This is a genomic window from Kitasatospora sp. NPDC023118, from assembly GCF_055560875.1.
The window spans coordinates 226,742-283,371 of the sequence record NZ_JBVHHW010000007.1 but is presented as its reverse complement, the minus strand read 5'-3'; the positions used below and the strand labels follow the sequence as shown (position 1 = coordinate 283,371).

At 72.1% G+C, this 56,630-nt stretch carries 47 protein-coding genes and 1 pseudogene (1 of these 48 cut by a window edge); 28 read left to right on the top strand and 20 right to left on the bottom strand.

Annotation, left to right across the window (positions count from 1 at the left end):
* Positions 1-99: 99 nt before the first annotated feature.
* Complete coding sequence (locus ACZ3UD_RS12080; protein WP_465585460.1) at positions 100-759, bottom strand: transglycosylase family protein; 660 nt, start codon at positions 757-759, stop codon at positions 100-102.
* Between the two features lie 311 nt (positions 760-1,070).
* Between ACZ3UD_RS12080 and ACZ3UD_RS12075 the strand changes: the two are divergent.
* Positions 1,071-1,244 (top strand): annotated as a pseudogene (locus ACZ3UD_RS12075) (5'-methylthioadenosine phosphorylase); the annotation flags it as partial.
* A gap of 91 nt (positions 1,245-1,335) precedes the next feature.
* A complete protein-coding gene (locus tag ACZ3UD_RS12070; RefSeq protein WP_465585458.1) occupies positions 1,336-2,739 on the top strand; it encodes an MBL fold metallo-hydrolase in 1,404 nt (467 codons plus the stop codon).
* A gap of 286 nt (positions 2,740-3,025) precedes the next feature.
* On the opposite strand, the gene ACZ3UD_RS12065 is transcribed toward ACZ3UD_RS12070, so the two are convergent.
* Both ACZ3UD_RS12065 and ACZ3UD_RS12060 read right to left on the bottom strand, forming a co-directional pair.
* A complete protein-coding gene (locus tag ACZ3UD_RS12065) occupies positions 3,026-3,607 on the bottom strand; it encodes a hypothetical protein (RefSeq protein WP_465585457.1) in 582 nt (193 codons plus the stop codon).
* Positions 3,585-4,682 (bottom strand): hypothetical protein, encoded by a 1,098-nt coding sequence (locus ACZ3UD_RS12060; RefSeq protein WP_465585456.1) that lies wholly within the window; start codon positions 4,680-4,682, stop codon positions 3,585-3,587. Before ACZ3UD_RS12060 ends, ACZ3UD_RS12065 begins: the two co-directional genes overlap by 23 nt.
* A gap of 450 nt (positions 4,683-5,132) precedes the next feature.
* On the opposite strand from ACZ3UD_RS12060, the gene ACZ3UD_RS12055 reads away from it, so the two are divergent.
* The gene (locus tag ACZ3UD_RS12055; protein ID WP_465585455.1) at positions 5,133-7,211 is read left to right on the top strand and encodes a phosphocholine-specific phospholipase C; all 2,079 of its coding nucleotides are present in this window, start codon (positions 5,133-5,135) and stop codon (positions 7,209-7,211) included.
* A 49-nt stretch (positions 7,212-7,260) separates the two neighbouring features.
* On the opposite strand, the gene ACZ3UD_RS12050 is transcribed toward ACZ3UD_RS12055, so the two are convergent.
* Complete coding sequence (locus ACZ3UD_RS12050; protein WP_465585454.1) at positions 7,261-7,710, bottom strand: SLATT domain-containing protein; 450 nt, start codon at positions 7,708-7,710, stop codon at positions 7,261-7,263.
* 170 nt (positions 7,711-7,880) lie between these two features.
* Here ACZ3UD_RS12050 and ACZ3UD_RS12045 point away from each other — a divergent pair, with 170 nt between their 5' ends.
* The 5 genes from ACZ3UD_RS12045 (at position 7,881) to ACZ3UD_RS12025 (ending at position 15,678) form a co-directional block, all read left to right on the top strand.
* Positions 7,881-8,330: a hypothetical protein gene (locus ACZ3UD_RS12045; protein WP_465585452.1), complete on the top strand. Its 450-nt coding sequence runs from the start codon at positions 7,881-7,883 to the stop codon at positions 8,328-8,330.
* Entirely contained in the window at positions 8,330-8,728 is a 399-nt protein-coding gene (locus ACZ3UD_RS12040) for a cupredoxin domain-containing protein (RefSeq protein ID WP_465585451.1), read from the top strand. The genes ACZ3UD_RS12045 and ACZ3UD_RS12040 overlap by 1 nt, the downstream gene beginning before the upstream one ends.
* A 51-nt stretch (positions 8,729-8,779) precedes the next feature.
* Positions 8,780-12,577 (top strand): HD domain-containing protein, encoded by a 3,798-nt coding sequence (locus ACZ3UD_RS12035; RefSeq protein ID WP_465585449.1) that lies wholly within the window; start codon positions 8,780-8,782, stop codon positions 12,575-12,577.
* A 231-nt stretch (positions 12,578-12,808) separates the two neighbouring features.
* Positions 12,809-13,297 (top strand): hypothetical protein, encoded by a 489-nt coding sequence (locus tag ACZ3UD_RS12030; protein ID WP_465585448.1) that lies wholly within the window; start codon positions 12,809-12,811, stop codon positions 13,295-13,297.
* 389 nt (positions 13,298-13,686) lie between these two features.
* On the top strand, positions 13,687-15,678 hold the full coding sequence (locus ACZ3UD_RS12025) for an Ig domain-containing protein (RefSeq protein WP_465585447.1): 1,992 nt from the start codon (positions 13,687-13,689) through the stop codon (positions 15,676-15,678).
* A 77-nt stretch (positions 15,679-15,755) separates the two neighbouring features.
* Here ACZ3UD_RS12025 and ACZ3UD_RS12020 read toward each other — a convergent pair whose 3' ends face one another.
* Positions 15,756-16,229, bottom strand: coding sequence for a hypothetical protein (locus ACZ3UD_RS12020; RefSeq protein ID WP_465585445.1), 474 nt, complete (start codon positions 16,227-16,229; stop codon positions 15,756-15,758).
* Between the two features lie 520 nt (positions 16,230-16,749).
* Between ACZ3UD_RS12020 and ACZ3UD_RS12015 the strand changes: the two genes are divergently transcribed.
* The 3 genes from ACZ3UD_RS12015 (at position 16,750) to ACZ3UD_RS12005 (ending at position 21,606) form a co-directional block, all read left to right on the top strand.
* A complete protein-coding gene (locus tag ACZ3UD_RS12015; protein ID WP_465585444.1) occupies positions 16,750-17,574 on the top strand; it encodes an FAD binding domain-containing protein in 825 nt (274 codons plus the stop codon).
* Complete coding sequence (locus tag ACZ3UD_RS12010; protein ID WP_465585442.1) at positions 17,571-20,309, top strand: molybdopterin-dependent oxidoreductase; 2,739 nt, start codon at positions 17,571-17,573, stop codon at positions 20,307-20,309. Before ACZ3UD_RS12015 ends, ACZ3UD_RS12010 begins: the two co-directional genes overlap by 4 nt.
* Positions 20,310-20,382: 73 nt before the next feature.
* On the top strand, positions 20,383-21,606 hold the full coding sequence (locus ACZ3UD_RS12005; protein ID WP_465585440.1) for an alpha/beta hydrolase: 1,224 nt from the start codon (positions 20,383-20,385) through the stop codon (positions 21,604-21,606).
* Between the two features lie 24 nt (positions 21,607-21,630).
* Here the strand turns inward: ACZ3UD_RS12005 and ACZ3UD_RS12000 are convergent, their stop codons facing one another.
* Both ACZ3UD_RS12000 and kdpB read right to left on the bottom strand, forming a co-directional pair.
* On the bottom strand, positions 21,631-22,116 hold the full coding sequence (locus ACZ3UD_RS12000) for a universal stress protein (RefSeq protein ID WP_465585438.1): 486 nt from the start codon (positions 22,114-22,116) through the stop codon (positions 21,631-21,633).
* A 182-nt stretch (positions 22,117-22,298) separates the two neighbouring features.
* Positions 22,299-24,494: a potassium-transporting ATPase subunit KdpB gene (gene kdpB / locus ACZ3UD_RS11995; protein ID WP_465585436.1), complete on the bottom strand. Its 2,196-nt coding sequence runs from the start codon at positions 24,492-24,494 to the stop codon at positions 22,299-22,301.
* Positions 24,495-24,818: 324 nt separating this feature from the next.
* On the opposite strand from kdpB, the gene ACZ3UD_RS11990 reads away from it, so the two are divergent.
* Positions 24,819-24,983, top strand: coding sequence for a hypothetical protein (locus ACZ3UD_RS11990; RefSeq protein WP_465585434.1), 165 nt, complete (start codon positions 24,819-24,821; stop codon positions 24,981-24,983).
* Positions 24,984-24,999: 16 nt separating this feature from the next.
* Positions 25,000-26,349, top strand: coding sequence for a diaminopimelate decarboxylase (gene lysA, locus ACZ3UD_RS11985; protein WP_465585432.1), 1,350 nt, complete (start codon positions 25,000-25,002; stop codon positions 26,347-26,349).
* 59 nt (positions 26,350-26,408) lie between these two features.
* Here lysA and ACZ3UD_RS11980 read toward each other — a convergent pair whose 3' ends face one another.
* The 4 genes from ACZ3UD_RS11980 to ACZ3UD_RS11965 are packed head-to-tail and all read right to left on the bottom strand — an operon-like array spanning position 26,409 to position 28,522.
* Complete coding sequence (locus ACZ3UD_RS11980; protein ID WP_465585431.1) at positions 26,409-26,762, bottom strand: VOC family protein; 354 nt, start codon at positions 26,760-26,762, stop codon at positions 26,409-26,411.
* Positions 26,763-26,786: 24 nt separating this feature from the next.
* A complete protein-coding gene (locus ACZ3UD_RS11975; RefSeq protein ID WP_465585430.1) occupies positions 26,787-27,365 on the bottom strand; it encodes a P-loop nucleotide/nucleoside kinase family protein in 579 nt (192 codons plus the stop codon).
* 57 nt (positions 27,366-27,422) lie between these two features.
* Positions 27,423-27,632, bottom strand: coding sequence for a DUF397 domain-containing protein (locus ACZ3UD_RS11970; RefSeq protein ID WP_465585428.1), 210 nt, complete (start codon positions 27,630-27,632; stop codon positions 27,423-27,425).
* A 32-nt stretch (positions 27,633-27,664) separates the two neighbouring features.
* Positions 27,665-28,522, bottom strand: coding sequence for a helix-turn-helix domain-containing protein (locus tag ACZ3UD_RS11965; protein ID WP_465585427.1), 858 nt, complete (start codon positions 28,520-28,522; stop codon positions 27,665-27,667).
* Between the two features lie 237 nt (positions 28,523-28,759).
* Between ACZ3UD_RS11965 and ACZ3UD_RS11960 the strand changes: the two genes are divergently transcribed.
* Genes ACZ3UD_RS11960 through ACZ3UD_RS11950 form a run of 3 tightly spaced genes read left to right on the top strand, consistent with a single transcriptional unit; the run spans position 28,760 to position 29,639 of the window.
* A complete protein-coding gene (locus ACZ3UD_RS11960) occupies positions 28,760-29,167 on the top strand; it encodes an ATP-binding protein (RefSeq protein ID WP_465585426.1) in 408 nt (135 codons plus the stop codon).
* Positions 29,164-29,445: a hypothetical protein gene (locus tag ACZ3UD_RS11955; RefSeq protein ID WP_465585424.1), complete on the top strand. Its 282-nt coding sequence runs from the start codon at positions 29,164-29,166 to the stop codon at positions 29,443-29,445. The genes ACZ3UD_RS11960 and ACZ3UD_RS11955 overlap by 4 nt, the downstream gene beginning before the upstream one ends.
* A complete protein-coding gene (locus tag ACZ3UD_RS11950) occupies positions 29,442-29,639 on the top strand; it encodes a hypothetical protein (RefSeq protein WP_465585422.1) in 198 nt (65 codons plus the stop codon). The genes ACZ3UD_RS11955 and ACZ3UD_RS11950 overlap by 4 nt, the downstream gene beginning before the upstream one ends.
* 131 nt (positions 29,640-29,770) lie before the next feature.
* Here the strand turns inward: ACZ3UD_RS11950 and ACZ3UD_RS11945 are convergent, their stop codons facing one another.
* Positions 29,771-30,124, bottom strand: a complete 354-nt coding sequence (locus ACZ3UD_RS11945; RefSeq protein ID WP_465585421.1) for a VOC family protein — start codon at positions 30,122-30,124, stop codon at positions 29,771-29,773.
* A gap of 294 nt (positions 30,125-30,418) precedes the next feature.
* Here ACZ3UD_RS11945 and ACZ3UD_RS11940 point away from each other — a divergent pair, with 294 nt between their 5' ends.
* The 5 genes from ACZ3UD_RS11940 to ACZ3UD_RS11920 are packed head-to-tail and all read left to right on the top strand — an operon-like array spanning position 30,419 to position 36,384.
* A complete protein-coding gene (locus tag ACZ3UD_RS11940; protein WP_465585419.1) occupies positions 30,419-31,762 on the top strand; it encodes an extracellular solute-binding protein in 1,344 nt (447 codons plus the stop codon).
* Positions 31,759-32,682, top strand: a complete 924-nt coding sequence (locus ACZ3UD_RS11935) for a carbohydrate ABC transporter permease (RefSeq protein ID WP_465585417.1) — start codon at positions 31,759-31,761, stop codon at positions 32,680-32,682. The genes ACZ3UD_RS11940 and ACZ3UD_RS11935 overlap by 4 nt, the downstream gene beginning before the upstream one ends.
* Complete coding sequence (locus ACZ3UD_RS11930) at positions 32,679-33,506, top strand: carbohydrate ABC transporter permease (protein WP_465585415.1); 828 nt, start codon at positions 32,679-32,681, stop codon at positions 33,504-33,506. The genes ACZ3UD_RS11935 and ACZ3UD_RS11930 overlap by 4 nt, the downstream gene beginning before the upstream one ends.
* Positions 33,507-33,508: 2 nt before the next feature.
* Complete coding sequence (locus ACZ3UD_RS11925; protein ID WP_465585413.1) at positions 33,509-35,233, top strand: glycoside hydrolase family 36 protein; 1,725 nt, start codon at positions 33,509-33,511, stop codon at positions 35,231-35,233.
* Positions 35,234-35,262: 29 nt separating this feature from the next.
* Complete coding sequence (locus ACZ3UD_RS11920) at positions 35,263-36,384, top strand: LacI family DNA-binding transcriptional regulator (protein ID WP_465585412.1); 1,122 nt, start codon at positions 35,263-35,265, stop codon at positions 36,382-36,384.
* A 130-nt stretch (positions 36,385-36,514) separates the two neighbouring features.
* Here ACZ3UD_RS11920 and ACZ3UD_RS11915 read toward each other — a convergent pair whose 3' ends face one another.
* Positions 36,515-38,026 carry a S53 family peptidase gene (locus tag ACZ3UD_RS11915; RefSeq protein ID WP_465585410.1) on the bottom strand — a complete coding sequence of 504 codons (1,512 nt, stop codon included), beginning with the start codon at positions 38,024-38,026 and terminating at the stop codon, positions 36,515-36,517.
* 307 nt (positions 38,027-38,333) lie between these two features.
* On the opposite strand from ACZ3UD_RS11915, the gene ACZ3UD_RS11910 reads away from it, so the two are divergent.
* Positions 38,334-38,600, top strand: a complete 267-nt coding sequence (locus ACZ3UD_RS11910; protein ID WP_465585409.1) for a hypothetical protein — start codon at positions 38,334-38,336, stop codon at positions 38,598-38,600.
* A 127-nt stretch (positions 38,601-38,727) separates the two neighbouring features.
* On the opposite strand, the gene qhpG is transcribed toward ACZ3UD_RS11910, so the two are convergent.
* The 5 genes from qhpG to ACZ3UD_RS11885 all read right to left on the bottom strand — a co-directional run bounded on the left by qhpG (position 38,728) and on the right by ACZ3UD_RS11885 (position 45,469).
* Positions 38,728-40,173 carry a flavin-dependent monooxygenase QhpG gene (gene qhpG / locus ACZ3UD_RS11905; protein ID WP_465585408.1) on the bottom strand — a complete coding sequence of 482 codons (1,446 nt, stop codon included), beginning with the start codon at positions 40,171-40,173 and terminating at the stop codon, positions 38,728-38,730.
* Between the two features lie 100 nt (positions 40,174-40,273).
* Positions 40,274-41,662 (bottom strand): radical SAM protein, encoded by a 1,389-nt coding sequence (locus ACZ3UD_RS11900; RefSeq protein ID WP_465585406.1) that lies wholly within the window; start codon positions 41,660-41,662, stop codon positions 40,274-40,276.
* A gap of 32 nt (positions 41,663-41,694) precedes the next feature.
* Positions 41,695-42,546, bottom strand: coding sequence for a LodA/GoxA family CTQ-dependent oxidase (locus ACZ3UD_RS11895; protein ID WP_465585405.1), 852 nt, complete (start codon positions 42,544-42,546; stop codon positions 41,695-41,697).
* Positions 42,543-43,952, bottom strand: a complete 1,410-nt coding sequence (locus tag ACZ3UD_RS11890) for a hypothetical protein (RefSeq protein WP_465585404.1) — start codon at positions 43,950-43,952, stop codon at positions 42,543-42,545. The genes ACZ3UD_RS11895 and ACZ3UD_RS11890 overlap by 4 nt, the downstream gene beginning before the upstream one ends.
* 41 nt (positions 43,953-43,993) lie before the next feature.
* On the bottom strand, positions 43,994-45,469 hold the full coding sequence (locus tag ACZ3UD_RS11885) for a ferritin-like domain-containing protein (RefSeq protein WP_465585402.1): 1,476 nt from the start codon (positions 45,467-45,469) through the stop codon (positions 43,994-43,996).
* Between the two features lie 318 nt (positions 45,470-45,787).
* On the opposite strand from ACZ3UD_RS11885, the gene ACZ3UD_RS11880 reads away from it, so the two are divergent.
* The gene (locus ACZ3UD_RS11880; protein WP_465585401.1) at positions 45,788-46,819 is read left to right on the top strand and encodes an alcohol dehydrogenase; all 1,032 of its coding nucleotides are present in this window, start codon (positions 45,788-45,790) and stop codon (positions 46,817-46,819) included.
* 106 nt (positions 46,820-46,925) lie between these two features.
* Here ACZ3UD_RS11880 and ACZ3UD_RS11875 read toward each other — a convergent pair whose 3' ends face one another.
* The gene (locus tag ACZ3UD_RS11875; RefSeq protein ID WP_465585400.1) at positions 46,926-48,086 is read right to left on the bottom strand and encodes a PP2C family protein-serine/threonine phosphatase; all 1,161 of its coding nucleotides are present in this window, start codon (positions 48,084-48,086) and stop codon (positions 46,926-46,928) included.
* A 298-nt stretch (positions 48,087-48,384) separates the two neighbouring features.
* Between ACZ3UD_RS11875 and ACZ3UD_RS11870 the strand changes: the two genes are divergently transcribed.
* Positions 48,385-48,975 carry a hypothetical protein gene (locus ACZ3UD_RS11870; protein ID WP_465585398.1) on the top strand — a complete coding sequence of 197 codons (591 nt, stop codon included), beginning with the start codon at positions 48,385-48,387 and terminating at the stop codon, positions 48,973-48,975.
* A 55-nt stretch (positions 48,976-49,030) separates the two neighbouring features.
* Here the strand turns inward: ACZ3UD_RS11870 and ACZ3UD_RS11865 are convergent, their stop codons facing one another.
* On the bottom strand, positions 49,031-49,939 hold the full coding sequence (locus ACZ3UD_RS11865; protein ID WP_465585396.1) for a cyclase family protein: 909 nt from the start codon (positions 49,937-49,939) through the stop codon (positions 49,031-49,033).
* A gap of 170 nt (positions 49,940-50,109) precedes the next feature.
* On the opposite strand from ACZ3UD_RS11865, the gene ACZ3UD_RS11860 reads away from it, so the two are divergent.
* From ACZ3UD_RS11860 to ACZ3UD_RS11845, 4 genes are all read left to right on the top strand, one after another.
* The gene (locus ACZ3UD_RS11860; protein ID WP_465585395.1) at positions 50,110-52,965 is read left to right on the top strand and encodes a SpoIIE family protein phosphatase; all 2,856 of its coding nucleotides are present in this window, start codon (positions 50,110-50,112) and stop codon (positions 52,963-52,965) included.
* 97 nt (positions 52,966-53,062) lie between these two features.
* Positions 53,063-54,625 carry a sugar ABC transporter ATP-binding protein gene (locus ACZ3UD_RS11855; protein ID WP_465585394.1) on the top strand — a complete coding sequence of 521 codons (1,563 nt, stop codon included), beginning with the start codon at positions 53,063-53,065 and terminating at the stop codon, positions 54,623-54,625.
* Positions 54,622-55,686 carry an ABC transporter permease gene (locus ACZ3UD_RS11850; protein WP_465585392.1) on the top strand — a complete coding sequence of 355 codons (1,065 nt, stop codon included), beginning with the start codon at positions 54,622-54,624 and terminating at the stop codon, positions 55,684-55,686. The genes ACZ3UD_RS11855 and ACZ3UD_RS11850 overlap by 4 nt, the downstream gene beginning before the upstream one ends.
* A gap of 32 nt (positions 55,687-55,718) precedes the next feature.
* Positions 55,719-56,630 carry the 5' portion of a substrate-binding domain-containing protein gene (locus ACZ3UD_RS11845; protein WP_465585390.1) on the top strand. The gene runs 204 nt beyond the window's last position, so only the first 912 of its 1,116 coding nucleotides appear in the window; the start codon lies at positions 55,719-55,721; its stop codon lies off the right edge, out of view.

Sequence of the window (56,630 nt, the reverse complement as noted above, 5' to 3'; positions counted from 1 at the left end):
GTAGCGCCGGGGCGCCTCGCGGAGAACCCGTCGGGGGGCGACCGCAGGGCGCCGCCCACGCCGGAAGGGCGGCGTGGGCGGCGGGTCGGTGGGGCGCGGTCAGGACGGCAGGCGTAGCACCAGGCCGGGCTGGATGAGGTCCGGGTCCTCGCCCACGACGGAGCGGTTCAGCGCGTAGAGGGCGGGCCAGCCGCCGGGGACGCGCAGCGCGGTGGCGAGCTGGTCCAGGGTGTCGCCCTCGCGGACGGTCCACTGGCCGTCGTCGGCGGAGGCGGACGTGGACGCGGGGGCCGGCGTCGAGGCCGGCGGCGGCAGCACGGGGACGCGCCCGTGGTCGCGGGTGGCCCCGTGGCCGTGGCCGTGGCCGTGGCCACGGCCGCTGGCGGCGCGGGCGCCGCAGACCGGCCACGGGGAGAGGCCGCGACGGTCGGCGAGGTGCTGGGCGACCGCCATCTGTTCCTCGCGGCTGGCGAGGTCGGGGCGCGGGGCGTAGGCGAGGCCGCCGTTCGCCCGCCAGGTGGACTGGTCGAACTGGAGGCCGCCGAAGTAGCCGTTGCCGCTGTTGGCGTGCCAGTTGCCGCTGCTCTCGCAGGCCGCCACGCGCCCCCAGTCGTACCTCCCGCCGTCCGGCCTCCCACCGGGGTCGGTGCCGGTCTCCCCGCCTGGGGGTGCGGCGTGGGCCGCGGAGGCGGCGAGGGCCATGGCGAGGGCGCAGAGCGCGGTGGGGACGAGCTGGCGGAGACGGGCGGTGGGAGGCATGGGCGACTCTCAGGTCCGGGGACAGGGCGTGCACCGCCCGGAGGCGGCGCGTTCCAACCGACGCATGCCGAGTGGGGCGTGCGGTCGGCGACACGTCCGACAGGTCACCCGCTCGGCCCCCCGGGACCACCCCGGCGGCCCTCGGACATCCGGCCGTACCCCTGCCGACGGTCCGACTCCTGAAGTGGCCGGGACGCCTCTCGACGAAGGGTGGGGAGGAACGATGACGATCGATCAGGGCACCGCCCGGGCCGAGCTGGGTGTGATCGGCGGTTCGGGGCTGTACGCGCTGCTGGACGAGGTGACCGAGGAGCGGCGAGGGCGTCACCCCCGCGGAGGTGCCGGAGGTCTTCGCGGGCAACGTCGACCGGCTGCGCACGGTGCTGTTCAAGGCACTGGAGCTGTTGCCCGGCGAGCGGGACTGCGTCTGCTCGCATTCCCTGGACGGGCTCGTCACCGGGCTGCCGGGGGTGGTCGTCGGCTGAGCCGGGACGCCTGGTCGGCCGCTGTCGCCGGGATGTGCCCGCGGTTGCTGCATCCGGACGCAGACCGCACTGTCAAACCAGGAGGATCGAGATGCGCTTCGCCGACGAACACCTGATACCGCTGGTCGACGAGGGACTGGGCAACAGCGCCTACCTGGTCGACCTGGGCGACGGCCGCGCCCTGGCCGTGGACGCCAGCCGGGACCTGCGTGCCCTACGGGCCGCCGCCGATCGGCGCGGGCTGACCGTGGCCTTCGCCGCCGACACCCACCTGCACGCCGACTTCCTCTCCGCCGCCGTCCAGCTCGGCCACGACGACGGCGCCACCGTGCTCGCCTCCGCCGCCGGGCACCGCACCTTCCCGCACACCCCGCTCGCCGACGGCGACGAGGTCGACCTCGGCGGGCTCACCCTGCGCGCCCTCGCCACCCCCGGGCACACCGACGAGCACCTGTCCTTCCTGCTCCTCGACGACGCCGGAGCCGGCGCCACCGAGCTCGGCGTCTTCACCGGCGGCTCGCTGATCGTCGACTCCGCCGCCCGCCCCGACCTGCTCGGCCCCGAGCGCACCGAGGAACTCGCCCGCGCCCAGTACCGCTCGCTGCGCCGCCTCGCCACCCTCCCCGACCATCTCCCGGTCTGGCCCACCCACGGTGCCGGCTCCTTCTGCTCCGCCCCGCCCGGCGCCGCCCGCACCACCACCGTCGGCGCGCAGAAGCAGTCCAACCCGCTGCTCGCCGCGCCCACCGAGGAAGCCTTCGTCGCCGGACTGCTCGCCGGCCTCGGCAGCTACCCCGCGTACTTCGCCCGCCTCGGCGAACTCAACCGCACCGGGCCGCGCGTCCTCGACGGTACCCCGCGCCTCCCGCTGCTCGACGCCGCCCAGCTCGGCCGACTGCTCGCGAGCGGCGGCCAGGTCGTGGACGTCCGCCCGGCGGCCGACTACGCCGCCGGGCACATCCCCGGCGCCCTCTCCATCCCGCTGCGCGGCCAGTTCGCCACCTGGCTCGGCTGGCTGCTGCCCGACACCGCCCCGCTGGCCTTCGTCACCGGCGAGGACCAGGACCTCGACGAGCTGGTCTGGCAGGCCCACAAGATCGGCTACGAGCGCCTGGCCGGCCGGCTGGCCGGCGGCATGCGGGCCTGGCGCGAGGCCGAAGGAGCCGTCGCCGCAACGGAGTTCGTCACCCCGGAGGAGGCCGGGCAGCGCCCGTACCTGGACGTCCGGCAGGAGTCCGAGTTCGCCGCCGGGCACGTCCCGGGCGCCACCCACATCGAACTGGGCTCGCTGACCGGCCGCGCCGCCGACGCCCCGCAGGGCGCGCTGATCGCCTGCGGCCACGGCGAACGCGCGATGACCGCCGCCAGCATCCTGGAGCGCGCCGGGCACACCGGCCTGGCCGTCCTGCGCGGCGGGTTCGCCGAGTACGCCGCCGCCCGCGGTGTCCGCCTGGTCGAGGGGACGCAGGCACCGCGATGGTCTACCCGGCGCTGATCGCCTCCGTCTCCGACCACGCCCACCCCAGCCGATGCGCCAACAGGGACAAGTGGCGAATCTGCGGCGGGCGGAGAAACCGCATCCGGGGCTCCCCGGAGGCCGAGCGTGGAGGGCGACGGCATCCCCGCCTCGACGAGACGAGGAGACCCGATGCCACTCACCCCACTCCGCCCCCGTGCGGACCAGGGCGACACTCGGTCACCGGCCCCGACCGCACCGACCCGTGGTCCGGCACGATCGACTCGGGCGGGAGCAGCGGACGGCGTAGGAGCTGTGTCACCGGTCAGCCGGGTGGGGTCGGCACGCAGTGGCGCAGCACCACGCCCCTGCGCCACCGCACGCCGCCCGGCAGGTCGAACCGCCCCTGACGGCTCGCCACCGTGATCCGCTCGACGGCCAGCGTCGCCTTGGCCGTGCAGAAGCCCGCCCGCACCGCCACCAGCCTGCCCCCGCGCACGACGGCCACGATCCCGTTGAGCTCGAAGACCACCTCGATGTCCACTGCGAGGGTGCCGACCGGCACCCCGTCGACCGACACCTTCACCGTGGGGTGGTGGACCGACCTGACCCGGTGGTCCAGCAGTGCGACGACCTCCTCGCTGCCCGGGGCCGCGCACGTGTTCCGCGCGGCCGCCGCGAGCCCCGCGTGGGTGCGCCAGCCGCCGGCCACCAGATCGATCATGTCCAGTCCCAGGAAACCGTGGACGACACGCGCCACCTCCTGCTCGGCGGCCCGGGAAAGAGCCCTGTCCAGGCCGCCCAGGGCGGTGACCGCGTCCTGTCGGCGGAGGGCGTCGGCGAGTGGCTCCACGGTCCCCAGGAACGTCCCCAGGCAGTACGGGTCATCCGTCGCGACCATCGTCATCGCGCACCTCCTCGATGCTCTGCCGGCCCGGGTCCGGGTGCGGCTCCAGCCGGACGCTGCGCCCGGGCCCGGCGGGCCCGCCCCGCTCGGTCAGCTCCGCCCGGGCGTCGCCCCACGCGCCCGCCTCGGCCGTCACCGTGCCCGACGTGCCGCCCGTCCGCAGGACGCGGCGCAGCCCGAACGCCGTCAGGGCCGCCGCCGCGAGAGCGCCGAGGACGATCCAGAGCAGGTGGTCCGGCGGTGGCTGCGATGGGACCCGCTGGACGACGAGGACCGGGACGGTCTCGGTCACCGTGTGGGTGTCCGCGCATTCCACGGTGATCCGGTGGGAGCCCGTGGGTGCGTTCGACGGGACGGTGGCGGTCGCGTCGAACTTTCCCGACCCGTCGGCCGTGACCGGCCGCGACCTGGGCTCGTTGTCCCAGGAGAACACGACCTGGTGCGGTCCGGCGCTCCCGGGGCAGGCGTTCGTCCGGCCGGAAAGGTGCAGGGCGGCGCCCGGTGTCGCGGTCATCGTCCTGACGGGTGACGGCACGGCAGGCGTCGTCGTGGATCTGGTCGGCGCCGGGGCCTGGACGCGCAGGTGCGCGTCGGCCGTGATCCCCGCGACCGACGCACAGGACGCCCGCAGGTCGTGGTCGCCGCCGGCCGCGTTCGGGGGAACGGTGACCGGGGCGCTGAAGCTTCCGTCGTCGTTGGGCTTGCCGGGGCCGGGAAGCGTGGTGGTGTCCCACATCAGGGTGACGGAGTCGTCCGCGGGACAGGCGAAGCCGGTCCCGGACACAGTGGTGGTGGACCCCGGTGCCGAGCTGGGTGGATCCGCCGTCAGCGTGGGCGGCGCGACGGTGAACGTGGCGGTGGCCGAGGTGGAGGGAAAGCCCGCGCAGGTCACCGTGACCGTGTGCGGGCCGTCCTTGGCACCGTCGGGCACCGTGAACGTGCCGGTGGACGGCCCGTCTCTCCTGGTCTGGACGGTCGTGAGCTCCATGGCCGGGTCGTCCCAGGTCACGTCGGCGGGGACCGGGGTGGGGGACTCCTTGAGGCCGGCCAGGCAGACCTCGAACCCGGACAGCATCACCTGAACGGTCCCGAGCCGAGGTCCGTGCGTCGGTTTCAGGGAGACGGCCCGTCCCTGCGTGGTGGTCCTCGTGGGCGTGGGCGTGGGCGTGGGCGTCGGCGAAGGCGAGGGCGTCGGCGAGGGGCTCGCGCCTGTGGCGAGGGCGGCGAGGACGGCGAGGACGGCGAGGAGCGTGGCGCGGCCACCCGGTAACGCCTTCACCAGCGACTCCGTCCTCTGCCCGGCCCCGCCGCCCATTCTCACCACCGACCCGTGTGTGTGCACCCCGTGGTCGCGGAGCCCAGTGGGTCGGGGCGCTCGGCGGCGGGCGAATTCAGGGCGGTACGAGACTTTCCGTCAACTGTCGGCCAGGTGTAACTTCTCCGCCACCCGGCTACCGACCGGTAGCCATCTGGCTGCCTGACAGTCGCCGACGTCGGAGTTGTCCAGACTTCTCGGAGGCCTCACGTGTCACCCGTCACCCGTCGCACCTTCCTCGGCTCCGCCGCCGCCCTCGGTGCGGCGATCGGGCTGGACGCAGCCCTGTCCGGCGCCGCGCCGAGCGCGTCCGCCGCCACGGCCGGTACCACCGGGACGATCCGGGACATCAAGCACGTCGTGGTGCTCATGCAGGAGAACCGCAGCTTCGACCACTACTTCGGCACCCTGAAGGGCGTGCGCGGATTCGGCGACCGCACCGCCCTCCAGATCGCGGGCGGCACCAGCGTGTTCAACCAGCCGAACGGCGGCGGGCGGCAGTACCCCTGGCAGCTCAGCAAGACCAACACCTGGTGGTGGGGCGTCAGCGCCGAGCAGCTGGCGCAGTGCGACGGCTCGCTCGACCACTCGTGGTCCACCCAGCACCAGGCGTGGAACAACGGGAAGATGGACTCCTGGATCGCCGCCAAGGGCTCGGACAGGACCATGGGCTTCATGGCCCGCGAGGACATACCGTTCCACTACGCGCTGGCCGACGCCTACACCATCTGCGACGCGTACCACTGCTCGATCCTCTCGGCCACCGGCCCCAACCGCACCTACCTGTGGTCCGGCACGATCGACCCGGGCGCCACCGCGGGCGGTCCGGCCTACGACGGCGGCTCCGAGTCGGGCCTGCGCTGGCAGACCTACGCCGAGGCCCTGCAGAACGCGGGCGTGAGCTGGAAGGTCTACCAGAACGCCCACGACAACTTCGGCGACAACGGCCTCGCCTACTTCAACCAGTTCACCGGCGCACCGAGTTCGAGCCCGCTCGCCCAGCGAGGCATGGGCTCGGTGCCCAGTGGCACCGGCTCGACCCCGGACGACATCGCCGCCGCGATCAAGGCCGACGCGCTCGCGGGCACCCTGCCCCAGGTCTCCTGGGTGGTGGCCAACCAGCTGTTCTCCGAGCACCCGGACGGCCCGCCGGAGAACGGCGCGCACTTCGTCAACCTGGTGCTGCAGGCCCTGGCTGCCGACCCGGAGGTCTTCAACTCCACCGCCCTGTTCCTCAACTACGACGAGAACGACGGTTTCTTCGACCACGTGCCCCCGCCCGCGGCCCCGGCCGGCACCGCCGGCGAGTTCTGCAAGGACACCAACATCGGCCTCGGCTTCCGCGTCCCGATGATCGTGGTCTCGCCGTGGAGCCGCGGCGGCTGGGTCGACTCCCAGGTCTACGACCACACCAGCGTCATCCGATTCCTGGAGACCTGGACCGCAGCCCTGGGCACCCCCGCCGTCTGCCCCAACATCAGCACCTGGCGCCGCCAGGTCTGCGGCGACCTCACTGGCGCCTTCGATTTCACCAACCCCGTCCATGGCGTGCCCGCGCTGCCCGACACCAGTGCCACCATCAGCCAGGCCACCGCCAACCTGCAGATCAACCCCACGCCGGGCACCAACGCCATGCCCGCCCAGGAGCCCGGCAGCAAGCCCGCCCGCGCGCTGCCCTACCAGCCCAACGCCTGGGTCGGCCGGATCGAGTACGGCGCCAACGGCCGGATCCTGCTCTGGATCGACCTGGCCAACCAGGGCCCGCAGGCCACCGCCTGGGCACACTACTCGGTGTACGCCAACGCCTACCGCAGCGGCGGCCCCTGGCAGTACACCGTCGCCCCGTACGACACCGCGACCGGCGCCGACGGCAGCGCCACCGACTCCTTCGACATCGGCGCCGGCTACGGCAACGGGCAGTACGACCTCACCGTGCTCGGCCCCAACCGCACCCTGCGCCGCTTCGCCGGCAACGCGACCACCGCGGGCAAGACCGCGGAGGCCACCACCTCCTACGCGCCGGCGCCGGACACCGGCCAGCCGGCGGTCTGGTTCGCCATGACCAACACTGGCACCAGCACCGTCACCTTCACCATTACCGCCACCAACTACCGTACCGGCAGCTGGACTTACCAGGTCGGCCCCGGAGGCACCGTCCAGGACTACTTCAACGCCGTCACGATCGCGCATGGCTGGTACGACTTCACCGTCACCGTCGACAGCGACCCCGCCTGGAGCCGCCGCGCCACCGGCCACCTCGAAACCGGCGCCACCAGCATCACCGGCTGACTCGGCCCCATCGCCCCCGGCCCGCCGCGCTCCCCGCGTGGCAGGCCGGTTAGGCGTTCGACGACGGCGCGGGTTCGCGACGCTGCTCCAACCACGTGCGGCTCAGGTCCTCCCATATCGCCTGGTACCTGCTGAAGACGCCCTCGAGTTGGGGACGGGTCAGCTCGTCGGCCTGCGTCGACGCCACGAGGTACTCCAGGTCATCGGCGAGACGCCGGAAGCGGTACTGCGCCTCCTCCATCAGCACCCACCGGGAGCGCCAGTTGAAGAACGGCTCGGCAGCCGCCAGCGCCGTCACCAGGGCCACCAGCGCGAAGGCCAGGTCCGCCCACCTGTGCAGGCCCAGCAGGATGGTGGAGGCCGCGGACAGTGCCAGTGTCAGCATCTTGATCACGGAAGCGCGCCGACGGAACCGCACCTTCTTTCCGCGGGCGTAGTCGTGACCCTGGCGGATCTTGTCCAGCAGGAGAGCAGCCGTCTCCGTCGGGGTGAGCCCCACGCCCGGTGTGGCTCCGGCGGCGGTGAGGCGGATGCGCCGGGAGCGGGCCCGATCGGCCGCGCCGGCGCCGGCGCCGGGTCGTTCGTACGACTTTCGGATGACTCGGCGCGCGGGCATCCGGAGCGCCGGTTAGCGTCGGCCGCAACACGTCCTCAGTCCCGGAGGTTGCAGTGCAGCGGTGGATCGTCCTGACGGTACTGACCTCGGCCCTCACCGGCCTCGCCTCCCCGGCCCTGGCCGCCGACCCGGACCCGGTCGATGACCAGGTCACCACGACGGTGACCCTCGGTAGGGCCCAGATCGATCCGAAGATCCCCGGCCGGGTCCGGGTGGACGTCGACTACCTCTGCTCGGTCGCCGACGAAGCCCGCTCGCTCACCGTCTCGGTCGAGCAGAAGGACCCGGACGACACCTCCTCCATGGCCTTCGGCTCCAGCCGGACCGCCGAAGCCGACATCCTCTGCGACGGCACGACGCAGCAGCGGCAGCTGGTCGTCCAGTCCAAGACCGTCAACTGGATCCCGGGCGCCGACGCCGTCGTGATCGCCACGGTCTCCAACATCGGCGCCACCCCGTCGGCCGCCGCGGACTCCCGCCGGGTGAAACTCGCCGTCGGCTGATGCACCCGCCCGCCCGGGCCGCCGCCCTCCCGCGGCCCGGCGCCCCGTGCGCCGGCTGCCTCAGCGCCTACGTCGGCCCGGCCCCGGACGAGGCCAGCACCACCGCCGCCCCGCCCTCGGCGACTGCCTTCTCGTCGCCGACCCCCTTCACCGGCACGGTGACGATCCGCGACTTCGCCTTCGATCCCGCCGACTTCACCGTCCACCCCGGCGCCGTCGTCACCGTCCGCAACACCGACACCACCACCCACACCCTCACCGCCCAGGACACCACCTTCGACACCGGGCCCGTCGCCCCCGGCACCTCGGCCACCTTCACCGCGCCGACCCGGCCGGGGGCGTACTCCTACCTGTGCAGCTACCACCACTTCATGAGGGGCATCCTGACGGTGGCCTAGGCAGTGGATTGCCCTACGCTCGATGCCCTGCGAGTGGGGAGGGCGCAAGCGGTGGACAATCAGTCGACGGTGACGCACAGCGTCGTGCACGGCAACCTCGTGCAGGCCGGGAACGTCTACTTCGGCGGGCAGCCCCATGGGTACACGGACGACGACGACCCCTGGGCTCGGTGCGCCGCGCAGTCGCGCGCCTGGCGACACGTCCGGGAGGACCCGGATGCGGAGCTGTACCGGCGGGCGGTGATCGCAGCCGTACGGGAGCTGGTCCGGCTGCGGGACGAGGTCGAACTCGCGGACGACCCCTGGCAGGACCCCGGGGTCGCCGGACGCTTCGCTGACCGGGTCGGCTGGCTGCTCGGTGACGAGCCGCTGGATCTCTACCCGGCCGAAGCCGCGTTGCTGGCCGTGCTGCCCTTCCTCTACCGGGTGCGCTCGCTGCGGCTGGCCGCAGCGCGGGTGGGCGTCCAGCCGACCGACCTCCAGCCCACCGACGACCTCGACAGCGACCGGGCGGCCTACGAGCAGTTCATCGAGTCCCACGACCTGCTGGTTCACCGCGCCCGGACCCGGCCCGACTCGGCGGAACCCCTCGGCTGGTGGCTATTCCACCGCTGGCTCGCCCAGCACGAGGACCTGGCCGACCCTGAGGGCGTCCTTGAGCTTCTCAACCAGCTGCCGACCCTTACCAAGCTCGGCGAGACCTTCTCGCCGAAGCGCATCTGTGCCTTCCTGCACGGCCTTCGCCGAGGCCCCGACGTCGGCAATCGCGACTACCTCCACAGCCTGCGCGAGGACGACCACCTGCGGGCACCCGGCGAACAGCACGTCCGGGAAAAGCGGTTGGCCCTCCTGCTGGCGCTCGCGTACGGAACCGCCATCGAGATGACGGCGCTGCCCGACATCATCGCCGAACACCTCGGCATCCCGCACGCGGTCGACCTCGCGGAGCTGCGCCGCACCCTGGACGAGGCCGCCTGGGGCGGTACCTATGACCTGCCGGTGCTCCGGGCGGAGTGCCACCATGAGGCGGTGGTCGAAGGCCTGCGGTCGTACACCGTCCGGGCCGATGAACTCCTCCACGCCGTCCGCCGGGTCCTCAAGGAGCACCCGCTACCGACCCGCCTCACCTCCGACGAGGCAACCCCCGCCGCCGGGGCCTTCACGGACGGCGCCCGGTTCCGCCTCGATGAACGCCGGGTACGCGGCCTGCTGATGGGCGTCGAGCTCTACCGCGACCGTGACCTGGCGGTCCGCGAGCTGTACCAGAACGCCCTGGACGCCTGCCGCTACCGCCGGGCCCGCACGGAGTACCTCGACCGCACCAACCCCCTGGCCAGCTACACCTACGACGGCCGTATCGAGTTTCGCCAGGGCGTGGACGATGACGGCCGCGCCTATCTGGAGTGCCAGGACAACGGCGTCGGCATGGGCGAGGCCGAGCTGCGCGGCGTCTTCTCCAACGCCGGCGCGCGTTTCGCCGAGCAGCTCGACTTCAAACTCGAACGCGCCGAGTGGAGGAAGACGGACCCGCCCGTTGAGCTGTACCCCAACAGCCGTTTCGGCATCGGGGTGTTGAGCTACTTCATGCTCGCCGACGAGATCTCGGTGACCACCTGTCGGATGGACGCCACCGGCCAACTCGGCCCGCTCCTGGACGTTTCCATCTACGGCCCCAGCCACCTGTTCCGCATCGTGGAGCAGCGGGAGAACGGTCGCGAGCCCGGCACAACGGTCCGCCTCTACCTGCGTGACGACATCGAGCTCGAAGATTCGTGGTCCGTGCTGGCCGTTCTCCAACGCCTGCTGGGCATCGCTGAGTTCCGTACCTCTGCCGTGCATGGCGAGCACAGGGAGGTCTGGGAACCGGGTGTTCTCAGGCTCCGAACAGGCGCTCTGAACGAGGCTTTCGGCCTCAACGTGGGAGGCCTGCTGGTGCCATGGACCTGCGCTCCGGACGGCGCTCAGGTGGTCTGGTGCGAAGAGGGCGGCGCTTTGCTGGTGGACGGCTTGTTCGTGGAACCTGAGGTACAGCGGGGGGTCTTCTCGCCATGGGGCCGAAGTCTCGCCGGCGCAGTGGTGAATCTGTCCGGCCACTTTGCGCCTGGGAAGCTCTCGGTTGATCGGCGCCGCGTCATCGATGACGTGTCGGGTACGGTCGGCGCCTTGTTGGCCGACGCGGCTGGCGAACTTGTCCGGTCCGACTCGGCGCTGCTCCGCATGGAGTGGATCGGGTGGCTTACGGAACAGAGCGTCCAGCTCGCGGACCTGGTGGCAGCGGAGGCGATGCGACAGGGCCGTCAGATGGAGTCGGGCGGTATGACCTTCGATCTCGGAGGAGCCGGATGCTTCCCGGCTGATGGGAGGATTCTCAACGCTGTGGGCGTCGGCTTCCTGGGCGGGACGGCACGGAGGAACAGGGCGAGCGAAGAGCCACCGGACCATGTTGTTCTCTGGCGGCTGATGGCGCACGGCATGGCGGACCGATTGGGGTCGTCGGAGGAGGTATATCCGGAGGTTCTTAAAGCCGGAACCGTCAAGTTGGCGATGCCCTCGGACCTGGCTGTTCTGGCTCCGCGCGGCTCTCGGAGGCGGGCGAACCGCTGGCGGGATCCGGTGTTCGGGGACTGGCTCTCCGAAGCGGCCATCGAGTTGGGCATGACCCAGGGCGACGTGATCAAACGCGCCGCAGAGTTCGGCCTTGTCACCGGCAGCATACAAGCGTCCGGGGCAGCTGATGATGTCTTGGACTCTTCACCGGTCAGTGCAATCGAACTTCTGAGGTTCTGCTGGGGCCCGGACGTTCGGGTCCAGGAAGCGGCCGAGGAGATGGTCCGAAGAGGCAGGTCGATTTCCGCCGATGTGCTTGATGCGGCGAAGGCCATGGTGGCCGACCCGGTGTTCCTACGGGACACCCCGGGGTCTTCGCGGTTCTTCGACATGTTTGAGCAGGGTGGTGCAATCACTCTGGGGCATCTTGCGAAGGTGAGTCGGGTGCTGGGGATGTCGGTTGCCGAGGTTAGCGAGGCCTTTCGCGAGCACGGAGTGGTAGCGGATGCGGCTGGCCTGCCGGCCTTTCCCTCGGATGCGGACGTGAGGTTGCTCAGTGCACGCCTCGACGGCCTGGGCCCCTGGCTCAAGCGTTCGAGGGACGTGCCGGTATCCCATGTGCTGAGAGTGGCGAAGAACGCATCGATCGGCGTGGGGGAGGCAGTCGAGCGGCTGATGACCTTTGGGTTTTCGGTTCATCCGCTACCTGAAGACGCCAAAGCCGACGACGCCGAGCTCTTCTGGGGAATGGATTCCCGGTTCGGCCGCCGGGGCCAAGTTTCCTATCTGCAGCTCTTCAAGGCCACCAGAAGTGGCAGACGTACTGTCAAGGAGGTCATCGACCGGTTCCGAATCTACGGATTCGAGGTCCCCCTGTCTGTTCCAGATGTGCTCGACCCCCTGGACCTTCGGCTGTTCTCCGGCCAAGGCCCGATGAGCTGGCCGGAGACTGTGGTGGGCGGCGTCGTGCCGTTCGCCAGCGTGATCACGGCGGCGATTGAGATGGGCCGACAGCCGGATGAACTTGCGTGTCACCTCAAGTCCCGTGGGATTTCGGTGTCCTCCTACGCGCTCCCCCCGAACGTCACCCTGGCCGAGGCCGCGGAGCTGGTTGATGTGTTCCCGATTGAGCGACTTCGCGGCACGTATTCCCTGGCAAGGCTCCTGAGAGAGGCGCAGCGCTGCGGAAGGCCCGCCTGGGAGCTTCACTCCTGGCTGTATGACTGGGGTATCACCGACCGGACCTTCACGGAGACTCTCCACGCAGCACTAGCAAAGGTGCCCATGGCCGACCCCTCCTGAGGGCCGAAATCCACCCGCGAACAGGGCTGCTTTGCCATACCCCAATGTTCTACAGTTCTGTAGAAATACGTGAGACAGCGAACGGGGGGCACGGCATGGACAGGCCGCTTCGACTGCCGCAGCAGGACCGGGCCGACTTCGAGACCGAGCTCGGCAAGGCGCTGGCGGCGCCGCAGGTGCGGGCCGCGCTGCGGGACAGCGGGGAGGAGTCGCGGGGGGGGGGGGGAGCGGTTGCGGCGGACGGCGCGGGAGAACGCCGAGTACGTGCTGGCCGCGGCGGCACCGGAGTACGAGCGGTACGCGGCGCTTCGGGCGGACGCCGACTCGGCGGCCCGGCTGCCGGTGGACGCACCGGCGCGGGAGCGGGCGTCCGGATGGTGGGGGGTGCTGGGGGTGATAGTGCCGATCGTCGCCGCCGCGGCCGCCGCGGTGCTCCTGCTGCTCGGCTACCTGCTGGGGCTGGCCGAGGACATGGAGGTGCTGGGGCGGGCGCTGGTGACCGCCGGGTGGGTGGCCGCCGGGGTGGCGGCGGTGTGCCTGCTGGTCGGCGGGCTGGGGCTGTTGGGGGCGGCGACCCGGGCCCAGGGCTCGGCGGCGGCCGAAGAGGCCGAGGGCCTGGGGGAGTTGGTGCAGGCGCGGGACGCCTGGCGGTCGGCGCTGGCGGAGCGCGGGTTGGTGCCGTTCCTGGTGGCGCAGGCGAACGTGGGCCGACGGGTCTGACCAGGGGCGGGCGGCGCCTGGCGGGGGGAGTGTCAAGGCGAGGTCGGGTCGGGTAAGGGGCGGTTAAAATCCCTGCCCGCCCGTGGAGTTGGCGAGCCGGTCGCGGTGGTGCCGGACCGGGGGTGATCGGCCCTGGTGGGACGGGTGCGGTGGCGCGCCGGAGTGTGTCGGGCGGCGTGCCCGTGGACGGGTGGCATTGCGTCGTGTCCTGTGCGGGGCCTTGTGCGCGAGGGGCGGTGAAATATCATATGGCGCATTGCACAGCGGCGCCCCGAGGTGAGACCCGGTTCCCCGTCTCGTCGCAACCCCGTTGGCGATCAGTCAGCTCTGCATGCCTGCCGCAAACGTGCGTCCCCCTCCCCCACGTCACGAGAGACGGAAGCCGACCCGTGTTCAGATTCCGATCCCGCACCTCCACGGGCGCCCAACGCGCCCCGCGGACCGCCTTGGTGGCCCTCGCGGCCGCGCTGGCCGGCGCAGCGCTCAGCAGTCCGCTGTCCGCCATGGCCGACTCCCACGCGCCGCGGGCTGCCACCGTCGCGGTTCAGCCGGGCACCCCGAAGACGGCCGCCGCCCCGCAGAAGTCCGGTCCGCGCCGGGCCAGGGCCGCCAGGACCGGTCCGGTAGCCACGGCGAACACCGGTGGCGGGAAGACTCCCCAGCTGGTGGACGGCGCCGACCCGGGCAGCGGTAAGGACGGCGACGGCAACGTCGCGAACCAGTACGACCTCCAGGTCACCTACAAGGGCGGCCAGGAGTCGACCGGCGTGGTGATCGGCGCGCCCAAGGTCTACCTGGTGCTCTGGGGCTCCCAGTGGGGGACCCCGTCGACCAACTCGACCGGCGACGTCGTGACGACCGGGGACCCGGATCAGGCCGCCCCGTACCAGCAGGACTTCTTCAAGGGCCTCGGCAGCGCCGGCGACGGCTGGAGTGCCGTCCTGACCCAGTACTGCGAGGGCATAGCGGCCGGTTCCGTCCAGTGCCCGGCCGGGGCCGCGCACATCCCGTACCCGCAGGCGGGGAGCGTGCTCGCGGGTGTCTGGGTGGACAACGGCGCCCCCGCGCCGCAGGCCGCGACCGAACCGCAGCTCGGTGCCGAGGCGCTGGCCGCTGCCAAGCACTTCGGCAACCTGACCGAGGCGCAGAACCGCAACGTCCAGTACGTCATCGACTCGCCGCAGGGCGCCGACCCGGACAAGTGGAAGGAGCTGGGCTACTGCGCCTGGCACGACTTCCAGCGCTCGCCGTACGGCCAGCTCGCCTACACCAACATGCCGTACCTGACGGATGTGGCCGGCTGCGGCACCAATTGGTTCGGCGAGAACACCCCGAGGGGCCGACTGGACGGTTACGGGATCATCGGCGGCCACGAGTACGCGGAGACGGTGACCGACCCGAACACCCCGGGCGGCTGGACCGACGCCACCGGCCAGGAGGTCGGGGACAAGTGTGCCTGGATCCCGAAGGGCGCCAACGGCGGGCTGTTCTTCGAGGACCTGCCGACGGGCAGCTTCCCGCTGCAGACCCTGTGGTCCAACACCGACCACCTGTGCATGGCTTCGGACCCGGTGGTGACCGGTCCGCCGGTCTCGGTGAGCACGATGTGTGACCGGACCGACAAGGCCGGGCAGCCGCTGTCGGTCCCGGCGGTGGGCGTGTCCAGCAGCGGTTCGGCCCTCACCTACAGTGCCACCGGGCTGCCGCAGGGGCTGGCCATCGACGCGAACAGTGGGGTGATCTCCGGCACCGCCGCCGCGACCAACGGCTACCAGCGGATCACCGTGACGGCGACGGACGCAGCGGGCAAGGCGGCGTCCACCGGCTTCTGGGAGAACGTCAGCGCCGCCGGTGGGACGGGCTGCGGCTCGATCGAGCAGCTCATCGACCCCGGCTTCGAGAACGGCTCGGCGGACGTCAACCACACCGTGATGACGGACGCCTGGAGCCCGTCGGGGTACAACATCATCACCCCGTCCAGCCTGCACGCGCCGCACTCCGGCTCGTGGTACGCCTGGCTCGGCCAGAACACCGGGACGGACGACTCCATCACCACCTACCTGAACACCTACCCGGGCTACGGGCGGGCGGGCTTCTCCTTCTGGCTCGACACCGAGTCGGCCAACGCCTCCACCACCGCGCCCGACACACTGTCGCTGGTGGCGATCAACCAGTACACCGGGCAGCCGATCGGCACGGTGAAGACCTGGAGCAGCCAGAACCCGACCAACGGCTACCAGTACCAGTCGGTGGATCTCTCCTCGGTCATCGCCCAGGTCGGTTGGGGGACCACCATCGGTCTCAAGCTGGTCTCCCACGAGACCGGCGCGACCCCGACCACCGCGTTCCTGATCGACGACGCCTCGGCCCGGGAGAGCTGACCTCGCACCCGAACGTCGGCCCCGGCACCGCGCGTTGCGGTGGCGGGGCCGACGCCGCTGCGATCACGGCCCGGGGGTCAGGGCCCGGGCAGCGGTCGGGGGCCGGTGTGTGTGCGGGCGGCGTCGGTCAGGAGCTGGACGGCGTCGAGCGGGATGTCGAGCCGCCGGGCGATCCACGGTGCCGGGCGGCCGGCCTTGGCGAGCATCCAGGCCGAGTACAACTGGCCGAGCTGGGGGGCGCGTTCGGCGAGCAGCAGGGGGCGGACGGCTTCCATCGGGAAGCCTTCGAGCGCCCGGGCGCTGTACTCGCGCCCGTTGGGGCCGAGCGGTGGCAGCGGCAGCGGGCGGCGGGCGTCGAGCCAGCGGCTGAACAGCACCGCGCCGACCACCAGCAGCCCGGAGCAGGAGGCACCGATCAGGATGCCGCCGATCACCGGGCGGTCCTCCTCCTGCGCCATGCCGAGGGCGACCTCCTCCAGGACGAGCAGCCCGAGGGCGGCGAGCAGGACCGCCGCCTCGCGCGGGCGCGGGAAGAGCCGGGACGTCGTCATGGGGAACCTCTTCCTCGGCAGGGGCGCCGGGGGTTGGGGGCGGGCGCGGCGACTCACCTTCCGTACAACGGTGGCGGGCGGCCCGGGGCACGCCTGGACGACCAGGCGGGTGGAAGTCCGGTCCGCCGAGTTGACGTGACGTCAGAACGTCACCGAGTGGGCCGAGTTCTGCCGGATGGCGGCTCGGAAGTTCGGGAGCAGACGTGGGCGTGGTCGCGGGCCGGACTCCTGCGGTCCATGGGTCTCGACTCCTTCCGGTCGGGCGCGCCGGGATTGGTGCGGACGTCGACGGGGCGGGGACTCATCTTGCGGACCTGTCGCCAGCATAGCCCGGTCATGTCAACTTCGACAGAATTGTCGACGTGGGCATGCGGAGCGGCCAACTCCCCGGCCGCCTTTGGGCGATCAACCAGTGCGCAACCGGTGCGAATGGTGCCCGGACCCACTCGTGACGCCCGTGCGCCGGCGGCTTCAATCGGCCTACCGAAGGAACGGGACCGGCCGAGGACGGTGGGGCGACATGGATCTGAACACGGTGGCCGAGATGCGCGACGCCCGTCTCGGCGGGGGTTGGCGGCCCGGCGACGCCTGGCTCGGCGGCGGGACGTACCTGTTCTCCGAGCCGCAGCCGCACATCCGCCGGCTGATCGACCTCGGCCGGATGGGCTGGGAGCCGCTCACCCGCACCCCGGACGGCGGCCTGGAGATCGCCGCCACCTGCACCGTCGCCCAGCTGTCCCGCTACGGCAGGACCGCCGGGTGGACGGCCGCGCCGCTGGTCGAGCAGTGCTGCCGGGCCTTCCTGGCCTCCTGGAAGATCTGGAACCTGGCCACCGTCGGCGGCAACCTCTGCAACGGCCTGCCGGCCGGCCCGATGATCTCGCTCACCGCCGCCCTGGACGGCGTCTGCCTGCTGCGCGCCCCTTCCGGCGAGCAGCGCCGCGTCCCGGTCGCGCAGTTCGTCACCGGCGCCGGGCGGAAGGACCTGCGGCCCGGCGAACTGCTGCGCTCGATCACCCTGCCCGCTCGCGCCCTGGCGAGCCGCACGGCCTTCCGCCAGGCCTCGCTGTACGGGCTGGGCCGCTCCGCAGCCCTGGTGATCGGCACCCTGGACCCGGTGGACGGCTCGCTCACCCTCACCGTCACCGCCTCCACCGTCCGCCCGATCCGGCTCTGGTTCCCGCCCGGCGCGAACGCGGCGGCCGTCGAGGAGGCGGTCCGGGACGGCATCCGGCCGCAGGAGTACGTCGACGACATCCACGGGCTGCCCGCCTGGCGGCGGCACCTGACCTTCCGCTTCGCCGAGCAGATCCGCCACGAGCTGACAGAGGAGGCAGCGCGATGAGCTTCGCGATGCACGTCAACGGGCAGCCCACCGACGCCGAGCCCCGCCCCGGCCAGTGCCTGCGCACCTACCTGCGCGAACGCGGCTGGTTCGGGGTGAAGAAGGGCTGCGACGCCGGCGACTGCGGCGCCTGCACCGTCCAGGTCGACGGTGAGCCGGTGCACAGCTGCCTCTACCCGGCGGTCCGGGCCGAGGGCCGCTCCGTCACCACCGTCGAGGGCCTGGCCGGCCGGGACGGCGAACTGCACCCGATGCAGCAGCGCTTCCTGGACGCCCAGGGCTTCCAGTGCGGCTTCTGCACGGCCGGCCTGCTGATGACCACCTCCGCCCTGGACGCCGAGCAGCTCACCGACCTGCCGCGCGCCCTGAAGGGCAACCTGTGCCGCTGCACCGGCTACCGGGCGATCGAGGACGCGGTCCGGGGCGTGAAGCACACCGAATCGCCGTGCGCCGGCCAGGCCGTCGGCCGTAGCCTCGGTGCCCCGGCCGGCCCGCAGGTGGTCACCGGCACCGCCCGCTACACCTTCGACCTCGACGTGCCCGGACTGCTGCACATGAAGCTGCTGCGCTCCCCGCACCCGCACGCCCGGATCGTCTCCATCGACACCTCGGCCGCCCTGCGCGTCCCCGGCGTGCACGCCGTGCTCACCCACCGCGACGCGCCCGAGCGGCTGTACTCCTCCGCCCGGCACGAGCACCCCACCGAGGACCCGGACGACACCCGCGTCCTGGACGACGTGGTCCGCTTCGTCGGCCAGCGGGTCGCCGCCGTGGTCGCCGAGAGCGAGGCCGCCGCCGAGGAGGGCTGCCGCCGGATCGCCGTCGAGTACGAGCAACTCCCTTACGTCATCGACCCGGAGGAGGCGATGGCCCCGGGTGCGCCGGTGATCCATCCCAAGGGCCCGGAGTCTCGGATCGCCCGCGCCGAGAACAACGTCTGCGGCGAGGCCCACGGCGAGACGGGCGACGTCGGACAGGGCTTCGCCGAGGCGGACCTCGTCTACGAGGAGACCTTCCGGACCCAGCGGGTGCAGCACGCCAGCCTGGAGACCCACGGCTGCGTCGTCTACTTCGAGGAGGCCGAGGAAACGGGGGAGGAGCGGATCGTGGTCCGGTCCTCCACCCAGGTGCCCTTCCTCACCCGGCGTGCCCTGTGCGACCTGTACGACCTGCCGATGGAGAAGGTCCGGGTGGTGGCGGGCCGGGTCGGCGGCGGCTTCGGCGGCAAGCAGGAGATGCTCACCGAGGACATCACGGTGCTCGCGGCGATGCGGCTGCACCGGCCGGTGAAGCTGGAGTTCACCCGTGCCGAGCAGTTCTACGGCGCCACCACCCGGCACCCGTTCCGGATCACCGTCAAGCTCGGCGCCAAGCGGGACGGCACCCTGACGGCCATCCAGTTCCGAGTGGTGTCCAACACGGGGGCGTACGGCAACCACGGGCCGGCGGTGATGTTCCACAGCGTCGGCGAGTCGATGGGCGTCTACCGGGCACCGCACAAGAAGGTGGACGCGTACTCCGTCTACACCAACGGCGTGCCCGCCGGGGCCTTCCGCGGCTACGGCCTCGGCCAGGTCACCTTCGCGGTGGAGTCCGCGATGGACGAGCTCGCCCGGCGGCTGGGCCTCGACCCGCTCGTCCTGCGCGAGAGGAACATCATCGGACCCGGCGAGCACATGGAGGGCCCGCTCGGCGAGGAGGAGGACCTCCACATCGCCAGCTACGGCCTCGACCAGTGCCTCGGCGTCGTCCGCACCGCCCTCGCGAACGACACCAGTGCCGAACTCGCCCCCGAGGGCTGGCTGGTGGGCCAGGGCTTCGCGATGGCGGCCATCGCCTGCGGCCCGCCTGGCGGCCACATCGCCGACGCCACGGTGAAGCTCCTGGAGGACGGCACGTACGACATCGCCGTGGGCACCGCCGAGTTCGGCAACGGCACCACCACCGTCCACAAGCAGATCACCGCCGGGGCCCTGGGCACCACCGTGGACCGGATCACCATCCGGCAGTCCGACACCGACGTCGTCCGGCACGACACCGGCGCCTTCGGCTCGGCCGGCACGGTCGTCGCGGGCAAGGCGGTGATGAAGGCGGCCAACGCGCTCGCCGAGCAACTCCTCACCTTCGCCGCCGAGTACGCCCGCACCCCACGCAGCCTGCTGCGGCTCGCCGCCGACGCGGTCGAGTGCGACGGGCGGGTGATCACGCTCAAGGAGATCTTCGAGGCCGCCCGCGGCAAGGGCGTCACGCTCGCCGCCGACGGCCACTTCGGCGGCTCGCCGCGCTCGATCGCCTTCAACTCCCAGTGGTTCCGCATCGCCGTCGACCCGGACACCGGCGAGATCCGCATCCTGCGCAGTGTCCACGGCGCCGACGCCGGAAAGGTGATGAACCCGCTGCAGTGCCGGGGCCAGGTCGAGGGCGGGGTCGCCCAGGCGCTCGGCGCGACGCTGTTCGAGCGGGTGCTGCTGGACGAGCGGGGCGAGGTCACCACCGCGGCCTTCCGCCGCTACCGGCTCCCGGCGTACGCCGACGTGCCGCGCACCGAGGTGCACTTCTCCGACACCTCGGACGCGATCGGCCCGCTCGGCGCCAAGTCGATGAGCGAGAGCCCGTTCAACCCGGTCGCCCCCGCCTTCGCCAACGCGCTGCGCGACGCCACCGGCATCCGCTTCACCGACCCGCCGTTCCTGCGCGACCAGGTGTGGCAGGCGCTGGCCGACCGGAGGCAGTGACGAGGCGGTCACCCTGGGTGGGGGATCCTCTTCCCCGGCCGGTGGTCCACAGTGGTAGGGGAGGCCGGGACGGATGGGACTCACCAGTCACAAACTGCTGGCGCTGGCGGCGCTGCTCGCGGTGGCCACCGTGCTCGGCACGCTCTGGGTCTGGCCCAGGCTCGCCGTCCGCAGCTGGCCCGCGATGTTCCTGCGGCTGGGCACCATCGCCCTCACCCAGGTGGCCCTGCTCGCCACGCTCGGGCTCGCCGTCAACGATTACTTCATCTTCTACAGCAGCTGGTCCGACCTGCTCGGGCGCGAGCACGGCGCCGGTGTCATCCAGGGCACCAGCACCACTCCGGGCACCAGCACCACTCCGGGCGCCAGCACCACTCCGGGCGCCAGCACCACTCCGGGCGCGACCGGCACCCCGGGCGCCACCGGCACCCCGGCGGGCGGGCGCCCCGGGGTGCAGACGCTCGGCACGGCCGAGATCACCGGCGCCGGCTCGGCCAGCCGGGACCCGGCCCGGATCGGCCGGCTCGACCAGGTCCGGCTGCCCGGCACCACCACCGGGCTGAGCACCGACGGGTACGTCTACCTGCCGCCGCAGTACTTCCAGCCCGGCAACGAGGGTCGGCACTTCCCGGCCGTGCTGGTGATGACCGGCTTCCCCGGGGACGCCAAGAACCTGGTCACCAAGCTGCGCTACCCGGCCACCGAACTCGACCTGCTGCACAAGGGGACGATGAAGCCGACCGTACTGGTGCTGATGCGGCCCTCGCCCAGCATGCCCCGGGACAGCGAGTGCGAGGACATCCCGCACGGCCCGCAGGCGCAGACCTACTTCACCACCGATGTGCCCGCCGACCTGCGGGCCTCCTACCGGGTGCTGGGCGGCGCGGACAGCCTGGGCGTCATGGGCGACTCGACCGGCGGCTACTGCGCCCTCAAGCTCGGCATGGTGCACCCGGAGGTCTTCCCGGTCGCGGCCTCGCTCTCCGGCTACTTCAAGGCCCCGGAGGACGTGACCACCGGCGACCTCTTCGGCGGCAGCCGGCAGCGCCGCGACGAGGCGGACCTCAACTGGCGCCTCGCCCACCTGCCGCCGCCCGCTCTCGCCGTGCTGCTCGCCGACAGCAAGGAGGACGGCAGCACCTACGCCGACTCCACCGCCTTCGCGGCGGCCGCCCGTCCGCCCCTGGTGGTGGTCCAGGCGACGGTGGACACCGGCGGCCACAACTTCACCACCTGGAACCGGCTGATCCCGCCCTCGCTCAGCTGGCTCAGCGCGCACCTGTCGGGTCCGGCGTAGCGGCGCGTCGGGACGGCTGCGCGCTCACCGCGCGAGCAGCGGCAGCGGTGCCCCCGTACGGGCGGGCAGTTCGAGGCGGGTCAGCAGCGCCGACGGCGAGACCTCGACCACCCGGCAGCCGGCCCGGTGCCGGCAGTGCCGGGCGACCGACGTGCCGCGCAGCCGGTCGAAGCCGCGCCGGGTGGCGGCGCCGAGGACCAGCAGGTCGTCCGGGCCGGTGACGGCGGCGACCAGGGCGGGCCCCGGCTCGGCGTTCACCACCATGGGGTGGATGACCAGGCCGGAAGGGTAGCCGCCGTAGGCCTGCTCGAAGGCGATGTCCAGCCGCCGCCGGGCGGCGTGCTCCAGCTCGGAGAGCGGGCGCAGCCCGTCCTTGTCGCCCGCCGTCCACGCGGCGACGGGCACCAGCACGGCCTCGTGCCGGGCCGCCTCGCCGACGGCGTGGTAGAGGGCGGCCAGACTGCTCAGTGATCCACTCAAGCCGACGATCACTCGGGATGTGCCGGTCATGGCCGTTCGCCTCCGTCTCCCCGGTAGGTCACTCCGGTCGAGTTCCGCCGGTTCGGTACTCCTTGCTTCGGATGACTCCAGTGAACCCCGGAACAGCACCGTCCGTACTGCCGCTGACACCGTCATGACGCCGGTCGCGCACATCTTGACGGCCTTCTGACAGGTCCGCCGCTTCGGAGGGCTCAGCCCAGTCCCGGCACGAACTGGATCAGCAGGTCGATCGCCTTGATCCCGAGGAACGGCAGGATCAGCCCGCCCAGCCCGTACACCCGCAGGTTGCGCCGGAGCAGGTCGGTCGCGGAGGCGGGCTGGTAGCGCACGCCGCGCAGCGCCAGCGGGATCAGCGCGATGATGATCAGCGCGTTGAAGATGATCGCGGAGGCGATCGCCGAGGTGGGGCTGTGCAGTTCCATGATGTTGAGGTGGTGCAGCCCGGGGTAGGCGTTCGCGAACATCGCGGGGATGATCGCGAAGAACTTGGCCACGTCGTTGGTGATCGAGAAGGTGGTCAACGCGCCCCGGGTGATGAGGAGTTGCTTGCCCACTCGGATGATGTCGATCAGCTTGGCCGGGTTGGAGTCGAGGTCGACCATGTTGCCGGCCTCCTTGGCGGCCGGGGTGCCGGAGTTCATCGCGACGCCGACGTCGGCCTGGGCGAGGGCGGGGGCGTCGTTGGTGCCGTCGCCGGTCATCGCGACCATGTTCCCGGCGGCCTGCTCGCGCCGCAGGTGGGCGAGCTTGTCCTCGGGGGTGGCCTCGGCGAGGAAGTCGTCCACGCCGGCCTCCTCCGCGATCGCCCTGGCGGTCAGCGGGTTATCGCCGGTGACCATGACGGTGCGGATGCCCATCCGCCGCAGCTCGGCGAAGCGTTCGGCGATGCCCTCCTTGACCACGTCCTTGAGCTCGACCACGCCGAGCGCCCGGGCGCCGTGCCGGTCGTGCACGGCGACCAGCAGCGGAGTACCGCCGGTCTCGGCGATCCGGTCCACCAGCGGCTTGGCCTCCATCGGCAGTCGCCCGCCGGAGTCCACCACCCAGCGGGCGACGGCCGCGGCCGCGCCCTTGCGGATCAGGCAGCCGTTGCCGTCCGGCCAGCGCAGGTCGACGCCGCTCATCCGGCTGTGCGCGGTGAACGGCACGGGCTGCTGCTCGCCCAGTTCGCCGGGGGCCCTCGGCGGCACCCAGTACTGACGGTACGTCAGTTCGATCAGCGAGCGACCCTCCGGCGTCTCGTCCGCGACGGACGCCAACTGTGCCGCCTCGGCGAGCTGTTCCATCGTGGCGCCGGGCAGCGGGTGCAGCGCGACGGCCCGGCGGTTGCCGTGGGTGATGGTGCCGGTCTTGTCGAGGAGCAGCACGTCGACGTCGCCTGCGGCCTCAACTGCCCGGCCGGACAGGGCGATCACGTTGCGCTGCACGAGGCGGTCCATCCCGGCGATGCCGATCGCGGACAGCAGGGCGCCGATCGTGGTCGGGATCAGCGCGACCATCAGCGCGACCAGCACGATCGTGGTCTGCGGCGCGTGGGCGTAGATGGCCATCGGCTGGAGCGAGACGACCGAGAGTAGGAAGACGATGGTGAGGGAGGCGAGCAGGATGTTCAGCGCGATCTCGTTCGGCGTCTTCTGCCGGTCGGCGCCCTCGACCAGGGCGATCATCCGGTCCACGAAGCTCTGCCCGGGGCGGGAGGTGACCCGGACGATCAGGTGGTCGGAGAGCACCCTGGTGCCGCCGGTGACGGCGGTGCGGTCGCCGCCGGACTCGCGGATGACGGGTGCGGACTCGCCGGTGATCGCCGACTCGTCGACGCTCGCGACGCCCTCGACCACCTCGCCGTCCTGCGGGATGACCTCCCCGGCCGGGACGAGCACGATGTCGTGCAGCATCAACTCCTCGGCGGGGAGCACCTCGTGGCGGTGGTCGCGGGTGCCGACCCGCCAGTGCAGCAGCCGTCGGGCCGTCGTCCCCGCCTGGGCGCGGCGCAGCGATTCGGCCTGCGCCTTGCCCCGGCTCTCGGCCACGGCCTCGGCGAGGTTGGCGAACAGCACGGTCAGCCAGAGCCAGAAGGAGATCATCCAGGCGAAGACGCTCGGGTGGATCACCGCGCTGATGGTGGTGAGCGCCGAGCCGGTCTCGACCACGAGCATCACCGGGTTGCGCACCATCACACGCGGGTCGAGCTTGCGGACGGCGGCGGGCAGTGCCTCGGCCAGCTGCCGTCGGGTGATCAGCGTGCGGCGGCCTTTGGGTGAGGACGGGCGGTGGCTCGGATGGTGCTGCGGGGGCTGCTCGGGTGCGGGCGCTGGGCGGCGGAACCAGTCGGTTCGGGTGGCGGTGGCAGCGGTGGCATCCGGGGTGGTGAGGGCCGAACGGCGCATCGTCTCGGGGACCTTCCGGGCCGCCCCCGAAGCGGCGGGGCGGCGGGCTCGGTGGCGACGGGGAACGGCCGACAGCCCACCACCCGATCCGGCCGCGCCATGCGGCTCTTGACGCAGGCTTGGCGGGGAACCGGCCGTCCTTGACATTTCCCTGACACCACCCCTGAATGGCTCGAACGTCCGTTCAGGGGTGGTGTCAGGAGGGCGTCAAGGTCGGCGGCCGGGGCGTACGGCCTGCGTCAAGGGCAAGGCCGGTCGGTGTGCGGAGGGTTTCCACTGGAGGGGTCCGGGCCATGCGGCCCACCGTCCGAAGGGACCCTCGCCATGAACGACTCCGCCCTCGCCGTCGAGCCGCCGCTACGCCGGGTGGTCCGGCTGCTCGACCGCCCGGCCGCTCCCGAGCCGCCGGTACGGCCTTCGGAGCCCGCGCCCGCCCACGACCGTAGCCGCCCGGCGCACTGCCGCATCGCGATGCAGTTCGAAGACTGACCCGAGGAGAGCCACCATGACCCAGCTCACCGCCGCCGTACCCGTTCCCGCCGCCGCCTCCGCTGTCGCGCTCGGCGGCCCCTGGCCGGCCTCGGCGCGGCCCGGCCCGGGCGGCGAGGTGCTGGTCGGCGGGGTCGGGCTGGCCGAGGCCGCCGAGCGGTTCGGCACCCCGCTGTACGTCCTGGACGAGGGCGAGGTGCGGAGCCGCGCGCGGGCCTACCGCCGGGCGCTGCCGCACGCCGAGGTGCTGTACGCGGCCAAGGCCTTCCTGTGCAGTGCGATGGCCGACTGGGTCGCGGAGGAGGGGCTGGGCCTGGACGTCTGTTCGTCGGGCGAACTGTGGCTGGCCGTCTCGGCCGGCTTCCCGGCGCAGCGGATCCTGCTGCACGGCAACGCCAAGTCCCCGGAGGAGCTGCGGTTGGCGCGGCGGCTGCGGGTCGGGCGGATCGTCATCGACGGCCCGGCCGAGATTGCTCGGCTGGCCGCGCTGGTGGCCGCCGACACCCCGCAGAAGGTGCTGGTCCGGGTCGTCCCCGGGATCGCCGCCGGGCACCACGCGGCGGTGCAGACGGGGGTCGGTGGGCAGAAGTTCGGCTTCTCCGTCGAGGGCGGCGACGCGGCCGACGCGATCGCCCGGGTGCTCGACCAGCCCGGGCTGGAACTTTCCGGGCTGCACTGCCACTTGGGCTCGCAGATCACCTCGATCGAACCGTACCTCCAGACGGTGGACGCACTGGTCCGGTTGCTCGCCGAGGTGCGCGAGCGGCACGACGTGGAACTGCCCGAACTGGACCTCGGCGGCGGCCACGGCATCCGCTACCTGCCCGGGGACGCGGAGTTGGACCTCGCCGAATTCGCGGTGCGGGTGACCGACCGGCTGGCAGTGCGCTGCGCCGAGGCGGACTTGGAGGTGCCGCGCCTGCTGGTCGAGCCCGGCCGCGCGATCGCAGGACCGGCCGCCGTGGCGGTCTACCGGGTGCTGTCCGTCAAGCACACCGCCGACGGCTGCTGCTTCGCGGCGGTGGACGGCGGGATGAGCGACAACCCGCGCCCGGCGCTGTACGGATCGCCCTACAGCGTACGGTTGGTGGGCCGCCGCTCGGACGCGGGCGGGGCCCGGGTGGACGTGGTCGGCCGCCACTGCGAGGCCGGCGACGTCCTGGTGCGTGACGCGGTCCTGCCCGCCGACCTGCGCCCGGGGGACTTGCTGGCCGTCCCGGCGGCCGGCGCGTACCAGCTGTCGATGGCGTCCGGCTACAACCTGGTCGGCCGCCCGGCGGTGGCCGCGGTGAAGGACGGCCGGGCCCGCCTGCTGATCCGGCGGGAGACGGTCGAGGACTTCCGTCTGCGCGAAGTCGGCCGCTGAGGGCGGAACGAAGGCTGCGCGAGAAGTGGTCTCGGCCGACTTCTCGCGCAAGGTCGCGATCAGACGGGCTGCCAGAGCTCGATGCGGTTGCCCTCGGGGTCGATGACCCAGCCGAACCGGCCGACGCCCTCTATGTCCTGGGTCTCCTCGGCGACGTCCGCTCCCTTGGCGCGCAGTTGGGCGAGCATCGCATCCAGGTCGCGGACCCGGAAGTTGAGCATGGTCTGCTGGGTGCGGGACCCGAGGTAGTCGGTGTCGGCGTCGAAGGTCGCGAACACCGTCGGCCCGGATTGCTGCCGCCACAGGCCGTACTCGTCGGCGTCCAGCCCCAGGCAGTCGCGGTACCACGCGCTCAGGGCCGTCGGGTCAGCGGCCCGCAGGAAGTACCCACCGATTCCCAGCACACGTTCCATGCGGCCATCCTGCCAGGACGGCGGTCAGCCGGTCCGGCGCCGCACCACCGCCGCGTTCGCTCCGATCCAGTCGATGACCGCCTCCATGTCGACCGGCCGGGTGGTGTCGACGCGGAGGGTCGGGCCGACCCGGAGCGGTGCGGCCTTCCGGCGCCACTGCTCCCAGTCGTCGGCCGTCAGCAGGTCGCCGTGGATCGGATGACGTGGATGGCGCGCTTCGAAGCGACGCCGGGCGGTCTCCAGTGGGACGTCGCACCAGACTTCCACGGTGATGGGGTTGTCGGCGCGGTTCAGGCCTTGCACGACGAAGTCGCGAAACTGGGTCGGCCAGCAGGATTCGAGGACGGCACCAGCGGGCGCGTCTGCCAGGAGCGCCCACATCGTCTCGCTCGACGCGGCGCCGAGTGAGGCGTTCCAGCGTCCTTGCGGTGCGTCGGAGCGTTCGGTGCCCAGCACATCGGCGTGGGCTTCCTTGATGACGTCCTTGCTGAACAGCGGCAGCCCGAGGCGGCGGGCCAGGGCGCGGGCCAGGGTCGTCTTCCCCGCGCCGGGAAGCCCGTTGACCAGGACGGCGACAGGTCTCGTCGTGGCATCGGTGAGCACGGGCGTTCCCTCCTGTGCGCGAGAAGTCGGCCGGGCCGACTTCTCGCGCAGGTGCGTTCAGGCGGTGGGGATGTCCCCGGTCTTGACGGCGGTGACGAACGCCGCCCATGCGTCGGCGGGGAAGACGAGTGCCGGTCCGTTGGGGTTCTTGGAGTCCCGGACGGCCATGCCTCCAGCGGTGATACGCCCAGTCTCCACACACTCATTAGCCTGTGCGCTGTAGCTGCTCTTGTACCAACCCCGAGTGGAGATCTCCGGCACGATCATGGGTTCACCCTCTTATGTTGTGGCGCTTGCATTCAGGTCTCTGCCGCGATTGCTGTGATCATATCCAGCGACTGTCCGGGGTTCAGCGCCGATGACCGCAGGTACTCGAAGACGAGACCGTAGCCATCGAGCTCTGCCTCTTGTTCCAAATAGTGGCTGCTCGTCAGTGTCTCAAGGAACACGGCCCCTGGAGTGGGGGAGTCTGTGAGCCCGTACATCACGAATGCTCCGCAGGCTCCGGCTGTCGCACCTATGTTGAGCGGCACCACCTGCAGGGTGACGTTGGGGAGCTGTGCGGCTTCGGCCAGGTAACTGAGCTGTGCCTGGTGAACATCAGTTCCGCCCACTGGGCACCTGAGAGCGGGTTCCCAGATGATTGCCCAGAAGCGCGCCGGGTCCGGCTTGGTCAAGGTCGTCTTCCGATCCATTCGAATCTTGACCAGCGGGTCGATCCTCTCCGGGCGGACGGCGGCAGGGTTCGCCTCCAGAAGCGCCCGGGCGTAACCCTCGATCTGCAAGAGGCCTGGGATGACCAGGGGTTGCCACATCCGGATGTACCGCGCTTCGCCCTCCAGATCGAGGACATCGGCGTAGGTGGGAGGGATCGTGTCGCCGTAGTCACGCCACCATCCGCGCTTCTTGCTGTCGCGGGCCAGCATCTCGAGAGCGTTTCTGTCTCGTGGCTCGGTCACCCCGTAGAGGTCGAGCAGGACACCGAGGTCAAGCCGTCGGATACCCACCGATCCGGTCTCTATCCGGCTGATCTTCGCGCGGGAGCACTGAAGAGCATTCGCAGCGTCCTCGGCGGTCTTTGTTGCTGCTTCCCGAAGCCGACGAAGCTCCGAGCCCAGCCGACGGCCGCGCACTGTCGGCCTTGGTCCGTCGTTCATGCCCGATCCTCTCTTGCCCTCTCCAATCTGCATTGTGACGGATCGTCGGGGAAGGGCGCAGCGTTCTGCAAATTGCAGACTTCATGTTGCGATCTAGATCGGCACCAGTGCATGCTACTTGGCGTAGTGCACTGCACCACACAGCGTGATCCTGCGGCTCATCGCTCGGGCATCCCTTTGCCTCCCGCCGCCCTTCGGATCGCGATCTTTCCCACCACACGCGGAGGAGGCCCTGCCATGCCCGGAACGTTGGAGAAGTACTCCTGCTGGCTGCCCCGGCACCACAAGTCCGTCCCCGTCGCCAGAGGGCTGCTCCGCGACTTCGTCGCCGGCCGTCCTGCCGGTGAACCGTTGCTCGACACCGGCGAGTTGGTGCTCAGCGAGTTCGTCACCAACGCCGTCGTCCACGCCAAGACCCCGCCCGGACGGCTCATCTACCTCCGGTTCGAACTCCACCCCGGCGCGCTCCGCATCGAGGTGCACGACGCCGACCCGAACCGGCCGGTCGCGCATCCCGCCGCCGCCCACGAGGAGGCCGGGCGAGGCCTCTGGCTCGTCTCCCAGCTCGCCGCCGGCTGGGGCTGCCACCCCCGTGAGGGCGGAATCGGCAAGGCGATGTGGGCCCTGATCGGAGGCGTGCAGTGAGCGTCGAACTCCCCTTCCCCGTCTCCGTCGAGATCAAGGACGTCACCAAGGCCGCCACCTTCGCCAAGCTCTCCGACGCCCTCCACGCCATCCGCACCAGCCTCGCCCGTCTTCCCCTGGACGACGACCAGGCCGGCTACCTCGCCGACTACTTCTCTCAGGCCTCCGCCGCCCGAATCGCCCACCAGCTGGTCGAGTTCGGCGCCGTACGGGCGATCGCGTTCATCGGGATCGAAACCGCCCACCCGATCTACCTGCGCTCGGAGGTTCCCGAGTGACCCGACGACTCACCTGGGCCCGGTTGGAGACCTGGTGGTGCCTCAGCGGCCAGTTCTCCCGCTCGATCCGCGCCATCAGCCCCCGCCGCCAGGCCGCCCACGTCGAGTCGCAGCTCTGGGCAGCCGTCCCGGGCAACGCCGAAGAGCTGCTGCGCACAGTGCTCCAGCGGGCCGCCGAACACCCGCTCACGTGAACCGGTAACCCGGTTGCTTCGCTGAAATCAACAGCCTCCTGAGCACCCTCCCCCGCGAAGTCCCGTTGACGCTGTGTGGGAGGTCGGCCCTGCCGACTTCCCGCGCAAGGCTGTTACGGGCGGACCCGTAGTCAGACGGGCTGCCAGAGCTCGATGCGGTTGCCCTCGGGGTCGATGACCCAGCCGAACCGGCCGACGCCCTCCATGTCCTGGGTCTCCTCGGCGACGTCCGCCCCTTTGGCACGCAGTTGCGCGAGCATCGCGTCCAGGTCGCGGACCCGGAAGTTGAGCATGGTCTGCTGGGCGCGGGACCCGAAGTAGTCGGTCTCGGACCCGAACGTCGCGAACACCGTCGGCCCGGTTCCCTGACGCCACAGGCCGTATTCATCGGCGTCCAGCCCCAGGCAGTCGCGGTACCACGTGCTCAGGGCCGTCGGGTCGACGGCCCGCAGGAAGTACCCACCGATTCCCAGCACGCGTTCCATGCGGTCATCCTGCCAGGGCGGCGCCCGGACGGGCCGGCGCCGCACCATCGCCGGCCTCGGGTCCGGTCCCTCGGCCGTCCGGGTGTCGAGCAGGGCTGGTAACGGATCGGTTTCGGAGCTCGCTCGCCACGCGCGCAGGGGTTGACGGCGTGTGGCGGGCGGGCGTTTGCTGGCTTCCGCTCGTGCGAACCTGTTGGGGTCTGGCTTATTTTGTGTGTTTGAACGTTCAAAGCGCGCCCCGCGAGCCCCGTTTCTCCCCCTTGCCTCCTGCGCCGCCCCACAGAGAGGGATGCAATGTCACACCTTTCCCGTCGAGACCTGCTCCGCACCTCCGGGGCCGGCCTGCTGGCCCTGGCCGCCGGTGGCACCCTGGCGGCCTGCGGCGGCTCCGGCTCGGGTGGCGGCTCGGGCGGGGACGCCGACACCGGCACCGTCACCGTCTGGTCCTGGGCCACGGCCGCCGCCGCCCTGCGTGGAGTCGTCCCGGCCTTCGAGAAGGACAACCCCGGCATCAAGGTCGACGTGCAGGACATCGGCAACCCGGCCATCTGGGACAAGATCACCGTCGGTCTGGCGGCCGGGGGCCAGGGCCTCGGCGACGTCCTGCACATCGGCTGCGACTACCTGCCCGGCTACCTGGAGAAGTTCCCCGGCGGCCTCGCCGACCTCTCCGCCTACGGCGCCGACGCGCACAAGGACAAGTTCGCCAAGGGCCTGTGGCCCGTCGTCACCGGCAAGGACGGCCACGTCTACGCGCTGCCCTGGGAGGTCAACCCGCTCGGCTTCTTCTACCGCAAGGACTACTTCGACAAGGCGGGCGTCGACCCCACCGCCCTCGCCACCTGGGACGACCTGATCGCCGTCGCCGACCGCTTCAAGGCCGCCAACCCGGGCATCTCCCTCATCGGCATCAGCAAGGCCGCCAACCCGGCCCCCGACCTGGACTTCCTGCAGTCCCTCATGCAGCTCCAGGGCGCGTTCTACTTCGACCTCCAGGGCAGGATCACCCTCGCTTCCGAGCCGGGCGTCCGCGCCCTCGCCACCGTCAAGCGTTTGGAGGACGCCGGACTGATCGCCGACGTCCCCGGCGACCAGGGCTGGGCCACCGCGATGAAGGCGGGCAAGCTCGCCGTCGCCCCGACGCCCGCCTGGGCCGCGCACTACCTGGAGTCCAAGTTCGCCGACCAGAGCGGCAACTGGCGCCTCGCCAAGCCCCCGGCCGTCACCCCGGGCGGCAAGCGCACCGCCCTGGTCAACTCCACCCACCTGGCCGTCTCCGCCGCCAGCCCGCGCCGCCGCGCCGCCTGGAAGTTCGTCGAGTACGCGCTCACCCGCCCCGACTCCGTCAACAGCATGTTCGAGGCAGGCGGCGTCTTCCCCGCGCTCACCGCGGCGTACACCGGCCCGATGTACGCCGCGCCCCACCCGTACTTCGGCGGCCAGCCCGTCCTGAAGACCTTCGCCGACCTGGCCCTCGACGGCGGCGACCCGACCAACTACTCCGGCGACTACGCCCGCGCCCTCAAGCTCGCCGGCGACGCCCAGACCAAGGTCTTCCTCAAGGGCGGCGACCCCGCCGCCGTCCTCCAGGGCGCCGCCAAGCAGCTCGCCCAGCAGACCGGACGCGGCATCGCATGACCGCCGCCGTCCAGCCCGTCGTACTCGCCGAGAAGGCCGCACGGACCCGCCGCCGTCCCCGGTGGCGCCGCGCCGCCCTGCCGTACCTGCTGCTCGCCCCGGCCCTGGTCACCTTCGGCGTGTTCAAGGCCTACCCGATCGTCGACTCGCTGCTGCTCTCCTTCACCACCGGCTCCGGCACCGCCACCCGCGCCGCCGGACTCGCCAACTACCGCCGCCTGCTGGACGATCCGCTGTTCTGGACGGCCCTGCGCAACACCGGCGAGATCCTCGTCGTGCAGGTCCCGCTGATGCTCGGCCTGGCCCTGCTGATGGCCGTCGGCATCAACTCCGCCCTGGTGCGCTGGCGCGCCGTGTGGCGACTCGGCGTCTTCATGCCCGCCGTCACCGGCCTGGTCGCCGCCGGCGTGATGTTCGCCTTCCTGCTCAGGACCGACGACGGCGCGGTCAACTGGCTGCTCGACGCGGTCGGCCTGCCCACCGTCGACTGGCTCGGCCAGCCGTTCTGGGCCCGGATGTCGGTCGTCCTGGTGCTCACCTGGCACTACACCGGCTACAACGCCGTCATCTACCTGGCCGGTCTGCAGTCCATCCCCCGGGAGCTGTACGAGGCCGCGATGGTCGACGGCGCCGGACCGATCCGCCGCTTCACCGCCGTCACCGTCCCCGCGTTGCGTCCGGTGCTGCTGTTCACCGTCGTGCTGTCCACCATCGGCACGCTCCAACTCTTCGACGAGCCGTACGTGTTGACCGGCGGCGGCCCGGACAACGCCACCCTGACCGTGTCCATGTACCTGTACCAGAACGGCTTCCGGTACTTCGACTTCGGCTACGCCTCCGCCATCGCCTACGCGCTCACCCTGCTGGTGTCGGTGCTCGGCGCGGTCCAGATGCGCCTGATGGGGGACAAGGACAGATGAACCTCAAGAAGCTGCGCGGCTGGCCGCTGACCTTCCTCCTCGCCGCCGTCACCGGCCTGTCCGTCGGCCCGTTCTACTGGCTGGTGATCGCCACCACCCGGAAGGACACCGACATCTTCGACTGGCCACCCGCACTGCTGCCCGGGGGCCACCTCGGCGACAACCTGGACCGGCTCCAGCACCGGATCGGGCTGCTCCGGGTGATCGGAAACTCGTTGCTGGTGGCCGGAGTCCAGACGGCCGGCGCGCTGGTCGTCGCGCTGCTCGCCGGCTACGCCTTCGCCAAGTTCCGCTTCCGCGGCCGCACCCTGCTCTTCGCGCTGCTGCTCTCCACCCTCGTGGTGCCCGAACAGGTCATGCTGGTACCGCTGTTCAAGATGATGATGAGCTTCGGGTTGCTCGACTCCTACCAGGCGATCATCCTGCCCGGCCTGTGCGTGCCCTTCGCGATCTTCCTGATGCGCCAGTCGCTGAGCGGCCTGCCGGACGAACTGCTCGACGCCGCCCGGGTCGACGGCGCCGGCGAGTTCCGGGTGCTGTGGAGCGTCGTCGTCCCGGTCATGCGGCCGGTCCTGGCGGCTCTCTCGATCTTCCTGTTCCTGGGCTCCTGGAACCAGTTCGCCTGGCCGCTGATCGCCCTGCGCAGCCCCGACATGCACACCCTGCCGGTGGCCCTCGCGACCCTGTACGGCAACAAGAGCACCACCGACTACGGCGCGATCCTCTCCGGCACCGCGCTGTCCACCCTGCCGATGATGGTCCTCTTCCTGGTCCTCCAGCGGCAGTTCATCTCCGGCCTGCTGGCCGGCGCCACGAAAGGCTGAGCATGTCCGAGACCGTGAGCGACATCTGGGAACCGCACGCCCCCATCCTCGCCGACGGCCTGCGCCCGCTGTACGCGGAGGGTCTGGACCTGAAGGCGAGCGGCGCGGCCGCCGTCCGTGCGGTCGCCGACGGAGTGGTCGAGGTGAGCGCCGAGAGCCCGGGGGACGTGCGGATCGAGTGGCGGGTCCCCTGCGTGGACGCCACCGCCTTCTGGACCCCCGAGCCGCGCGGCACCGGCTGGCTGCCCGCCGCGTGGAGCGCCCCGCGCCGTACCGGCCTCGCGGCCGGCGCGCCGATCGCCGCGCTGGTCGGCACCGGGGACGTCGCGCTGTGCGCCTTCGCCGCCGAGCGCCCCGACGTGCTGGCCGGGGCCGGAGTGGTCGAGGAGACCGGCGAGTTCCGGTTCTGGGCCCAGGCCGAGGGCCGGCTCACCGTACGGATCGACACCTCGGGGCGGCACTTCGCCCGCTGCCTGGCCGACCTCGCCGCCTGGTGGGGGAGCGGCCGCACCGCCGACATCCCCGAGGCCGCCCGCCGCCCCGCCTACTCCACCTGGTACTCGATGCACCAGGACATCACGCCCGAGGGCGTCGAGACCCAGGCCGCGCTCGGCAAACAGCTCGGCCTGGACGTGATCATCGTGGACGACGGCTGGATGACCGCCGACCGCACCCGCGGCTACGCCCACTGCGGTGACTGGGAGCCGGTCTCACTGCCCGACACCGCCGCCCACGTCCGCCGGGTGCACGAGCTCGGCGTGCGCTACCTGCTCTGGTACGCGCTGCCGTTCATCGGCAAGGACAGCGCCGCCTACCGGAAGATCGGACACCACGCCCTCGCCGACGCCGCGCACCTGGGCGCGATCGTCGCCGACCCGCGCTATCCCGAGGTCCGCGACTTCCTCACCGACCGGCTCGCCCGCGCCGTCGAGGAGTGGGGCATGGACGGCCTCAAGGTCGACTTCGTCGACTCGTTCGTCCGCGCCGAGCCCCCCGCCGCCGGCCCGGAGGCGGACTGCACGGGAGTGGACGAGGGCGTGGAACGGTTGCTCGCCGCCATCCGCGGCCGGATCACCGCCGCCGATCCCGAGGCGATGGTCGAGCACCGCCAGCCGTACGTCAGCCCGGGCCTGTGGCCCTACGTCACCATGGTCCGCGCCACCGACTGCCCACTCGGCCCGCAGGAGAACCGGCAGCGGACCGTCGACCTGCGGCTCGCCGCCGGACCCGTCCCGGTCCACTCCGACATGCTGATGTGGCATCCGGCCGAGCCGCCGGAGCAGATCGCCTGCCACCTGATCAACGTGCTGTTCTCGGTGCCGCAGGTTTCCGTCGACCTTGCCGCGCAGAGCACCGCCCAGCGGGAGACGATCGCCTTCTGGCTGGGCGTCTTCCGCGCGCACCTCGACACCCTGCAACTCGGCGAGCTGCGCCCGGCCCGTCCGGACCTCGGGTACCCGATGGTCACCGCCCTCGGCGCCGGGACCGTCGTGGTGGCCCGCTACGCGGCCCTGCCGGTGGACGCCTCGGGTACGGACTGGCGCACCCTCATGGTGGCCAACGCCGACGCCGACCCGGACGTCCGGCTGACCGGCGGCCGCGGGACGGCCGCGGTCACCGTGCAGGACGCCCGGGGGCGTATCGTCCGGCAGGGCGAGGTCGAGCTCGACCGGGCGCAGGGGATCCCCGTACCCCGCGGCGGGCTGCTGACGCTGCGCCGCCCCTGACCACCCCGATCACCGGCCTGGAGGACGGCATGCCCGAGGGACCACGCCGACCGCGGCGCGGCGCCACCACCATCGAGGAGGTCGCCCGCGCGGCAGGGGTGTCCCGGCAGACCGTCTCCAACGCGCTCAACGCCCCGCACCGGGTCCGCCCGGCGACGCTGGCGCGGGTGACCGCAGCGATCCGCGGACTCGGCTACCAGCCCGACCAGTCGGCCCGCTCGCTGCGCAGCGGCGCCCGGCGCACCATCGGCTACCTCGCCCCGGTGGACGACCCCTTCGACCCCAACCCGCTGATGGCCGGCTTCCTGGAGGCCCTGGTCGACGCGGCCGGGGCCCAGGGGCAGCGGGTGCTGCTGTTCCGGCCCGTCCCGCCCACGGCGGATCCGTCGGCCGCCGTCGACGAACTGGTGGCGGCCCGCCAGGTCGACGGGCTGGTTCTGGCGGACGTGGTCCGCGAGGACGCCCGGGTCGGGCACGTCGCCCGGCTCGGCGTCCCGTTCGTCACCTTCGGCCGGACGGGGCCCGGTGAGCCGCAGCACTGGGTGGACGTCGCCAACGACGCCGCGATGGCCGCCGTGGTGCGCCACCTCGCCGCGCTCGGCCACCGGAGGATCGGCTACCTCGGGGCTTCCGAGGAACTGCCCTGGATGGCGGCGCGGCGGGCGGGCTTCCTCGCCGAGTCCCGCCGACTGGGGCTGGCTGCCGCAACGGCTCACATCCCGCGGACGGCGGCGCGTCCGGAGGCGTCGGCGCCCTCGGGGACCGCGGCGGTACGGGCGCTGCTGCGCGGGCCCGACCGGCCGACCGCCGTCGTGGCGGGCAGCGACCTGCTGGCGCTGGACGTGTACGAGGCGGTGCGGGCGGAGGGGCTGACGGTCGGGCCGGGCGGGGTCGCGGTCACCGGTTTCCACGACACGCCGCTCTGTCGTCATCTCCATCCGGCGCTGACCTCGGTCCGGCTGCCGCTGCAGGCGATCGCCGTCTCGCTGGTCGGGCGGCTGCTCGACCAGGTGCGCGGGCAGCCGGCGCCGACGGCGGGGGTGGAGTTGGCCGGCGAGCTGGTGGTGCGGGGGAGTTCGGGCCGACCGGCCGCCGTGCCCCGGCGCGCGGGCCCGCGCGAGTCCATCGACACCGACCCCGACACCGCGTGAGAGGCCGGGCCGGCCGACTTCTCCCGCACGACTTCGCCCCGTCGGGCAACGGCTCGACGGGGCGAAGTGGTCAGGACCCGTCACCCACCGCGGTTCGGTGCGGCCGGGCCCCTCGTGCTGCCGACCGGACTCACCCGGTGTGGGCGGCGCTCACCAGGTCGGGCAGCAGGTTCGCCGCGTTGGGCGTGCCGAGGCCGGTGATCGGGTCCCAGCCGGTGGTGGCGGGGTAGCCAGGCACCGTCGGGTCGGCGGTGTTGTTGCCGAGGGTGACGTCGTTGAAGTCGGCCGCGTACTTCGCCGGGTCGGTGCTCAGCTTGTACAGGGCCGGGTTGATCTGGCCGAGGCCGCCGCCGTTGATCTGGTCCGCGATCGAGACCAGGCCGGCCCACTGCGGGCAGGACAGCGAGGTGCCGCCGATGTCGTACCAGCCCGTGCTGCACGGCGTGCCACCGCAGTTGAGGCCGGAGGAGCCGTCCGGCGGCAGCGACAGGTAGACCAGCGCGCCGGTGCTGGAGGCGGCCTGGAGGGACACGTCCGGCACGCCGCGCTTGGCGCCGATCGGGGTGGAGCCGGCGGGCAGCGCCGACTGGTAGGCGGGCTTGTCGAAGACCTGGCTGAACCCGCCGCCCGCGTTGGTCCAACCGACCTCGGCTGCACCGGGGTTGGCCTGGCACTTGCCCGGATTGTCGGTGCTGTCGACGGTCCGGCCGCCGGTCGCGTTGGGGTCGGTGCACAGGTACGTGCCGCCGACGCCGGTCACCAGCGGGTCGGAGGCCGGCCACTCGACCGACGGGTACGGGAGGGTGGTGCCGCCCGACTTCACCGGGGTCTTCTCCGAGCCGGCCGTGCCGTTGTCGCCGGAGGAGCCGAGCACCGTGACGCCGTTCAGGGCCGCCGACTTGAAGGCGTGCCGCAGGGGCTCGATCGACTGGGGGCTGCCGAACGCCCCCTCGGCGGAGGCGAAGGACTGCGAGATGACGTTCGCCAAGTGGTGGTCGACGACGTACTGTTCGGCGTTCATCAGGGCGGGGAAGCCCTGGACGCCGAGCGTCTCCGCGGTGGGCGTGGAGACCAGCAGGATGTTGGCACCCGGGGCCATCGCGTGCGCGGTCTCGACGTCGAGCGCGACCTCGAGCGCCCAGGCGGCCTTGCTCTCCTGGCCGGTGCCCTGGCTGGTGGACGGCGGCGCGGTGGTGCCCGGCGAACCCTGGACGTGCAGTTCGCTGAAGGTCGGCATGCCCGGCTGACAGGTCACGCCCTCCTCGCCGCACATCGCGTTGACGCCGAACGCCTGGTCGAAGACGTGCAGGTCATGCGCCATGGTGTCGCTGCCGTACGAGTCGAAGATGGCGATCGTCTGGCCCCGACCGTCATAGCCGTTGGCGTACAGCGGACCGAGGTTGTAGGCGGCCCGGACAGCCTGCGGGCTGAAGCAGCGGCGGCCCGCACTCGCGCACTGCGTCTGGGTGGGGGGAGTGGCGCCGGTCGACACCTGGGCGTAGTCGGCCACCGTGGGATGGGCTACCGGGTAGCCGGTGGCCACGACGCTGCCGACCGTCGGGACGGCGAGCGCGCCGGAGGCCGCGAGGGCCAGGCTGCTCACCCCCGCCAGGAGCATGCGGCGTATCGTTGCTGCCTTCAAGTAGTCCTCCATGAGGGTTGGTTGGGGGACGTCGGCGGGTGACCCGGGTCGGATCGAACGGCCCGGGTACGTGGGGGTGTCCGGGACGGAAGGTCACGGACGGGCGCGAGTGTAGGCGTGTGAGTGGCCCGCCCTCAATGGCTTGTCGGAAATCAGATCGGCATCCGTCGGGTCGGCAGCGGCTGAGGGGCAGGGGGTCGACCCCACCCGGAACCGGGTGGTCAGCCGGATCACCCGGGACGGGGGTCCGCGGAAGTGCCGGGTCGTGCACAGATCGCCCGTATCCCGGGCATGGCATCCTGGCGACATGACCCACGACATGGTGCCGCCGCTTCTCGCGGTCGCAATGGTTCTTCTTGCCGTCAGGGTGGCCCGGCAGTGGCGGAACGGCCAGTCCTTACCGCTGCTGCCGCGATCGATCCCCGCCTGGACGGTCACCTTGGCCCTCATCGCTCTGGTGATGGTCTCAGGAGCGCTGGCCGGCCAACCCTGGGCGGCGTCGGTCGTCCCCGCCGTCGCGCTCGGCGGCCTCGCGGGCGTCATCGTGGATCTCCGCCGCCGTTCGCGCCGCTGACGCCGCCCCAGTCCGTCGGCCACGGCGTCATGGCGCCACGACCTCGCGTGGCGTCGGGTCTCCCGTGACCCTCGATCAGGCGCACGTGAAGGTGATCGGGCGTCACCACGATGGGAGGCGCCTCCGGTCACGGCTGGAGCAGCAGCAGATCTCGTTCGTACAGCCAGGCGGCGACGGCCAGGGCCTGCTCGGCCGGCAGGGTGCGGCTCCAGGCCCGCAGGGCCTCGGCGAGTGTGTGTTCGCCGCGCAGGGCTTCCGCCAGTGGGGCCAGTGCGTGCCCACCGAGGTAGGCCACCGGCCGGGGCAGCGCGGGGTGGGTGAGCGCGGGTCGGAGCGCCACCTGGTCGCCCACCACGCAGGGGGTGCCCGTCAGCCGAACGGCCGGTGCCAGTCGGACCCGCCGGTGCATCAGCGCGGCCAGGTTCGTGCGGGGCGCGGGTGCGGCGGCCGGCCCGGGGGCGGGGAGCGGCCGGGCGCGCCGACGCCAGAAGGTGTTGCCCCGGTGCGGGAGGTGTTCGGCGTAGTGGCCGCCGGCCCAGCGTGCGTGCTGTTCGACCGAGGCGAGTTGGCTGTCGCGGTAGTAGGCCAGCGCGGCCTTCCGGTCGCCGCCCGGGTCGAGCAGGGTGTGCACGGTGACCGCCCCGGCCATGGCGGTCTGCAGGGCCTTGTCCACTCCGGAGGAGGAGAGCGGGTCGAGGGCGAAGGCCGCCTCGCCCAGGCTGATGCGGTCCTCGCCAACGGGGTCGGGATTGTGGTAACCGGTGGCGTCGCAGACCGCCACCGCGCTCGCGGGCCGCTCTCCCGCGAGTCCGCGCAGCAGCTCGGAACCGCCCAGCAGGCTTCGCAGGAAGCCGGCGAGGGAGGAGCGGCGGACGCCGGACCGGTGCAGCTGTTCCGGGTCGGTGAAGGCCATGGCCCGGTAGGACCCGTTCGGCAGGGGCGTGCCCCACAGCCAGCCGTGCGGCCCGGCCTCCAGGCAGGTCGGCGGGCTTTGCCGGGTCTCGACGTGCCAGGCCGCGTACAGCGCGACGGTCCGCGGGCCGGTGCGCGTCACGCGCCCGCCGAGGATCCGTGCCCGCCCGGTGGCATCGACCAGGAACCGGGCGCGCAGGAGCCGGGACCCGTCGGGCGTCGTGACGGGCACCTCCAATCCCTCGGCGCGGCGGTCGGGCCGGTGGGCGCGGGCAGGCTGAAGCACCGTGACGCCGACGGATCGGGCGGCGTCCAGCAGGAGTTGGTCGAATCGCCCGCGGCAGACCGTGAGTCCGCACGTACCGGCCGGCAGGCGAATCCGACGCACCTGCTCGTCCGCCCAGCGCACGCTCGACCAGGTGGGGGTGAGGAAGCCCGCGCCGCGTACGGCGGGCAGCAGCCCGAGGCTGTCCAGCAGCGGCCAGACGGCCGGCGTCAGTGCCTCGCCGATGTGCGGGCGCGGGAACGGATGCCGCTCCACGAGCAGTACCCGGTGGCCCAGTTCGCCCAGCCGTCGGGCGCACAGGGCCCCCGCCGGTCCGGCACCGAGGACGCAGATCTCGGTGTCGATCCGGGAGGCGGGCGCCGCCCTGACGCTCATGCGCCCACCTCTCCCCCAGCCTCCGGCCGGGGGTACCCCCACCACTCGGCAGGCGCTTCGCGCAACGCGCACCTGCTGATCGTGAGCTCGCTTCGCTCGCTCACGCCGGTGTCCCGGTGGCCGGCCCGGGGCGGAACCAGTCGGGCTTCCGGGCGAGCAGGCGGTGGTACGCGCCCAGGGCGTAGTGCAGCCAGCCGCGGATGTACTGACAGGCGGGGCGGCCGCGGTCGATCACCTCGTGGTGGCAGCCGCCGCCGCACAGGTAGCGCGCCCAGCACGAGCGGCACGGTTCCTGGCGGTGCACGTGCCGCTCGCTCAGCCAGGCCAGTTGGCGATCGCGGTCCACGCCCCGGTCGAGGCTGCCCATCGCGCCCCGGGCATCGCCCACGAAGCGGTGGCAGGCGGCGAGCTCGCCCTCCGCCGAGACGCCCAGGTACCCGGCGCCGGCGCCGCAGGGGTACGGACGGTGGGTGCCCCGGTGGAGTTCACGCAGTGCGTTGACCAGGTTGGCGAACGGGTAGCGGCGGCCGGCGACCACCTGCCGCTCGAACTCCTCACCGCATTCCACCATCTGATTGAGCATCACTTCGAGATCGGCGGGCGTCAGTTCGCCCCGCCCGGTCGGGGAGTTCAGCAGTGGCGAGAAGCCGACGCTGTGGAAGCCGAGTTGGACGAAGGAGTCCAGGGTGTCCCGCAGGGCGAGGTTGTGCGGAGTCACCGTCACCCGGGCGGAGACCTGCATCCGGCGCTGCGCCGCCAGCAGCGGGGCCACATTGGCGATCACCTTCCGGAAGCTGCCCTGTCCGCCCCGGTACGGGCGCAGCGAGTCGTGCACCTGCTGGGTGCCGTCCAGGCTCACCGTCACCGCGAAGCCGTGCCGCTCGAAGAAGTCGGCGTCCGCGGCCGTCACCGTGGTGCCGTTGGTGGTGATCGAGAAGGTCGCCGGCACGTCGCGCTCCGCCGCGAGCCGCGCCGCATGCTCGGTGGCGGCGTGCACGACGGGCCGGTTGAGCAGCGGCTCGCCGCCGAGGAAGGAGAGGTTCACCCGCTCGCCCGGTGCGGCGGCGCGGAAGAGCAGATCGACCGCGGCGAGCGCGGTCTCGACCGGCATGCTGGTGGGTGTCTTGCCGAAGCTGCCCTGCTGGGCGTAGCAGTAGGTGCAGCCGAGGTTGCACTTCTGCGCCACCGAGAGCGACAGCGCGCGCACCGGTGGCTCGACGGGCGGTTGGTCGTCGATCAACTGTGGTGCGTCCAGCCCTAGTTCGGACATCAGCCGGGAGAGCTCGGGGCCGTCCCCGGCGTGCCGGGCGCGGTCGAGGGCCCGGTAGCTGTCCGCGTCGAGGTCGAACAGGCGGCTGCCGTTGACCACCAGGGCGTGCCGGCCGACCTCGGTACGCAGCAGGTGGAGGTCGGGGCTGGCCGGGGTGGACAGCTCGAACAGCTCGCGGGCGGGTCCGCAGGTCGCGGATCCGGTGGGGGAAGGATTCATCGGATGGGCCTCGCCAGAGATGGACCGGATGGTCAGCGGTGGTCCGGGTAGTCCCGGCCACCGACGATGAACCGCAGGTGCTGCTGCCACTCCCGGAAGAGGTCGTCGTACGTCAGGAGGCGGGTGTCCCGGCCGTTGTCGAGCACGTACTCCCTGGGCTCGCGGTGCACCGAGAGCCAGTGGTTGCCGATGCTGACGCCCTGCTCGTCCACGTCCACGTTGACGTAGTCGGGCCGGCTGGCCGCCCAGTAGTAGCAGGCGCACTCGCGGTAGTCGTTCTGCCAGGGCGAGCAGAGGCTGCGGGTGAGGTCGCCGGGCTGCGCCAGCTGCTCGTCGATCACCGCCAGCCGGTCCTGCGCCGCCTCGCTGATGGCGAACAACGGGCGGACGACCAGGTCGACCGAGCGCAGCTTGGCCGGGTCGTCCGGGATGCCGACCGGGTTGTCGCTCGGCTGCATGGTGAACTCGCAGGTCACCGCCCGACCGGCATGGTCGTCCAGGACCTTGGCGAGGGAGTTGGACCATTCCAGCATCGTCACACCGTCGGGGTTGGCGGCCGAGGTGAGAGGGCCGGACGCCCCCCGGGGCAACTGCGGGCCGACCAGGCTGCCGACCACCGGTTCACCGGCCACCCTGAGCAGCCGGCAGCCTTCGAGGACCTGGTGGTCCGGGTCGGCCCGGACCACCAGGTTGTCCGCCTCGTGCAGTTCGACGCCTTCGAGGATCCGGCGCCAGATGTTGCGGAAGTCGAATTCGAGGCCGGGGAAGGCGTTGGAGATGGCCGCGGCCGCCAGGGTGCTGGGCGGATTGCCGGGCGCCCGGTAGTGCAGCTGTGCCGAGAGGTTCGTCGGCTGGATCGAGGTGATCGGTTGGGGCTCTGTCATCCCTGCTCCTCGGGGGCGGCGGCCGAAGTGGCGGCGCTGGCGGGCCCGTTGTCGGTGAAGATCGCCAGCTGGGCGACCTTGCGGATGAGGTCGACCTGGCGGCGGGTCAGCGCGAGGGAGCGACCGTCCGCGCCGCGCATCAGGGCCGGCATCTTGCGCCGTCCTTTGTCGGACAGGTCGCCGACGTCGTCGAAGTCGCGCAGCACGTCGGCGAACCACGGCGCGGTGCCGCTGCGCAGACCGGTGAGCACCTGCTGGTGCAGGTTCAGCAGCGCGGTGCGGTCGACCAGCGACGGAGCCATGATCGGCTCGTACAGGCGGCCGGTGTCGTTGGTGTCCTGGGCGACCATGGTGGAGGCGCCACGGATCTGGCCGTTCACCGTGTTGCCGTTCAGGACGGCCGTGTTCATCAGCCGGACGGTGTCGAAGGCGCGCCGGACCACCTCCTCGGCGGCCGCCAGGGAGACCTCGTCGGGGGTGACGGTGGGGCCGAACATGGCCTGCTCCAGTTCGTCCGCGACGGCGCGGACCGGGAAGCTGTCCGGAGCGTAGGCCGGCGGGCCGGCACCGATCCGGCCGTAGGCGCTCAACAGGGTGCCGTCGATGGTGAGTTCCGCCCTGACCAGGCCGTCGCACTCGTCGTCCAGATAGCCCTTGCTGACCCAGTTGCCGTCCTGGTCGGAAGACCCGGCGTAGATCTGGGAGGGGTTGGTCACCCGGGGACTGGCGGGGTCGTCGTGGTAGCCGAGCCAGCCGCCCCGGTTGGCGTCGTACAGGAAGGCCGTCACGTTCGGGTCGGGCTTCGGGTGCTCCTCCTTGCTGGAGCCGTAGACGCGGCCGGCGGCGGGGGTGAAGCGCAGCCTGATCCCGGGGAACTCAGGGGTGGGTCTGAGGTACCGGACGTGGCCGAGCGGAAGGTGCCGGTCCGCCCAGAAGTTCGGGCAGGTGCCGTTCAGCGGGTGCACCGCGTGGTCGTTGACGGGGCCGACCTGCGCGTCGATCCGGTCGTTCTCGTCGCCGGTCCGTCGGTGGATCTTGTGGTTGGCCACGTGCACCGTCCAGCGCACGTCCTCGGGGCCGAGCCCGTTCCGGGCCAGCAGGTCGAGGGTCAGCGGCTCCAGCACGTCCTCCCGGCCCGGCTCCGAGGTCAGCGCCCAGACCTCAAGGAACGGGGCCACCGGCCGGACGTCGCCGTTCTCGGTGAATCGCAGCTCGGGCGGGGCCTCGTACGACCTGATGGCCCCGCTGTCCGGATCCACCTCGAAGGTCGGGGCCGGTCGCAGCTGTCGGGGCGCCAGCGGGCGGTGCGGGTCCACCAGCGCCTCGTAGTTGTCCATCGGCCGGGCGGCCGCGCCCAGGCGGCCGATCGCCAGGGGCGGGAGAATCCGGAGTTCCTTGATGGCCACGCTCTCTCCTCGTAGGTGGTTGGTCGCTCCCCCGGGGTCGTTCAGCGCTCGGCCAGGACGCGGTCGACGAAGTCCCGCGCCTGGAGGTCGGTCTCGCGCAGCGCGCGCAGGTACGCCTCGCCCTCGGCCGTCGGCTTCGTCCGGAGCAGGGTGTCGACGGCGCGCAGCGAGGCCTCGGTGAGGTCGTGCTGGAGCAGCCAGCGGTTACGGTCGCCCGCCGGGAGGTCCAGCGTGTACGGCATCTCGAACGGCGGGCCGGCCAGTAGACCGGTGGACCCCTCGCGGTCGAGCGGGAGTTGGAGCAGCATCCCGGCGACGGCCCGGAGGTTGTACATCTCGCCGAAGGTGCGGTGGATCAGCGATCCGCGTGCGGTCAGGGCGGTGCCGTTGTCGAGCGGGCCGATCAGGCGGAAGGCGTGCGCGACGTCGGTCAGCAACATGCGGTAGCGCAGGTTGAACAGGTGGCCCCAGCGGGCGGCCTCGGGGTGGGTGATGGGGGTGACCTCGGGGCGCGGCTGGTCCGGAGCGAGGGCCAGCGCATGCGTCAGGGCCAGGGTCTCCTCGTTGAGCCGGTGGTCGGTGCGCGGGTTCTCGGCTACCGGCCGTGCGGCGGCGTCCTGGTCGGGAGGGTCGAGCCGCTCCAGTTCGCGGAAGATCGTCAGGAAGCGGAAGAAGTGGGAGAGTTCCCCCGGGCCCGCGCCGACTGCGCTGCCGGCCGCCGGGACAGGGGCCTGGAGCGGGGGGAACGCCTCGCCCTGCTCGCCGATGAGTTTCAGCGCGTTCAGGGCGGAGTCGCGCGAGGAGACGCCGATGATCAGCAGGTCGGGGGACTGGGTCTCGGGCACGTTGCCGGCGTCCCGACCGCGTTCACCGAGGGTGTAGCCGCGGCCCCACTCGTTCCAGGAGGCCTGATAGGGAAGGGTTTCGGCCTGGAAGGCGGCGTCCGGGATCCGGCCGCGGTCTCCCAGGATGTCGGCCAGCCGTTCGTAGAGGGCGCCCACGCGGTTCACCGGCACGCCCTGCTTGCCGGCGGCCAGCTGCCGGATCCGCTCGGCCTCCTCGCCGGTCCAGTTGGGCGGGCTCTCGGCGCAGATGTACCGGGCGAGGGTCTCCGGGGTGAGCCGCCGGAGCGTGAACGGGAACGGGTAGAAGTCCGTGCCCCACGGATAGTCCTCCCGGCTGAGGTGGACCGGGCCGCCGAGCGCGATCAGGAGGTTCTGTACGGTGAGCAGGTGGCCCATCTCCTCCTTGGCGATGCCGAGGACGATCTCCTGCCAGCGCCGCACGTCCGCGCGCAGGCGCTCGGGGACCTGTGGTCCGCCCAGCGAGTACGCGGCGAAGAGGTACTGCACCATCAGCGAGTGCTCGATCTCCGCAGCCACGTGCAGCAGTAGCACGGTGTAGTCGCGCCAGTTGAACTCCGGTGGCAGGACCGGCCGGCGTCCCGGCGCGGCCTTCACACCGACGGCCAGCTCAGGGAAGGCGGACTCCAGATGCCTGGTGATCCTCGTTCGCATGGGTTCCGTCCCAGGACTCGACGCAGCGGGGTGGCTCACCCACAGTCAGGGCGCAGCACCCGCAGTCACCGTCAGTGACATGCGAGAGAAGCTTCCCCTGCCGGGAAGCGGTAGTCCAGGCCATGACACCCGTACGGTCCAAGGCGTACACGCGCAGGGGCGAGTCGTTTTCGTGCGCCGGGACGCGCGGGTCTTCCGCGCTACCGGGGGTCGCGGCCGATGCCGCGCTCCGGGTCCGGGCTCGGCGAGCGTGTTCGGGCCGGAGCTGGTCTGCTGGTTCCGAGGGGTGGTCGTGCCGGTGCAGCGGGAGGAATCCGGATGAGTACCTATCGAGTGGCGCAGGTGGCCGACGTCGGCGGGTCGTTCGAGATCGTCGAGCGTGACGTGCCGCGGCCGGGCCCCGGTCATGTGCGGGTCGCCGTGGAGGCCTGCGGGATCTGCCACAGCGACGCCATGTTCGTGAACGCCGGGCTGCCGGGCGTCCGGTTTCCGCTGGTCCCCGGGCACGAGATCGCCGGGCGCATCGACGAGCTCGGCGAGGGGACACAGAGCGCCGGTTGGCAGGTGGGCGACCGGGTGGCGGTGGGCTGGTTCGGCGGCAGCTGCGGGCACTGCGCCGCCTGCCGGCAGGGCGACTTCGTCCTGTGCCTGAACCTGAAGGTCCCCGGCTGGGCGTACGACGGTGGTTACGCCGAGGCGGCGGTGGTGCCGGTCGACGCCCTGGCCCGGATCCCCGACGCGCTGGCGGCTGCCGATGCCGCGCCGATGGCCTGCGCCGGAGTGACCACGTACAACGGGCTGCGGACGAGCTCAGCACGGCCGGGCGACCTCGTCGCCGTACTCGGCATCGGCGGCCTCGGCCACCTGGGTGTGCAGTACGCGGCTGCCATGGGCTTCGAGACCGTGGCCATCGCCCGCGGCGCCGACAAGGCCGACTTCGCCAAGCAGCTCGGCGCGCACCACTACATCGACAGCACGGCCGGCACGCCCGTCTCGGACGCGCTGCAGTCCCTCGGCGGCGCCAGGGTCGTCCTGGCCACCGCCGCGAACTCCGCCGCCATCTCGGCGACCGTGGACGGGCTGTCCCACCGGGGTGAACTGGTGGTCATCGGCGCGGACAGCGAGCCGCTTCGGATCACCCCGGTCCAGCTGCTCATGCGCGCACGCACCGTTCGCGGCCACCCGTCCGGCAGCGCGCAGGACATCCAGGACACCATGGCGTTCAGTGCCCTGCAGGGCATCCGCCCGATGATCGAGACCGCGCCGCTCGGCCGGGCCGACGAGGCGTACCGGAGGATGCTCTCCGGTACCGCCCGCTTCCGCATGGTGCTCACCACCGGGACGCGATGACGGCGGGCGAAACGTACGAGGCCCTCGACACGGCGTTCGCCGTGCTCTTCGGCCGGAACTCAGCCGCGTACGGCCGCCGGCACCGACCTGCCGATTCGGCGTTGGATCACTCTCGCGGAGGGGCCGGGTTCCGACCGGCCTCGGCGGCGTGGGCGGCGGTGGGTTCGGCACGCCGGATGGCGATGACGGCGGCGTCGTCGTTGAGGCGGTGGCCGACGTGGGCGAGGAGGTCGCGGCGGATGTGGTTGACGAGTGCCTCGGGGGAGCACTTGGTCCAGTGGGCGGCGCGATCGGCGAGCGGGTAGAACTCGCCGGTGTTGTCGCGTGCCTCGGTGACCCCGTCGGTGTACAGCAGCAGGGTGTCGCCTCTTGCGAACGGGAAGTCGTCGCTCGGGTAGCTGCCGTCGCCGAGGTCGTTCACGCCGAGGGGCGGAGCGGCCGGCACGGAGTCGACGGGCAGCGCGCGGCCGTCGCGCAGCAGGAGGGGCGGCGGGTGCCCGCAGTTGGTCATGCGGGCGACGGGCTCGTCGTCGGGCAGGTCGAGGAGGATCGCGGTGATGAAGTGCTCGACGATGTCGCCGCTCTCCTGGGCGAAGTCGGTGAGGTAGCGCCCCACGTTGTGGTCGAGCGTGGACGCCAGGTCCGCCAGGCTGTCGTGCTGCGCGGCGATGAGGCGGAAGGCGCTGACCAGCAGGGCCGACTCGCCGACGGCGGCCAGGCCCTTGCCCCGGACGTCTCCGATGACCATGCGGGTGCCGCCCGCGGTGCGGGTGGCGGTGTAGAGGTCGCCGCCGATCTGTGTCTCCTTTTCGGCGGCGAGGTACATCGTGGCGATCTGAAGCGGCCCGATCTGTTCGGGCAGCGGGCGCAGCAGGGCGCGCTGGGCGGCTTCGGCGACTGACTGGGCGCGGGCGAGCTGTCTGGCGCGGTGCTCGCGGATGGCGGTGAACATGATGATCAGGACGCACAGGACGGTCAGCGCGACGATCTGCGCGATGTGGTTGCTGGTGGTGAGGCCGCCGTGGAGGAAGGCGATGAGGACCTGGGCGGCGACGGCCAGGGCTCCGACGAGGGCGGTCGGGCGCAGGCCGGCGAACGAGGGGGTGAGGGCAGGGGCGATCACCAGGAGCGGGCCGAGGTGGATGCTGGTGGGGGAGTGGAGATCGACCACGGTGATCGCCGCGATGAGGGCGAGCGGGATCAGCAGCAGCGCCCAGCTCCGTTGTCCGCGCTGCTGGTGGCGGGCCGCGCGTGCTCGGACTTCCATGTCCCCACTGTGCTCCTGGGCGTCGGCGAGCGCAGGTGGTTCGGGCGATGCGTGGTAACTGACTTACCGGCCGCATCCGCTCCGGTGTCGCCGCCCGCGCGGAATGGATCTCAACCTGGAAGAGGCCTCGTGAGGCGCGGATATTTCACGGGTATGCGATACCTGCCGCATTTTCACTTGGCTGGACTCATGGTGTCACACCTTGGACATGTCCGAAATGACAGTCCATAAGGGCTCTCGTTACGTTCATCGCGGGTCGGTCACCCGGCCGACGTCCGCGAGACAGAGAGACAGTGACATGCGCACGCGCATCTTGGCCGTGGCCGCTGCCGGAATAGGCGTGGCGGCCCTCGCAACCACCGGTATCACCTACGCCCTCGCCGGATCCACCTCGGCGTCCCCGTCCGTCCAGCAGGCGGCCCGGCCTGTCGAACAAGCCGCCCCGGCGCCCCCGTCCGTCCAGTCGGCGGCCCAGCCCGTCCAGCAAGCCGCCCCGGCCGCGGCTGTCTCGGGCGGCGGCGGCGAGAACGGCGGCAGCGAAAACGGGGAGAGGCGCGAGGGCCGCGACCGCCATGACGGCGGACGCGGCCACGGCCGTGAGGAAGCGGGAAGGATCTACTTCAACGAACGTACGTACTCCGCCGACGCCGAGGGATGCATCACCGCCGCCAGCGGACTGGGCTCCAGTAGCTTCAGTGTTTTCAACGACAGTCGGAAGGTCGTCGAGGTCTACCGCGGCTTCTCCTGTGACAACGGCTCTCCGGTCACCACCGTGGGCCCCTACGGCGCCACCAATGGCGTGGTGACCCGTACCGCCCACGGGAGCATGTTCGGTGGCGACGGCGCCGTGGGCAGCTTCCGGGTGATCGGCGACTACGACGAGTGGTGACAGCGCCGCCCGGAGCGCGGCCGGCCCCCGACCCCGCCGAGAAGACCGCGAGCGCTCAGAAGACCGCGAGCGGATTGACCGGGGAGCCGGTGCCGCGGGGGATGTTCAGGGGCGCGGCGACGAGGAGGAACTCCCACCTTGAGGTGCGCGCGCACGCCTCGGCCAGCGGTTCCAGGTCCAGGTTATCGATCAGCGACAGGCCCAGGGCGGTGATGGCCAGCACGTGGACCGGCGAGTGGACGCCGTCGACGGGGCTCGGGCGCACGTCGCTGTCGCCGTCGCTGCCCAGTGCCGAGGCCTGCGACTCACTCAGCACGCGCATCGCGCCGGGATGCAGTCCCGCGCTGAGGTCGTCCGGGTCCCACGCGCCCAGCCGCCGCCGTCGGGCGAGGTGGCCCGTGCGGACCAGGAGGATGTCCTGGGGGCGGAGCGGGCTGCCCTGTTCCTCGGCGCAGACCAGCAGCTCCGGGCCGCCGATCGCCTCTCCCGGCTCCAGCCAGGCCGTGCCGCGCAGGCGTGGCACGTCCAGCAGGACTCCTCGCCCCACCAGCCCGGGCAGCAGGTCGGTCACCGCGCCGTAGGCGGCACCTTGCGAGGAGAACACCTCCCGCGCCCGCACTCCCGCGAAGAGCAGTCCGCCGTACGCGATGTGGCAGAGCGCGTCCAGGTGCGTCTGCGCCTTGCCGTGGAAGTCGGAGGCGATGAAGTCCCGGTGCACGGTCGGCTCGGGGGCCGTGACGTCCGCCAGTTCGGTCATCTGGTGCAGTGCCGGCCTGCGGTTGTCGGGCCCCGGCACGCTGTCCCACGGCCGCCCCATGGCGACGACCTCACCCGTGCGTACGAGTCCGGCGGCCGCCACCCGTCGTATCGCTTCGACCGGCCCGGGGAGATGGTCGCGGCGCAGCTGCCGGAAGAGCGCGTCGAACTCCTCGCGGGTCATCGCCGGTCCGTTGGCACTGGTCATGGCACTCCTCACCCCGGCCCCCGCTCTGCCGATGATGCGGTGATGCTCGCGATACCGCCACCGTGCTCGGGGAGTGCGCGCGATCCTGTGACAAATACCGCATAACGGGCAAAGTCCTAATATTGCATCGAAGGGTGCAGCTCCGCGGAAATGTGAGCGCTGTGGCGGCCATGACAGCTTCGGACGAGGCGGGGATCGGCCCCGTGCAGGCCCGTGAGCGGTTCATGCTCGGTGAACCGGTCCAGGGTGGCGTGCGGAGTCTGATCCTGAACTCCTGGCAACGCTGCCAGTCGATGGGGATCTCCCCGGACGGGTCCGAGCTCCCGTACCGGCCGGACATCGATCTGGACGGCCGACTGGTCCGCGCGGCCAGGCCCGTGCTGGACCGGCTGGCATCCAGGTTCGCCGGCAGCCGGATGAACGTGGCCCTGACCGACGGGGACGGGGCGGTGCTGCAGCGCCGTTTCGGCGACGTGTCCATGGTCAGGCAGCTGCCCGCGATCCAGAGCGTCCCGGGCTTCGTGTTCGCCGAGCAGTACGGCGGGACCAACGGCATCGGGCTGGCGCTCACGGAACGGCGGCTCATCCAGGTCTCCGGAGCCGAGCACTTCGCCGAGCGCGGCCAGTCGAACGCCTGTACCGCGATTCCCGTCCGTGACCCCCTCAACGGACGGATCGAGGGCGTCCTCTGCTTCGCCTATCCGCCCGCCTACGCGGACCCGCAGATGGCGGACCTGATCCGCAAGGCCGCCACGGCCATCGAGCGGCGCCTGCTGGCGCAGAGCTCGGCGCGAGAGCGCTCCCTGCTGCACGCGTACCTCGATTCCCGGCGCCGCGCCCAGACCGACCAGGCGGCCGGGGACGGGCGCCTGGTCGGGATGGACGAGCTGCCCCGAAGCGGGCTGGACCGGCACGACCGGATACTGCTCGAACAGATGGCCACCGAGCTGATCTCCTCGGCCCGCCGCACCGCGGTCGAGGTGACCCTTTCCCAGGGGCGGCGGGTCACCTTGCTGAGCCGCCCGGTGGCCAGCGCGTCCGGGGTGGAGGGCTTCGTCATCGAGGCGATCCTGCACGGCGACTCGCCGCCCCGGCCCGCCGCCCCCGACCAGGCCGGTCGGGCGGTCGGCGTCCCGGCGCCCGCCATGACCGCCGCCGTCCCGCCGCTCCGGCACCCCGAGGACGGCGCACCGGATCGCGGGACCAAGGCGCCGTTCGCTCCCGCGCCCGGCGCGGCCACCAGGCTGCTGCTGCTGGGCGAGCCGGGCGTGGGACAGTACGCCGTCGCGGCCCGCCGCCGCCTGGAGCTGCTGTCCGAGGCCAGCACCCGCATCGGCACCACCCTGAACGTGACCCGCACCGCCTGGGAACTCGCCGAGATGGCCGTCCCGCGGCTGGCCGACTACGTCACCATCGACCTGCCCGAGACCGTCCTGCGCGGCGAGGAGCCCGCCGATCCCAGCAGCGAACTGCACCGCACGGTGGTCCACGGCATCCGCACCGACTGCCCCTTCTACCCGGTCGGCGGACGGGTCGACCTCAGCCCCACCACGCCCCACCGCCGCTGCCTGGCCAGCGGGCAGGCGGTGCTGGAACCCGATCTGCGCAGGGCCGCCGGCTGGATCTCGCAGGACCCCGAGGCGGCCGAGCGCCTCTTCGCGTACGACGTCCACTCCCTCATCGCCGTCCCGCTGCTGGCCCGCGGCGTCGTGCTGGGCATCGCCGGCTTCTACCGCGCCCGGAACCCCGCCCCCTACGGGGACGACGACCGCTCGCTGGCCCAGGAGCTGGCCACCCGCGCCGCCATCTGCATCGACAACGCCCGCCGCTACACCCGCGAACACGCCATGGTCCTGGCCCTGCAGCACAGCCTGCTCCCGCGCAGCCTGCCCGAGCAGAGCGCCATCGAGGTCGCCCACCGCTATCTGCCCGCCGAGTCCGGGGTGCGCGGGGACTGGTTCGACGTCATCCCCCTCTCCGGTGCCCGGGTCGCCCTGGTCGTCGGCGATGTCGTCGGCCGCGGACTGCACGCCGCCGCCACCATGGGCCGCCTGCGCACCGCAGTGCACAACTTCGCCGAACTGGACCTCGCCCCCGACGAGCTCCTCACCCACCTGGACAACCTCGTGGGGCGCCTGGACCGGGACGAGGACGGCGTGGAGCCCGCCACCGGCAATGACGGCATCATCGGCGCGTCCTGCCTGTACGCCGTCTACGACCCGACCTCGCAGCGCTGCACGCTGGCCCGCGCCGGTCACCCGCCACCCGCGGTGATCCACCCGGACGGCACGGTCACCGTCCCCGACCTCCCCGCCGGGCCCCCGCTCGGCCTGGGCGGCCTGCCGTTCGAAACCGCCGAGCTGCACCTCCCCGAAGGCAGTCAGCTGGTCCTCTACTCCGACGGACTCCTCGAAGGCCACCGCCGCGACCCCGATGCGGCCCTCGACCGCCTGCGCACCGCCCTGGCCCACCCGAACCGCTCCCCCGAGGACATCTGTCGCACGGTCGTGGAGGCCGTGGTAGCCGAGCACCCGGCCGACGACGTCACGCTGCTCGTCGCCCGCACCCACGCCCTCGACCCCGGCCGGATCGCCACCTGGGACCTGCCCGCCGACCCGGCCCGCGTCGGCGACATCCGCGCCGCCGCCGCCCGCCGCCTGAGCGACTGGGGACTGGACGAGGCCGCCTTCGTCACCGAACTGCTGCTCAGCGAGCTGGTCACCAACGCCATCCGCTACGGCACCGAGCCCATCCAGGTCCGGATGATCCACGACCGCGCCCTGATCTGCGAGGTCTCCGACGGCAGCAGCACCGCCCCCCACCTGCGCCACGCGGCCACCACCGACGAGGGCGGCCGCGGCCTGTTCCTCGTCGCCCAGCTCACCCAGGCCTGGGGCACCCGCTACACGGCCAGGGGCAAGGTCATCTGGGCCGAATGCGCCCTGGAGGCGTCCGACGGCCTCCCCGACCTCTTCGAGAGCCACTTCTTCGAGAGCCAGTTCGCCGACATTCCCGACATCGGATGACCCGCCCTCCGGACATCACCCGCCCTCCGGACATCAACGGCCGCCGTGGCGTGTCAACACCACGGCGGCCGAGCCGAGCTGGTAGGAACGGTGGTCCATGCACGACACCCCCGACCCCCTGGCGGGCCCACCCGCGCGCCGCGGCCCACTCGTCCGCATCCGCGGTCTCGGTAAGCGGTTCGGCGGCACTCCCGCGCTGGCCGGGATCGACCTCGACATCCATCGCGGCAGCGTCCTGGCCCTGCTCGGTCCGAACGGCGCCGGCAAGTCCACCCTCATCCAGACACTCGCCGGGATCCACCACGCGGACCAGGGCGAAGTGACGGTGGCCGGGCACCCGCTCGGCACCGAGGCCGCCGCTCGTCGTATGGCCTTCATCCACCAGGATCTCGGTCTCGTCGAGTGGATGACGGTCGCCGAGAACATCGCCCTGGTCGCCGGCTACCCGCGCCGCCACGGGCTGGTCTCCTGGCGGCGGACCCGGGAGCGCTGCGCCGACGCCCTCGCCCTGATCGCCGGGCACCTCGACGCCGACGCGCGCATCGCCGACCTCGCCCCCGCCGAGCGCTCGCTGGTCGCCATCGCCCGCGCGCTGGCGACGCGGGCGGAGCTCATCGTCCTGGACGAGCCGACCGCCAGCCTCCCCGCCGCGGACTGCGCCCGGCTCTTCGCCGTGCTGCGCACCCTGCGCGACCGAGGGCACGGCATCGTCTACGTCACCCACCGGCTCGACGAGGTCTACCAGGTCGCCGACGCCTTCGCCGTCCTGCGCGACGGCCGGTTGATCAGCTCCGGCCCGCTCGCGGGCCACAGCCGCCGGCGCCTGGTCCACGACATCGTGGGCCGCGAACCGGTCGGCCACCGGGCCGCCCCGGTCACCCCCGCCGAGGGTCCGGTGGTGCTGAGCCTCGACGCGGTGCGGACCACGAACGCCGGGCCGGTCAGCCTGAAGCTGCGCGCCGGCGAAATCCTCGGCATGGTGGGCCTCACCGGCGCCGGCCACCTCGACCTGGGCCGCGCCCTCGCCGGCTCCCGTCCGATCCTCGGCGGGCGGGCCCTGCTCGACGGCCGACCGTACACCCCGCGCACGGTGGCCGGTGCCGTCGGCTCCGGCGTCGGCCTGGTCACCGGCAACCGTCAGGAGGAGGGCTGCGCCGCCGAACTGACGGTCCGTGAGAACCTTCTGGCGAACCCCCGGTCGGCCGGCCGGTCGGCGCTGCACTGGATCAGCCCCCGGCGCGAGCGGGCCCAGGCCGCCGCCCTGATCGAGCGGTTCTCGGTGCACCCCCGCGACAGCGAGGCGCCGATCGCCACGCTGTCCGGCGGGAACCAGCAGAAGGTCATGGTCGGCCGGTGGCTCCAGGTGCACCGGCGGCTGTTGATCCTCGAAGAGCCGACTGCCAGCGTCGACGTCGGCGCCAAGGCCGAGCTCTACCGCCTGCTCGACCAGGCGCTGGCCGACGGCCTCGCGGTCCTGCTCATCTCCACCGACTTCGAGGAGGTCGCCACCGTGTGCCACCGTGCCCTGGTGTTCGTCCGCGGGACCGTGACCGCCGAGCTGACCGGTGCGGCCCTCACCGTCACCGAACTCACCTCCGCCGCCTCGGCCATGCCTCCCGTCACCGGCGGTGACGGCGACCGGCGTGCGACAGGCCGATGACCGACCCCCCCTTCCGCCGGTCCCCGCAGGGCCGTCGGCGCGGACACCTGATCGGCAGCTACGGCCTGCCGGCCCTCGCCGTTCTGCTGTTCCTGATCTTCTCCGTCGCGCGGCCGAACACCTTCCCCACCCTCGACAACGTCTCCTCGATCCTGTCCAACCAGTCGATCCCCGCCATCCTCGCGCTCGGTGCGACGATCCCCATCGCCACCGGCAACTTCGACCTGTCCATCGGCTACGGTCTCGGTCTCGCGCACGTCGTGGTGCTGCGGCTCATCGTCGACGGCGACTGGCCCTGGCCGCTCGCCTGCCTGGCGGTGATCCTGGGCGGAGCGGCCTTCGGGGCCGTCAACGGTGTCATCGTCGAGTTCGGCCGGATCGACTCCTTCATCGCCACGCTCGGCACCGGCAGCATCCTGTACGCCTTCACCGGCTGGATCACCGGCGGCGCCCGGGTCCTCCCCGGTACCGGCGGTCTGCCGGTCGCCTTCACCGACCTCTACGACTCCACCTTCCTCGGACTGCCGGTGTCCGCCTCCTACGTGCTCGCGCTCGCGGCCGTCCTGTGGCTGCTACAGGAGCGGCTGCCGCTCGGCCGGTACCTGTACGTCATCGGCTCCAACCCGCGCGCCGCCGAACTCGTCGGAATCCCCACCCGCCGCTACAGCGTCTGTGCCTTCGCCGGATCGGGCCTGGTCGTCGGTTTCGCGGGGGTCCTGCTCGCCGCGCAGCAGCAGATCGGCAACCCGAGCGTCGGCCTGGAGTACCTGTTGCCCGCGTTCGTCGGCGCGCTGCTCGGCTCCACCGCGATCAAACCCGGACGCGCCAACGCCCTGGGCACGGTGGTCGCCGTCGCCGTCCTCGCCATCGGTCTGGCCGGCATCGGGCAGCTCGGCGCGGACTTCTGGGCCGTGCCGCTGTTCAACGGCGCGACGCTGCTCCTCGCCGTCGGCCTGGCCGGCTACTCCGCACGCCGCCGGCTGCGGGCCGGTGCCACCGAGAACCGCGGTCCGCTCACGCCGCCGTCGACGGACGTGGCTTCCCCCCGGGACACACGGTGAAGCGCGGTGCCGCGACCGCGCTGGCAGCAGTCATGCTGGCAACTGCGGGCACCGCCCTGGACGGCTGCCAGCGCGGCCCGTCGACCGGGACCGGGGCCCCCGTCGCAGGGCCGTCGAGGGCTGGTTGCCCGGCGGCCACCCTCGCCAGGGCGAAGGCGGACGTCCAGCGGGCCGAGCAGGTCGAAGCCCCCTGGAACGGCCCCACCAGCGGGCCCAGGGCGGTTCCCGACAGGACCATCGTCTACGTTGCCCAGACCATGACCAACCCCGGCGTCGCGGGTGTCGCCAGGGGCGTCACCGAAGCCGCGACGGTCATCGGCTGGAGCGTCCGGGTGATCGACGGGCAGGGCACGCCCGCCGGCATCCAGGCGGCGCTCGGCCAGGCGGTCAACCTCGAAGCCTCGGGCATCGTCATCGGCGGCTTCGACCCGGGTCTGACCGCGCAGCAGGTTGCCCAGGCCGACGCGGCACACATCCCGCTCATCGGCTGGCACGCGGTCGCGGCCCCCGGGCCGAGCACGAATCCCCCGCTCTTCAGCAACATCACCACCAGCGTCGGGGACGTCGCCCGGCTCAGCGCGGACTGGGTCATCGCGGAGTCCAACGGCAACGCCGGAGTCGTCGTCTTCACCGACGACTCCGTCCCGTTCGCCAAGAACAAGTCCCAACTGATCAAGGACGGCCTCGCCACCTGCCCCGGCGTGAGGCTGCTGGCCTCCGAGAACATCCCCATCCCGGACGCGACCAGCCGCACCCCCCAGGCGGTCTCCGCCCTCCTCGCCCGCTTCCAGGGCCAGTGGACGCACTCCGTCGCCATCAACGACCTGTACTTCGCCGACGCCGCGCCCGCCCTGCGCGCGGCCGGCAGGCCCGGCAACGGCGCCCCGTACAACATCGCCGCGGGCGACGGCGACCCCTCGGCCTTCCAGCGCATCGACAGCAGG

Bases quoted from the DNA above. Each gene is read 5' to 3' on its own strand.
- ACZ3UD_RS11990 (WP_465585434.1), top strand. From the start codon at position 24,819: ATGAACGACTCCGCCCTCGCCGTCGAGCCGCCGCTACGCCGGGTGGTC.
- ACZ3UD_RS11925 (WP_465585413.1), top strand. From the start codon at position 33,509: ATGTCCGAGACCGTGAGCGACATCTGGGAACCGCACGCCCCCATCCTC.
- ACZ3UD_RS11980 (WP_465585431.1), bottom strand. From the start codon at position 26,762: ATGGAACGTGTGCTGGGAATCGGTGGGTACTTCCTGCGGGCCGCTGAC.
- ACZ3UD_RS11850 (WP_465585392.1), top strand. From the start codon at position 54,622: ATGACCGACCCCCCCTTCCGCCGGTCCCCGCAGGGCCGTCGGCGCGGA.
- ACZ3UD_RS12060 (WP_465585456.1), bottom strand. From the start codon at position 4,682: ATGCTGTCCGGGTTCGAGGTCTGCCTGGCCGGCCTCAAGGAGTCCCCC.
- ACZ3UD_RS12070 (WP_465585458.1), top strand. From the start codon at position 1,336: ATGCGCTTCGCCGACGAACACCTGATACCGCTGGTCGACGAGGGACTG.
- ACZ3UD_RS11900 (WP_465585406.1), bottom strand. From the start codon at position 41,662: ATGAATCCTTCCCCCACCGGATCCGCGACCTGCGGACCCGCCCGCGAG.
- ACZ3UD_RS11875 (WP_465585400.1), bottom strand. From the start codon at position 48,086: ATGGAAGTCCGAGCACGCGCGGCCCGCCACCAGCAGCGCGGACAACGG.
- ACZ3UD_RS12040 (WP_465585451.1), top strand. From the start codon at position 8,330: ATGCACCCGCCCGCCCGGGCCGCCGCCCTCCCGCGGCCCGGCGCCCCG.
- ACZ3UD_RS11860 (WP_465585395.1), top strand. From the start codon at position 50,110: ATGACAGCTTCGGACGAGGCGGGGATCGGCCCCGTGCAGGCCCGTGAG.
- qhpG (WP_465585408.1), bottom strand. From the start codon at position 40,173: ATGAGCGTCAGGGCGGCGCCCGCCTCCCGGATCGACACCGAGATCTGC.
- ACZ3UD_RS12005 (WP_465585440.1), top strand. From the start codon at position 20,383: ATGGGACTCACCAGTCACAAACTGCTGGCGCTGGCGGCGCTGCTCGCG.
- ACZ3UD_RS12080 (WP_465585460.1), bottom strand. From the start codon at position 759: ATGCCTCCCACCGCCCGTCTCCGCCAGCTCGTCCCCACCGCGCTCTGC.
- ACZ3UD_RS11965 (WP_465585427.1), bottom strand. From the start codon at position 28,522: ATGAACGACGGACCAAGGCCGACAGTGCGCGGCCGTCGGCTGGGCTCG.
- lysA (WP_465585432.1), top strand. From the start codon at position 25,000: ATGACCCAGCTCACCGCCGCCGTACCCGTTCCCGCCGCCGCCTCCGCT.
- ACZ3UD_RS12015 (WP_465585444.1), top strand. From the start codon at position 16,750: ATGGATCTGAACACGGTGGCCGAGATGCGCGACGCCCGTCTCGGCGGG.
- ACZ3UD_RS12065 (WP_465585457.1), bottom strand. From the start codon at position 3,607: ATGACGATGGTCGCGACGGATGACCCGTACTGCCTGGGGACGTTCCTG.
- ACZ3UD_RS12020 (WP_465585445.1), bottom strand. From the start codon at position 16,229: ATGACGACGTCCCGGCTCTTCCCGCGCCCGCGCGAGGCGGCGGTCCTG.
- ACZ3UD_RS12000 (WP_465585438.1), bottom strand. From the start codon at position 22,116: ATGACCGGCACATCCCGAGTGATCGTCGGCTTGAGTGGATCACTGAGC.
- ACZ3UD_RS11930 (WP_465585415.1), top strand. From the start codon at position 32,679: ATGAACCTCAAGAAGCTGCGCGGCTGGCCGCTGACCTTCCTCCTCGCC.
- ACZ3UD_RS11935 (WP_465585417.1), top strand. From the start codon at position 31,759: ATGACCGCCGCCGTCCAGCCCGTCGTACTCGCCGAGAAGGCCGCACGG.
- ACZ3UD_RS11920 (WP_465585412.1), top strand. From the start codon at position 35,263: ATGCCCGAGGGACCACGCCGACCGCGGCGCGGCGCCACCACCATCGAG.
- ACZ3UD_RS11895 (WP_465585405.1), bottom strand. From the start codon at position 42,546: ATGACAGAGCCCCAACCGATCACCTCGATCCAGCCGACGAACCTCTCG.
- ACZ3UD_RS11870 (WP_465585398.1), top strand. From the start codon at position 48,385: ATGCGCACGCGCATCTTGGCCGTGGCCGCTGCCGGAATAGGCGTGGCG.
- ACZ3UD_RS11880 (WP_465585401.1), top strand. From the start codon at position 45,788: ATGAGTACCTATCGAGTGGCGCAGGTGGCCGACGTCGGCGGGTCGTTC.
- kdpB (WP_465585436.1), bottom strand. From the start codon at position 24,494: ATGCGCCGTTCGGCCCTCACCACCCCGGATGCCACCGCTGCCACCGCC.
- ACZ3UD_RS11960 (WP_465585426.1), top strand. From the start codon at position 28,760: ATGCCCGGAACGTTGGAGAAGTACTCCTGCTGGCTGCCCCGGCACCAC.
- ACZ3UD_RS12010 (WP_465585442.1), top strand. From the start codon at position 17,571: ATGAGCTTCGCGATGCACGTCAACGGGCAGCCCACCGACGCCGAGCCC.
- ACZ3UD_RS11885 (WP_465585402.1), bottom strand. From the start codon at position 45,469: ATGCGAACGAGGATCACCAGGCATCTGGAGTCCGCCTTCCCTGAGCTG.
- ACZ3UD_RS11945 (WP_465585421.1), bottom strand. From the start codon at position 30,124: ATGGAACGCGTGCTGGGAATCGGTGGGTACTTCCTGCGGGCCGTCGAC.
- ACZ3UD_RS11940 (WP_465585419.1), top strand. From the start codon at position 30,419: ATGTCACACCTTTCCCGTCGAGACCTGCTCCGCACCTCCGGGGCCGGC.
- ACZ3UD_RS11910 (WP_465585409.1), top strand. From the start codon at position 38,334: ATGACCCACGACATGGTGCCGCCGCTTCTCGCGGTCGCAATGGTTCTT.
- ACZ3UD_RS11970 (WP_465585428.1), bottom strand. From the start codon at position 27,632: ATGATCGTGCCGGAGATCTCCACTCGGGGTTGGTACAAGAGCAGCTAC.
- ACZ3UD_RS11865 (WP_465585396.1), bottom strand. From the start codon at position 49,939: ATGACCAGTGCCAACGGACCGGCGATGACCCGCGAGGAGTTCGACGCG.
- ACZ3UD_RS11855 (WP_465585394.1), top strand. From the start codon at position 53,063: ATGCACGACACCCCCGACCCCCTGGCGGGCCCACCCGCGCGCCGCGGC.